The organism is Desulforhopalus sp. IMCC35007, assembly GCF_005116575.1.
Taxonomy (GTDB): domain Bacteria; phylum Desulfobacterota; class Desulfobulbia; order Desulfobulbales; family Desulfocapsaceae; genus Desulforhopalus_A.
The window spans coordinates 1-57,671 of record NZ_SWCN01000002.1 but is presented as its reverse complement, the minus strand read 5'-3'; the positions used below and the strand labels follow the sequence as shown (position 1 = coordinate 57,671).

49 protein-coding genes and 1 pseudogene (1 of these 50 running past the window's edge) are annotated in these 57,671 nt (G+C 47.2%); 18 read left to right on the top strand and 32 right to left on the bottom strand.

The annotated features are described in order from the left end of the window. The 4 genes from nikC to FCL48_RS02085 form a co-directional block, all read right to left on the bottom strand. On the bottom strand, window positions 1-763 hold the 5' portion of the coding sequence (gene nikC, locus FCL48_RS02100) for a nickel transporter permease (protein WP_136870590.1). The gene continues 161 nt to the left of window position 1, outside the view; only the first 763 of its 924 coding nucleotides appear in the window; the start codon lies at window positions 761-763; its stop codon lies off the left edge, out of view. 23 nt (window positions 764-786) lie between these two features. Then, complete coding sequence (locus FCL48_RS02095) at window positions 787-1,827, bottom strand: ABC transporter permease (protein WP_169309040.1); 1,041 nt, start codon at window positions 1,825-1,827, stop codon at window positions 787-789. Window positions 1,828-2,048: 221 nt separating this feature from the next. After that, window positions 2,049-3,629 carry an ABC transporter substrate-binding protein gene (locus FCL48_RS02090; RefSeq protein ID WP_136870589.1) on the bottom strand — a complete coding sequence of 527 codons (1,581 nt, stop codon included), beginning with the start codon at window positions 3,627-3,629 and terminating at the stop codon, window positions 2,049-2,051. Window positions 3,630-3,950: 321 nt separating this feature from the next. Further along, window positions 3,951-5,129, bottom strand: a complete 1,179-nt coding sequence (locus FCL48_RS02085) for an ABC transporter substrate-binding protein (protein WP_136870588.1) — start codon at window positions 5,127-5,129, stop codon at window positions 3,951-3,953. Between the two features lie 399 nt (window positions 5,130-5,528). Between FCL48_RS02085 and FCL48_RS02080 the strand changes: the two genes are divergently transcribed. Next, window positions 5,529-6,035 carry a hypothetical protein gene (locus FCL48_RS02080; protein ID WP_136870587.1) on the top strand — a complete coding sequence of 169 codons (507 nt, stop codon included), beginning with the start codon at window positions 5,529-5,531 and terminating at the stop codon, window positions 6,033-6,035. A gap of 72 nt (window positions 6,036-6,107) precedes the next feature. Here FCL48_RS02080 and FCL48_RS02075 read toward each other — a convergent pair whose 3' ends face one another. The 4 genes from FCL48_RS02075 to FCL48_RS02060 form a co-directional block, all read right to left on the bottom strand. After that, window positions 6,108-7,373, bottom strand: a complete 1,266-nt coding sequence (locus tag FCL48_RS02075; protein ID WP_136870586.1) for a hypothetical protein — start codon at window positions 7,371-7,373, stop codon at window positions 6,108-6,110. A 329-nt stretch (window positions 7,374-7,702) separates the two neighbouring features. Then, on the bottom strand, window positions 7,703-8,101 hold the full coding sequence (locus FCL48_RS02070) for a fibronectin type III domain-containing protein (protein WP_136870585.1): 399 nt from the start codon (window positions 8,099-8,101) through the stop codon (window positions 7,703-7,705). Window positions 8,102-8,621: 520 nt separating this feature from the next. Continuing rightward, complete coding sequence (locus tag FCL48_RS02065; RefSeq protein WP_136870584.1) at window positions 8,622-8,900, bottom strand: Lrp/AsnC family transcriptional regulator; 279 nt, start codon at window positions 8,898-8,900, stop codon at window positions 8,622-8,624. Between the two features lie 249 nt (window positions 8,901-9,149). Continuing rightward, window positions 9,150-9,716 (bottom strand): flavodoxin family protein, encoded by a 567-nt coding sequence (locus tag FCL48_RS02060; RefSeq protein ID WP_136870583.1) that lies wholly within the window; start codon window positions 9,714-9,716, stop codon window positions 9,150-9,152. A 230-nt stretch (window positions 9,717-9,946) separates the two neighbouring features. On the opposite strand from FCL48_RS02060, the gene FCL48_RS02055 reads away from it, so the two are divergent. Next, window positions 9,947-10,477, top strand: a complete 531-nt coding sequence (locus FCL48_RS02055; RefSeq protein WP_136870582.1) for a hypothetical protein — start codon at window positions 9,947-9,949, stop codon at window positions 10,475-10,477. A gap of 364 nt (window positions 10,478-10,841) precedes the next feature. On the opposite strand, the gene FCL48_RS02050 is transcribed toward FCL48_RS02055, so the two are convergent. After that, window positions 10,842-11,054: a hypothetical protein gene (locus tag FCL48_RS02050; protein ID WP_136870581.1), complete on the bottom strand. Its 213-nt coding sequence runs from the start codon at window positions 11,052-11,054 to the stop codon at window positions 10,842-10,844. Window positions 11,055-11,438: 384 nt separating this feature from the next. Between FCL48_RS02050 and aroD the strand changes: the two genes are divergently transcribed. The 3 genes from aroD to FCL48_RS02035 all read left to right on the top strand — a co-directional run bounded on the left by aroD (window position 11,439) and on the right by FCL48_RS02035 (window position 14,754). Beyond that, window positions 11,439-12,218, top strand: a complete 780-nt coding sequence (aroD, locus tag FCL48_RS02045) for a type I 3-dehydroquinate dehydratase (protein ID WP_136870580.1) — start codon at window positions 11,439-11,441, stop codon at window positions 12,216-12,218. Between the two features lie 194 nt (window positions 12,219-12,412). Next, complete coding sequence (gene hcp / locus FCL48_RS02040) at window positions 12,413-14,128, top strand: hydroxylamine reductase (protein WP_136870579.1); 1,716 nt, start codon at window positions 12,413-12,415, stop codon at window positions 14,126-14,128. A gap of 215 nt (window positions 14,129-14,343) precedes the next feature. Next, window positions 14,344-14,754 carry a diacylglycerol kinase gene (locus tag FCL48_RS02035; RefSeq protein WP_240744714.1) on the top strand — a complete coding sequence of 137 codons (411 nt, stop codon included), beginning with the start codon at window positions 14,344-14,346 and terminating at the stop codon, window positions 14,752-14,754. Here the strand turns inward: FCL48_RS02035 and FCL48_RS02030 are convergent. Further along, complete coding sequence (locus FCL48_RS02030; protein WP_136870578.1) at window positions 14,747-15,514, bottom strand: TatD family hydrolase; 768 nt, start codon at window positions 15,512-15,514, stop codon at window positions 14,747-14,749. The genes FCL48_RS02035 and FCL48_RS02030 overlap by 8 nt on opposite strands. A gap of 149 nt (window positions 15,515-15,663) precedes the next feature. On the opposite strand from FCL48_RS02030, the gene FCL48_RS02025 reads away from it, so the two are divergent. Continuing rightward, window positions 15,664-16,752: a pyruvate flavodoxin/ferredoxin oxidoreductase gene (locus FCL48_RS02025; RefSeq protein WP_136870577.1), complete on the top strand. Its 1,089-nt coding sequence runs from the start codon at window positions 15,664-15,666 to the stop codon at window positions 16,750-16,752. Then, window positions 16,749-18,101 (top strand): thiamine pyrophosphate-dependent enzyme, encoded by a 1,353-nt coding sequence (locus tag FCL48_RS02020; RefSeq protein WP_136870576.1) that lies wholly within the window; start codon window positions 16,749-16,751, stop codon window positions 18,099-18,101. Before FCL48_RS02025 ends, FCL48_RS02020 begins: the two co-directional genes overlap by 4 nt. Here FCL48_RS02020 and FCL48_RS02015 read toward each other — a convergent pair. The 9 genes from FCL48_RS02015 to FCL48_RS01975 form a co-directional block, all read right to left on the bottom strand. Continuing rightward, window positions 18,094-19,728 carry a sensor domain-containing diguanylate cyclase gene (locus tag FCL48_RS02015; RefSeq protein ID WP_136870575.1) on the bottom strand — a complete coding sequence of 545 codons (1,635 nt, stop codon included), beginning with the start codon at window positions 19,726-19,728 and terminating at the stop codon, window positions 18,094-18,096. The genes FCL48_RS02020 and FCL48_RS02015 overlap by 8 nt on opposite strands. A gap of 196 nt (window positions 19,729-19,924) precedes the next feature. Next, a complete protein-coding gene (locus tag FCL48_RS02010; protein WP_136870574.1) occupies window positions 19,925-20,875 on the bottom strand; it encodes an aldo/keto reductase in 951 nt (316 codons plus the stop codon). 33 nt (window positions 20,876-20,908) lie between these two features. Continuing rightward, window positions 20,909-21,880 (bottom strand): dipeptide ABC transporter ATP-binding protein, encoded by a 972-nt coding sequence (locus tag FCL48_RS02005; protein ID WP_136870573.1) that lies wholly within the window; start codon window positions 21,878-21,880, stop codon window positions 20,909-20,911. Beyond that, complete coding sequence (locus FCL48_RS02000; RefSeq protein WP_136870572.1) at window positions 21,877-22,872, bottom strand: ABC transporter ATP-binding protein; 996 nt, start codon at window positions 22,870-22,872, stop codon at window positions 21,877-21,879. Before FCL48_RS02000 ends, FCL48_RS02005 begins: the two co-directional genes overlap by 4 nt. 6 nt (window positions 22,873-22,878) lie before the next feature. Further along, window positions 22,879-23,790: an ABC transporter permease subunit gene (locus tag FCL48_RS01995; protein ID WP_136870571.1), complete on the bottom strand. Its 912-nt coding sequence runs from the start codon at window positions 23,788-23,790 to the stop codon at window positions 22,879-22,881. Continuing rightward, window positions 23,790-24,803, bottom strand: a complete 1,014-nt coding sequence (locus tag FCL48_RS01990; RefSeq protein ID WP_136870570.1) for an ABC transporter permease subunit — start codon at window positions 24,801-24,803, stop codon at window positions 23,790-23,792. The genes FCL48_RS01995 and FCL48_RS01990 overlap by 1 nt, the downstream gene beginning before the upstream one ends. A 78-nt stretch (window positions 24,804-24,881) precedes the next feature. Continuing rightward, on the bottom strand, window positions 24,882-26,438 hold the full coding sequence (locus tag FCL48_RS01985; protein ID WP_371418654.1) for an ABC transporter substrate-binding protein: 1,557 nt from the start codon (window positions 26,436-26,438) through the stop codon (window positions 24,882-24,884). A gap of 215 nt (window positions 26,439-26,653) precedes the next feature. Further along, window positions 26,654-27,139, bottom strand: a complete 486-nt coding sequence (locus FCL48_RS01980) for a CYTH domain-containing protein (RefSeq protein ID WP_136870568.1) — start codon at window positions 27,137-27,139, stop codon at window positions 26,654-26,656. After that, entirely contained in the window at window positions 27,129-27,947 is an 819-nt protein-coding gene (locus FCL48_RS01975) for an EI24 domain-containing protein (RefSeq protein ID WP_240744713.1), read from the bottom strand. The genes FCL48_RS01980 and FCL48_RS01975 overlap by 11 nt, the downstream gene beginning before the upstream one ends. A gap of 184 nt (window positions 27,948-28,131) precedes the next feature. On the opposite strand from FCL48_RS01975, the gene radA reads away from it, so the two are divergent. Beyond that, window positions 28,132-29,496, top strand: a complete 1,365-nt coding sequence (gene radA / locus FCL48_RS01970; protein WP_169309039.1) for a DNA repair protein RadA — start codon at window positions 28,132-28,134, stop codon at window positions 29,494-29,496. Window positions 29,497-29,788: 292 nt separating this feature from the next. After that, window positions 29,789-31,084 carry a cyclic nucleotide-binding domain-containing protein gene (locus FCL48_RS01965; protein WP_136870567.1) on the top strand — a complete coding sequence of 432 codons (1,296 nt, stop codon included), beginning with the start codon at window positions 29,789-29,791 and terminating at the stop codon, window positions 31,082-31,084. A gap of 43 nt (window positions 31,085-31,127) precedes the next feature. Here the strand turns inward: FCL48_RS01965 and FCL48_RS01960 are convergent, their stop codons facing one another. From FCL48_RS01960 to FCL48_RS01950, 3 genes are all read right to left on the bottom strand, one after another. Then, the gene (locus FCL48_RS01960; RefSeq protein ID WP_136870566.1) at window positions 31,128-32,594 is read right to left on the bottom strand and encodes a DegQ family serine endoprotease; all 1,467 of its coding nucleotides are present in this window, start codon (window positions 32,592-32,594) and stop codon (window positions 31,128-31,130) included. Window positions 32,595-32,821: 227 nt separating this feature from the next. Continuing rightward, entirely contained in the window at window positions 32,822-34,171 is a 1,350-nt protein-coding gene (locus tag FCL48_RS01955; RefSeq protein ID WP_136870565.1) for a class II 3-deoxy-7-phosphoheptulonate synthase, read from the bottom strand. A gap of 77 nt (window positions 34,172-34,248) precedes the next feature. Further along, entirely contained in the window at window positions 34,249-34,791 is a 543-nt protein-coding gene (locus FCL48_RS01950) for a type I restriction enzyme HsdR N-terminal domain-containing protein (protein ID WP_136870564.1), read from the bottom strand. Window positions 34,792-35,152: 361 nt separating this feature from the next. Between FCL48_RS01950 and FCL48_RS01945 the strand changes: the two genes are divergently transcribed. Together FCL48_RS01945 and FCL48_RS01940 are read left to right on the top strand one after the other, a co-directional pair. Further along, complete coding sequence (locus FCL48_RS01945; protein WP_136870563.1) at window positions 35,153-35,704, top strand: hypothetical protein; 552 nt, start codon at window positions 35,153-35,155, stop codon at window positions 35,702-35,704. 142 nt (window positions 35,705-35,846) lie between these two features. Further along, window positions 35,847-36,719, top strand: coding sequence for an HAD family hydrolase (locus tag FCL48_RS01940; protein WP_136870562.1), 873 nt, complete (start codon window positions 35,847-35,849; stop codon window positions 36,717-36,719). Between the two features lies 1 nt (window position 36,720). On the opposite strand, the gene FCL48_RS01935 is transcribed toward FCL48_RS01940, so the two are convergent. After that, entirely contained in the window at window positions 36,721-38,052 is a 1,332-nt protein-coding gene (locus tag FCL48_RS01935; protein ID WP_169309038.1) for a TolC family protein, read from the bottom strand. 251 nt (window positions 38,053-38,303) lie between these two features. Between FCL48_RS01935 and FCL48_RS01930 the strand changes: the two genes are divergently transcribed. From FCL48_RS01930 to FCL48_RS01915, 4 genes are all read left to right on the top strand, one after another. Continuing rightward, window positions 38,304-39,467, top strand: a complete 1,164-nt coding sequence (locus tag FCL48_RS01930) for an efflux RND transporter periplasmic adaptor subunit (protein ID WP_169309037.1) — start codon at window positions 38,304-38,306, stop codon at window positions 39,465-39,467. A 3-nt stretch (window positions 39,468-39,470) separates the two neighbouring features. After that, on the top strand, window positions 39,471-42,617 hold the full coding sequence (locus FCL48_RS01925; protein WP_136870559.1) for an efflux RND transporter permease subunit: 3,147 nt from the start codon (window positions 39,471-39,473) through the stop codon (window positions 42,615-42,617). A 21-nt stretch (window positions 42,618-42,638) separates the two neighbouring features. Beyond that, a complete protein-coding gene (locus FCL48_RS01920) occupies window positions 42,639-43,655 on the top strand; it encodes an omptin family outer membrane protease (protein ID WP_136870558.1) in 1,017 nt (338 codons plus the stop codon). A gap of 80 nt (window positions 43,656-43,735) precedes the next feature. Then, window positions 43,736-44,422: a hypothetical protein gene (locus FCL48_RS01915; protein WP_136870557.1), complete on the top strand. Its 687-nt coding sequence runs from the start codon at window positions 43,736-43,738 to the stop codon at window positions 44,420-44,422. A gap of 3 nt (window positions 44,423-44,425) precedes the next feature. On the opposite strand, the gene FCL48_RS01910 is transcribed toward FCL48_RS01915, so the two are convergent. Together FCL48_RS01910 and FCL48_RS01905 are read right to left on the bottom strand one after the other, a co-directional pair. Continuing rightward, the gene (locus FCL48_RS01910) at window positions 44,426-47,158 is read right to left on the bottom strand and encodes a PqiB family protein (protein WP_136870556.1); all 2,733 of its coding nucleotides are present in this window, start codon (window positions 47,156-47,158) and stop codon (window positions 44,426-44,428) included. Further along, on the bottom strand, window positions 47,155-48,453 hold the full coding sequence (locus FCL48_RS01905) for a PqiA/YebS family transporter subunit (RefSeq protein WP_136870555.1): 1,299 nt from the start codon (window positions 48,451-48,453) through the stop codon (window positions 47,155-47,157). The genes FCL48_RS01910 and FCL48_RS01905 overlap by 4 nt, the downstream gene beginning before the upstream one ends. Window positions 48,454-48,629: 176 nt before the next feature. Between FCL48_RS01905 and prmA the strand changes: the two genes are divergently transcribed. Beyond that, window positions 48,630-49,526: a 50S ribosomal protein L11 methyltransferase gene (gene prmA / locus FCL48_RS01900; protein WP_136870554.1), complete on the top strand. Its 897-nt coding sequence runs from the start codon at window positions 48,630-48,632 to the stop codon at window positions 49,524-49,526. A 42-nt stretch (window positions 49,527-49,568) separates the two neighbouring features. Here the strand turns inward: prmA and FCL48_RS01895 are convergent, their stop codons facing one another. After that, on the bottom strand, window positions 49,569-49,922 hold the full coding sequence (locus FCL48_RS01895) for a PilZ domain-containing protein (RefSeq protein WP_136870553.1): 354 nt from the start codon (window positions 49,920-49,922) through the stop codon (window positions 49,569-49,571). Window positions 49,923-50,062: 140 nt separating this feature from the next. On the opposite strand from FCL48_RS01895, the gene FCL48_RS01890 reads away from it, so the two are divergent. Together FCL48_RS01890 and mnmH are read left to right on the top strand one after the other, a co-directional pair. Further along, a complete protein-coding gene (locus FCL48_RS01890; RefSeq protein WP_136870552.1) occupies window positions 50,063-50,800 on the top strand; it encodes a 16S rRNA (uracil(1498)-N(3))-methyltransferase in 738 nt (245 codons plus the stop codon). Between the two features lie 215 nt (window positions 50,801-51,015). Next, window positions 51,016-52,059: a tRNA 2-selenouridine(34) synthase MnmH gene (gene mnmH / locus FCL48_RS01885; protein WP_136870551.1), complete on the top strand. Its 1,044-nt coding sequence runs from the start codon at window positions 51,016-51,018 to the stop codon at window positions 52,057-52,059. Window positions 52,060-52,140: 81 nt separating this feature from the next. Here the strand turns inward: mnmH and FCL48_RS01880 are convergent, their stop codons facing one another. From FCL48_RS01880 to FCL48_RS25150, 6 genes and pseudogenes are all read right to left on the bottom strand, one after another. After that, a complete protein-coding gene (locus tag FCL48_RS01880) occupies window positions 52,141-54,384 on the bottom strand; it encodes a peptidase U32 family protein (RefSeq protein WP_240744712.1) in 2,244 nt (747 codons plus the stop codon). 60 nt (window positions 54,385-54,444) lie between these two features. Beyond that, window positions 54,445-54,795 carry a DUF3147 family protein gene (locus FCL48_RS01875; RefSeq protein ID WP_136870549.1) on the bottom strand — a complete coding sequence of 117 codons (351 nt, stop codon included), beginning with the start codon at window positions 54,793-54,795 and terminating at the stop codon, window positions 54,445-54,447. 173 nt (window positions 54,796-54,968) lie between these two features. Beyond that, complete coding sequence (locus FCL48_RS01870) at window positions 54,969-55,391, bottom strand: hypothetical protein (protein ID WP_136870548.1); 423 nt, start codon at window positions 55,389-55,391, stop codon at window positions 54,969-54,971. A gap of 13 nt (window positions 55,392-55,404) precedes the next feature. Then, window positions 55,405-56,772 (bottom strand): rhodanese-like domain-containing protein, encoded by a 1,368-nt coding sequence (locus tag FCL48_RS01865; RefSeq protein ID WP_240744711.1) that lies wholly within the window; start codon window positions 56,770-56,772, stop codon window positions 55,405-55,407. 266 nt (window positions 56,773-57,038) lie between these two features. Next, window positions 57,039-57,482, bottom strand: a complete 444-nt coding sequence (locus tag FCL48_RS01860) for a hypothetical protein (RefSeq protein WP_136870547.1) — start codon at window positions 57,480-57,482, stop codon at window positions 57,039-57,041. Further along, window positions 57,466-57,671 (bottom strand): annotated as a pseudogene (locus FCL48_RS25150) (IS66 family transposase); the annotation flags it as partial. The pseudogene FCL48_RS25150 and the gene FCL48_RS01860, both read right to left, overlap by 17 nt.

Genomic DNA, 57,671 nt, shown 5'->3' with positions numbered 1-57,671 from the left:
AGGGTGGTTGTGCCCCGAGTCCCAGAAAGCCAAGCCCTGCTGCAGTTAAAATTATTCCGGCCATATCAAGGGTTACCCTGACAATCAGCGATGACAGACAGAGAGGCATTATATGTTTTGTGATGATGCGAAAGGAACTTGCGCCCTGAAGCCGTATGGCCTTTATGAAGTCTGAATTTCGGATGGTGATGGTTTCAGCACGGGAGATTCTTGCGTACGGAGGCCATGAGGTTATGGAGATTGCAATGATCGCATTTTCAATGCCAGGCCCGAGTGCGGCAACAAAGGCAAGCGCCAGGATGAGTTTAGGAAAGGCCAGAAAAATGTCGGTGATCCGCATGAGAACGGTATCAATAAAGCCGCCGAAATAGCCAGAAATGGTGCCAACGATAATACCCACCGGAGCGGCGATGATGGCAACTAGGCCAATCACATAGAGGGTGAGTCTTGAACCCCAGATGATCCTGCTGAAAATATCCCTGCCCATCTCATCTGTACCTAAAAAATATGTTGTTGATGGTGGGTGAAGGCGTGCTGCGAGGTTTGTGATGATGGGGTCAAACGGGGCAATGAGCGGGGCAAAGACAGAGGTGCAAATAAGAACTGCAATGATGAGCAGGCCGATAAGGGCGAGACGGTTTTGTTGAAACTGGAGAAGGCCGAGATAGAGCCTGCCGACGTTAGCCTGGAGGGCCGTGGCGGGACTGTCTGAAAGGAGCCACTGCCTTTTTCCTGAAACATTTTGTGAATAGTTATTTTCCATAATTCTGGTCGTCTTAACGCCCTTCAGCGAGCACGAGGGTCTGCTATTTTATATAGAAAATCAGAAAAGAGATTTACACTGAGAAAAATAACACCAACCACAATCGTGGACCCGAGGACCGAATTCATGTCCGCATTTAACAGTGAGTTGGTCAGATAAAGTCCCAGGCCAGGCCAGGCAAAGATAGTCTCCGTCAGAACAGATCCCTCAAGCAGGGAGCCAAAACTGAGGGCAATAACAGTAATAAGCGGAATACCGCAGTTCCCAAAGGCATGCCCCCAGATGACTTTCCACTCGGCAACTCCTTTTACCCTTGCCGTCAGGATGTACTCCTGACGTAACTGTTCTATCATAAAAGAACGGGTCATCCGGGAGAGATAGGCCATGCTGTAGTAGCCGAGAAGGCTTGCTGGCATGATCACGTGGGAGAGGGCATTTTTAAAAATATCCCACTCATGGGCGAGCAGGCTGTCAAGAAGCATGAGACCGGTTACAGGCTCGACAATATCCTCGTAAAAAACGTCCACCCGACCGGGACCGGGAAGCAGGTCAAGTTTTGCATAAAAGACCATCAGTGCCATTAAGGCCAGCCAGAAAATTGGCAGAGAGTAGCCGAGAAGGCCAACAACCCGAGCGATATGATCCCAGATACTCCCTCTGTAGACGGCGGAAAAAACCCCCAGCGGGATACCGACAAAAATACCAATCAAGGTGGCAAGAAAGGCGAGTTCAAAGGTGGCAGGGAATACTCTGAAAATATCCTCAAGAACTGGTTTTGCGGTAAGTGTCGAGGTCCCCAGGTCCCCTTGTAAAATCTTGCTCACATAGATAAAAAATTGTTTCCATAAGGGGAGATCAAGTCCCATTGCCAGACGAACCTTCTCATACACTTCAGGAGGCGCCTTATCACCCACCACTGCAAGAACGGGGTCGATGGGCACCACCCGGCCGATCAGAAAGGTGATGAGTAAAAGCCCAAAGAAGGTCACCCCAACCATGATCATGAGCTGGCCGACCTGGGTAGATGCTTTGCGAATTCTTTTTGAGCTGAGCTTTAACGGCATAGATAGGGGTGGCCTGTATGGGATCGTAAAAAGATTTTCATTATTTGTGGCTGGAGCGACTTGTGCTCAGTGAAGGTATAATGGTTACCCGAAATAATGATGAAATGCATAGTCTTTTTCTTTAAAGCCGGTAGCTCATGTGTGAAAATGTTGAAATTTATGAAACCTTGAAAAAATCCCGCAGAGAAAAACCTCTGCGGGATGAGACTGACACTTCGCTTTTATTTCGTTGTGTACTGGAAAAAGTTGCTGTCAAAGCTGGGTCCAAGAACAAAACCGTTGACGTTTGCTCTTTTTGCCAGAATTTCAATGTCCTGAAACATGATAACAAAGGGTGATGTTTCCTGGACTTCCCGCTGGAGCTCAAGGTACATTTCGGCCCTTTTGCTGGTGTCATTTTCAAGAACCGCAGCCTCTGTTTTCTTACTGAGTTCTGGAATATCCCAGGCGTTCCTCCAGGCAACTGTTTTGACTTTGGCATCATCGCTGTTATCAGGATTTCGAGCAAAGGTCTCAGCATTGGTATGAGGGTCCATGTAGTCCGGTCCCCACCGGCCAATGTAGATATCGTGCTTTCTGGCGCGGTACTTGGTCAGGGTCTGTTTCCCTTCACCTGGTATAATTTCAAGTTTGATATTTGCCAGGGCAAGTGTTGCCTGAATGGCGAGAGCCATAGAGGTAGTGGGTTCATTGTTCCGGGTGTCCATGGTGACGCTAAAGCCATTTTCAAGCCCAACTTCTTTTAAGAGTTCCTTGGCTTTTTCCACGTTGAGTGAAAACGGGTTTTCTTCCAGGGCACCGAGAAAGCCTTTTGGTAAAAATGCCTGGTGAATGGTAGCTTTGCCGTTGAGAATGGTTTGTTCCATTCCCTGGTAATCAATGAGATATTTAAAAGCCTGGCGAACCTGGGGAATCTTCAGGTACTCGTTTTTCTGGTTGAGGCCAAGGTAGAAGACGGCCCCTTTTGCTTTTTTACGGATCACAATGTCTTTGTTGTCAGCAAGCCCTTTCATATCATCTGACTGGAGATTACGGGCGATATCGATATCACCTTTTTCAAGAAGAAGTCGCTGTGTGGTGGATTCCGCGATGTGGCGGAGGACAACACGCTTTAGCTTGGCAGGTGTATTCCAGTAGGTATCATTTCTATCAAGAATCAATGATTCTGAGGGCTTCCATGATTTGAGGGTATAGGGGCCTGATCCGGCGTAGGCGGTTTTAAGCCAGTTGTAACCAAGATCACCATCTTTTTCATGGGCGAGGACCTCTTTTTTATCGACTATTGAACCTGGTGTTGAAGTAAGGCAATAGAGGAAAAATGTTGGGGCGTAGGGTTTATTGATGACCATTTTAACGTTGTAATCATCGACTTTGATAATAGTCTGATCGAGATTATCCGGGGTAAAACCAAATTGAGTCAGTATAAATGCAGGGGACTTGTCGAGTTTGACAACCCTTTGCAGGGAAAAGATAACATCATCTGCCGTCAGCTTATTTCCTGTGGGGAAGGTTATATTCTCACGAATCTTGAAAGTATAGGTGACACCGTCCTCGGCAATTTCCCAGCTTTCCGCAACACCGCCATAAATATTACTGACGTTATCCACATCGTAGTTAATCAGCCGGTCGTATGTGTTGGCGGCATATTCAGCTCCGGAAAACTCAAAAATTTCTGCGGGATCAAGAGTGATAATATCATCAATCTTGGTGCCCATAACCAGAAAGTCCTTCGGTGTTCCAGCCTGGGACAGGCTGGTTGTTAATAGGGCTAAACAACAGATAAACAGTAGCAGTTTTTTCATTCGTTTCCTCCTGAGTGTATTGAACGGTTTAAAATCAGGATGCTTTGCCGGCAGACTCTGCGGGACCCTGATTTTTGTTTCAGCCAGAAATCGGGTTTGGTAGCTGGATGAATCTAAAATACAACAGCAAAATCTATTCCATGTTGTAGCGATTGATCATGCCTGTCCCTGCAGGGATCGAAGAGACAGAGCCATATTTAATACTATACAATACAAGAAGATATCTGTATTTTTTCCACGTAATCGTGAGATTAATACCTTTATGGGCTGCGGTCAAAATTGGTTTACTGGCGTACCCACCTTTTGTGGAATACTTGACGATTATGGGTTTTCTGAACCGTAGGCTTCAAACCTTCCATCCTCATTTATGCGTATTATTACGGCACTTTTAGCCGGATCACCACTGATATTCATATTGATGGTACCTGAAACACCATCAAAGTCGCGTATTGTGGCAATGTGCTCCTTAATCTCGGTTCGAAGTTCAAAAAGATCGATATCGAGTGTATTCAGTTTGGAAATTGCTGCAAGGAGGAGGTTCGTTGCATCATAACCAAGAGCTGCAAAACCTGTAGGAAGTTTGCCGTTTTTTTTCTCGTAGTCTTTGACAAAGGTAAGGCTCTTGCCTGTGGTACCATATGGACTGAAGTGGGAGCTGAAAAAAAGTCCCTTGCAGAGATCTCCACAGTTTTTCATCAATTCTGAAGATTCCCAGGCGTCGCCGCCCAATACCGGCTTATCCCAGCCTGCGGCGCGAATCTGTTTGAGGATGCCGGGGAGCTCATGGGCAAATTGAGGGACAAAGACAACCTCCGCACCGGAGTTAACGATTGTCGTGAGCTGTGATCTCAGGTCGCCGGGGTTTGATTGGTAGTCTGCAAAGACTACAACTGCACCTGCGCCGCGCTGTTCTTCAAAGGATTTTTTAAAAAATTTAGCCAGTCCTTTTGAATAGGCATTATCTTTGTCATAGAGAACGGCAGCCTTTTGGGCATTGAACTGTTTGATGGCAAATTTAGCCATTGCCTCTCCCTGGAAATCATCAAGAAAACAGGAGCGAAAGACAAACGGCCGGTTAAGAGTAGTGGCGGGGTTTGTAGAGGTTGGGGTGATCATGGGGGCCTTGAAGGAGGAACAAATCCCTCCGACAGGGATGGCATTTGAACTGGCATTGGGACCGATTATCCCCAAAACCTTATCGCGGCTGATCAGCTTCAAGGCTCCACTGACAGATTTTTCAACATTCGATTCGTTATCAACGGTAATAAACTGGACAGGATACCTTGTTTGTCCGACGAGCAGACCACCTTGATCGTTGATTTGACTACCAAGTAATTCAGCTCCTGCAAGAGTATCTTCTCCGAGATCACGCAAAGAACCGGAAAGGGGAAGATTCAAGCCAATTAAGACTGCCTCTGCTGCATGGGTAGCGGGAGAAAATGAGCCAACCAGCAATAGTGTGAGCAGAATAATTGAAAAAAATTTACGACAATACAGCATTTTAATTCTCCAGTAATATGGTGTAAGAAAAGTGAAAAATAACCGAGATCATGGTATCTTGTGCGGCAGGCAAACAAGTTTTATGTAGGTAGAATGTTGAGTGTCTTGCCGATTTTTTATACAACTGTTCGTATAGCTTGTTTTTGCATGAAAATAATCTGTCATACGATACGTATCGTGGCTTATATTCTGTTGATCGGGATTAGTGTACATAAACGATAATCGTGTTTTTTGGCAAGGCTAAATCTTGGGGAGTGCACATGAAAAATCCTCTTAAGAGCTACATTTAACAGCGATTTTTCTTAGCGGATGATGTAATCCCAAAACGAAAGGATGAAGGAGCAGGAATTGGTACAGTTTTTCGGAAAAAATGGATTGCTCAGTAAATTAAAGAGGCGTATGGGCAAAAGCTCCGATGATACGGTAATTGCGGCTGGTTCTACCTTATCTTTGATGACTCAGGAGATGATCACTCCCCTTGATAAACCTATTTCAATAAACCGGGCAGTGCAGGTGTATAAAAAGTACATGCTTCAGGTTGGTTATTTAGAAAAAACTGATCTTCCCGATTTTGTCCGGAGCCTCAAAGAAGAGATGGCAGCGCGGGAGGAGGAACTCAAATACGAAATAACAAACGCAAAAGAGCTGATAAAAGAGGCAAAAGCAGAGGTGAAAAGCCTCACAAAACAACTCTCCAGATGTAAGGATGATGATGATCGGGAGTACGTTCAGGAAGAGCTTGATGCCGCTATGGATGAGCTGAGCCAGGAGGTCAGCGGCTGTGAAAAGTTGATTGAAGAGCTGGCTTTTTTCAAAAAAGATAAAAGAACGTTTCTTCTCAACTTTATCAACAGTGAAATTCATGGGGATGAATGGCAGGAGTTGAAGGCTGGGGAAGAGAGATAAGACGATTTTTCCAGGTAAAGATAGATGAAAAGTGTACCGGGCAGTACTACTTATGCTGCCCGGTATATCTTGTTAAGACGAAGAAAGCAAAGAAAAATCTGGTCCAGAGGAGATATGCTGCAGGCGTCTCATCATCTCTCTGGGGGCCTGGTTCAGTTCCTGTTTTGTCAGCATTATCTGGAGTTTTAAACGCTGCCAGAAGATGATTTCCCGAAGATTGTTAATGGATCTCTGGGAACTGCTATCCAGAGCATGGTCGTTGAGCGTGACGTTATGTTCTTTAGTATCCCGAGGCACGATATCAATTTCCAGCAGCGATTTTGGTTCTCCATTTTCCATAAGAAACATTCCAGATGCGCGGACAACACCTTGTACCTGTCCGTCCATACCTTCAAGGGTGAACTGTGTGCCTGCATGGGTGACAGAAATGGCACCTACCCCCGCCTGTCGAAGGCTCACAAGTTGTTCTCCCTCACCGCCTGCCCCAAGCCAGACCAGAAGCTTGTCAAAAATCGGATCATTTTCATCGATCCAGCTATTGCCGTCCATATCCAGTTCTGCCAGTTCAGTAAAACCACTTCCTGTGGTGGGTCCAAAGAGTTCAAGGCCATCAGTTATCAACCCGTCTCCATTGCGATCAAGGGCCAGGAACCCACAACCATCGGCCAAGCCGGAGATCTCCTCACAACTGCCATCGCCATCGAGATCAAAAGAAAAATAGGTGTTATCAAACATGGAAATATTCGCATCAAAGTTGAGCACGATGGGATCGATACCATGAATAATCCGGGAAAGACCAGTCGACTGAACCAATACCTCCTGGCGTTGCATCTGTACTCCCATGTTAAATGAGATGGTTTGACCGGATTCTGTTTGTACAGTTCCCTCTGTCTGAATAAAAATAGACTCCTGCTCTACATGTATGGCACTGCTGGTAAGGTTTGCCCGGCCGATGGAGAGTTGTGGCGCAGTGGTTTGTTGATTGCGGTTTTCAGTCTCGACATGTTTAATGTTGATTGAAGTACCAGATATACTTTTGACCATTGAAGACAGGGCGTTATGTCTTGTCTGGTCCTGATTTACAGAATCTGTTTCCTCCTGGTTTTTCTCAACCTTTTCAGGGGAAGTTCTGCACCATGATCCAGCCTGCTGGCTTGTAGTTGATGATTGAATGAGGGTAAAGAAATTTTCTTGAAAGGTATTTCCAGAAGGACTCTGGGAGGTCTGGAAAGAGGAAAAGGGGGTGGAATTGATCTGTTGCCAGATTGTGTTGTTGTAATCTACTTCCGTGTAGGTTCTCGCTGCATCCATGCTGACCGTAGTCGCAGCTATTTTCATTTTTGTTAACATCCTCCTTTGGGGTTTGCTGGTTATTGAGTAATAAAAACCTCTATCCATCGTTTCGGCTGATTATTGCCAAGACTTTACCATCTCGTCTAACATGACAGTGATTTCCATGGAGGTATTGCCCATGCAGGTAGTTGATGCCGATAGTACGGCTATCATAATGGATGAGGAAAGAACAGACTGACAAAGGATGGAGCGGGGGGATTATTTTGGTATGGCAGTAAAATAAGATGAAATATATTGGGCTGAAAAGAGTGATAACGATGACTGCAAGAGAGCAATTTGTAGGGATACCCGTTTTGGGGACTGCTGGCTAATTGTTAAGATTCGTCACCGAGCAACAAATAGGTGTTGATAATATTCAGCACTGTCTTGATCCGCTCTTGCTGGTCATTTGGGAACACTGTAATTACCTCGGTATAATCACTTTCGTCTGCACCAGCATAGGCCGTCAGAGAAAAATGATAGGTGGTGTTATCTTCCAGACCAGAAATGGTAAAGGAAGTGGCATCGCCGATGCATATGGGGGACTCTCCTTCATTTGCCTCATTCCCATCAAATGGTGGGGATGCCGCACCACCTTTTTTGTAGTACAGCTTATACCCCTCTACCAGACCTTCATTGGCTGACCAGGAAAAAGTATAGTCCTTTGCAAAGGACGGTACCGCAAAAAAGACCGCTAACGAGACGACGATGAAAGCTTTATGGATAAATCGCATAAAATCTCAAATATTTTGAATGAAACTGCCGAATGAAATGAGGAGCTGCATTTTAATAATGCAACGCTTAGCCTCTAGACTTCATAACATGATTTGGGGAAATTAATGCATAACATCAAACTATTTGCCTCAAGTTTATGTCTTAATTGAAGAATGCCTCATCATCCCTTCTGTGGCGGCGGAAACGTTTCAAAAATGAAAGTACCGGTGGCAAGATATTCTAGAAATTTTGCTGGGTCACACAGGGTGAGGCCGAGAGTAGAGACAAAATTTGTTTTTCAGCCATCCGGAAAATAGCAAATGATATGCCAACAATGACATAACTGAGGAATGTGCGACATTACAGGTCATTACATATCTCTTCTATCGGGAGGTGAAGCACAAAAAATGCACCCATGTCTGTACAAGAGACCGATTTTTGCACTTTTAAGCTGAAAACGCAAGACTCATTTTCCTCATACTTAAAAAAGTAAGAGAACAAAGAACGAATCACTGTCTCCGCGTTGAAGGTGGAGAGAATTTATTTCATCCCAATGTTAAACATAGCCTCAAGATCGTGGCGTGAAAAGGCTTTAAAAGCAAGCATTGTTTCTGATTTCAGTATGTTCTCTATGGTGAGAAGTTTTTTTGTAACAAGAGTTGCAAGGTCGTCATTGGTTTTGACACGGACGATTACGATCAGGTCATATTTTCCACTCACAGAATACACTTCAGAAATTCCTTCCATCTCTGCAAGCTGTTCAGCGACTTCGTTAATTTTTGTTCTTTCGATATTGAGGAGGATAATTGAGGTAACCATAGTGTGCTCCTTGTTTGGTCTTGAAACGAGCGAAATGGACAGGGCTATTGGGCTCTGATTTATATTTCAAATAATCGACGGTAGCCGCCTGTTATTTGTGCTATCTTACAGTATTTCACCCCGCTGTAAAATATGATATTTTATGGAGATAATGTGATGCCATGGCTTGTGGGACCAGGTAGGACCATGCATATTCGACTGTCTTTAATCGTGCAGCTATGCTGCACGAATCTTGATTGAGGTGGAACCTTAGCCTACGATCTTGCCTGCAAAAAGGAGGAGCTGTTCTGTCTGCTCGGCTTCGAGTTTTTCTGGGGTAGTGCACTTTTCGATAAAGAGTTCACCCGCGTTAATTGCCTTATGCGGTGATTGAAGTCGATTAAAGGCAGTAAAGACGGGCTCTGCATTATTCTCGTACGGCCCGCCACCTGTGACCAACAGCGCCTGTCGTTGTCCTTCTACGAGTGAGGCGTGGGTTGGTTTGTGATAGTCGGTGTAGAGTGAAAAAGTCCGGTCAATCATGGTTTTCAGTGGTCCTGCGAGTCCCCAGAAATAGAGAGGAGAGGTGAAGAGTACAAGGTCAGTGGTGACCATTTTTTCAAGAATGTCACTGGCATCGTCTTTTTGTACGCAGGCAACACTTTCAGGTTTTTCCTTGCATTTTCCACAGGCAAGACAGGCTTTGATGTTTTTGTCGAAGAGAAAAATAGATTCAATCTCATGGCCCATGGAGCGGAGTTTGTCTTCTACAATTCGCGCTGCCGTTGCAGTGTTTCCAGTTTTTCTTGCACCACCATGCAGTGTTAAGATTTTCACAGTGTCTCCTTTATAACCTAGAGTTTGATCGTGTTGTAATTGTCAGTGGCAAAACTATTAAGTAATTGTTCACTCATTTGTCAATGAGTTCTTCTTTTACAAATAGGCCCTGTCAATCGCTGGAGTTTTATGTATCGGGTAAATGTATTTGACTAATAGGAATTATGTATTTAAAAATTGAGATAAGTGTATCATTTACTTTTAGCCACAATTTTATAAGGAAAAGTACGATGAATCTTACTCTACACATAGCACAATCACTCGACCGTCAGATGGATAAGCTCATCCATTCCAGCAGAATATCGGAACAGGCTGTGTACAGGTTTCTCCAACTTCTGGAAGATATCAGGAAATATGGTGTGCACGGTGAGAAGGTGCTCATCAAACGAACCAGAAATGGCGAACAACGAATAAAGAACTGTGTCAAGTATGATTTGGGTGGGGGATTTAGACTGGTGACAGTTATGATCGGTGATAACCTCTTCGTTCCTTTTTTGGGCAGTCATGACGAAACAGACCAATGGCTTGACCGCCATAAAGCCGATGATTTTGTCGTAGATAATGCCGTTTACAGGAGTGAGCAGGTTGTTTTAGCGGACAATGAGGAGAATGACGTGTTATCCGAGGCAGAAGAGTTGGATGACACCGATACCTATGAACGTCAGCTTGAGGCAAAACTTGATGAAACGATTTTGCTTTCCATTTTTCAGGGTCTCAATCGAAATCGTAAAGATACGGTTCACGAGGGTGTTCAATCATAAATCTCCTTTGACAAATGAAGTAGTCCTTCACTTAAATCTGGGGCTTCAGCCTTTTACCATCTGCCCTCGCAAGCTGAAAATATAGCCTGTGAGCCTATTTACAGGAGGAAATTCCCTCCCTGAGTCCTGCAAGTTTCCCTGTACCCGAGTTTCAATACCAATCTCACCCCTCGAAGCATCGAGGCTAATGCACAGCCAGTTTTTTTGCTGGTTGCACAAGCTCGGCTGAGAGATCCTCCCTTGCAAGCTGGGTTCGCTCCCCGAAACGGGATTCATAGACGATAGCCTGGCTATCCAGATTCTATTTGGGACACATGGTATCCCCTGGAACCTCAAGAGCTGTGGTCTTATTTTTCCGACATAATTACTGCCAAAAGGAAGCATCTGGTGCGATATCGAGCTCATATCCAGAGCCACATTTTTTGGGGCAGTCTGATATGGTTTGACCCATCGGTATCATTTTTCCTGACGCTTCCATGTTCTTGGCAATCGCACTCATGGCGACATAGAGCGTGCTGGTATTGGAATCAGAGGAGATTCCCTCTTCCTTCCTAAATTCGGTGGTGGCACCTTTCATCGCTGCAAATCTTCTAGTTTCTAGGTGATGCAATACTCTTCATACCTTCGTTCAGCCGGAGGTACTCATGTCCGTCTCTGGTGTTAATGGACGCAAAACCGTCATCACAACTGCCATTTTCCTTGACCGTTGAGCTGGTAAAATATCTGAAACCAAACTCTCATTTTCGATGGCTTACTGAATTGTTGCGAAAAAGTTTTATCTTCTTAAGATACACCTCCACCGACAATACTCAGGTCAGGGAAATTGAATGAAACTATGGTGGCGATAGGGTATTTTGGCTCACTTGCCCTGAACTCAGGTGAAGAAAAATGATGAAAGAGTTACCGTTGATAGCCTTGGTGGGATGTAAAAGTTACAGGGCACAAATAAAAGGGAAATACAATGAGGCAACAGAGCAGAATTCAACTCAAGATCAGAGGAACAGTCATCGGCGGGGAGCAGCCATGCATATGCCTTCCCCTGGTAGCCAAGAGCTTGGAAGGACTTTTCAGTGAAGCAAAAGAGTTGGTGGCGTATAAGCCAGACATTCTGGAGTGGCGTGTCGATGGCTATAAAAAAATAGCAGATACCGATGAGTGTCTTGGGATTCTTAGGAAATTAAGGACAATTATCGGGGATATTCCCCTCATTTTTACCTGCAGGATTGAGAGTGAAGGTGGTATGCAGAGTATGTCTCAAACCAAGCGACTGGAGCTTATTTGTGGGGCCATCGACAGTGGTGAAGTCGACCTCGTCGATGTTGAACTCGCCAATGAAGACCATTTTCTTGATACTATCATAGGCCGTGCTCAAACATCAGGGGTCAAACTGATTTTCTCCCATCATAATTTTAAGGAAACCCCGCCTGAAAATGTTATCTGTGAGGTGCTGGAAAGGGCCCAGGCTCAAGGGGCGGATATTGCAAAAATTGCAGTGATGCCCAAATGCTATACAGATGTTCTGACCCTGCTGTCGGCCACCAATGTGAGTCGAAACGGGAAGATTGACATACCTATGATTACCATTTCCATGGGAATAGAAGGGGGCATAAGTCGACTGGCCGGGGGGCTTTTTGGTTCTGACATCACCTTTGCAGCAGGAAGAGAAAGCTCGGCACCAGGACAGCACGCGATAGCTGATCTCCGGTCTGCAATGTCTCTTTTGTACAGTCAAAAAGATTGAAAAAATAATAACAATTGATCCATGTCAAGGAATGAGGGCCCGTTGCAGGGTACAACTGTCACTGAATAACACAAATAAAGGCGCGGAAAAATTCCCGCTATCTTCGCTTCAGTTTCATTTCTGTATCAGCTTGAGAGGAAATGACGACGCACTACAGTAGAACGAAGCGCTTACACGAACAATAAGGAGTTGTTATGTTCTGTTTTCAATGTCAGGAAGCTGCAAAAGGAACCGGTTGTACAATAAAAGGTGTGTGTGGAAAACAGGAGTCCACCGCGAATCTTCAGGATCTCCTTATCTATGACCTCAAAGGCATTGCTGTTCTCGCCAAAGGACTGAAAGGAGCCGGAGCAATAGTTGGCAAGGAAGTGGGCCTGTTTCTCTCAGAGGGTCTTTTTACCACTATCACTAATGCAAATTTTGATAATGCCAGCCTTGAGAAATGGATTAAACGCTCCCAGGCAATAAAGCTGCAGTTGAAAAGTCAGTTTGATGCGCTTGCTTCCGAGGCGGACAAGGTATCGGTTTTTGGAAAACTCATGCGGTTTTTAGGAATGGGTGAGAAAAGTTCTCCATCTGATCAACTCGATGCATCGGCCCTGTGGTTCTCATCAGACTCTTCAACCTACCAGACCAAGGCCAAGACCGTGGGTGTTCTGGCCACTGAAAACGAAGATGTCCGTAGCTTACGTGAACTCCTTATTCTTGGTTTGAAAGGTATTGGTGCCTATGCTGAGCATGCAGCAGTACTTGGTGTTGAAAAAGAAGAGATCTATGATTTTGTTATCGAAGGCCTTGCATCAACCACCGAAGAACACAGTGTTGATGAAATGGTTGCCCTCGTACTAAAAGCTGGAGAAGTTGCCGTAACCACCATGGCAGCACTTGATGCAGCGAACACCACCGCTTACGGAAATCCTGAAATCACTGAGGTTAATATCGGTGTTGGCGACAAGCCTGGAATTCTTATCAGTGGCCATGACCTGAGAGATCTTGAAGAACTTCTCATCCAGGTACAGGGAACCGGTGTGGATGTTTACACCCACGGAGAAATGCTGCCCGCCAACTCATATCCCGGTTTTAAAAAATATGAGAATTTAAAAGGTAATTATGGTGGTTCCTGGTGGCATCAGAACGAAGATTTTGAAGCTTTCCATGGACCAATCCTGATGACCACGAACTGTATTATCCCGATTAAGGACTCAAACAGTTATAAAGACCGTATTTACACCACAGGAATGGCTGGTTACCCAGGTGTTACCCATATTGCCGACAGAGTAAATGGGAAACCAAAAGATTTTTCTGCTATTATTGCCCAGGCGAAAAGCTGTATAGCCCCTTCAGAGCTTGAGACAGGAACGATTATTGCTGGTTTTGCCCATAATCAGGTATTAGCCCTGGCGGACAAGGTGGTCGAGGCGGTCAAGTCCGGTGCTATCAAACGTTTTGTGGTAATGGCCGGATGTGATGGTCGACAAAAGGGCCGTGGATATTTTACGGAAGTTGCAGAGCAGTTACCAGAAGATGCAGTCATTCTGACAGCAGGCTGTGCAAAATACCGATATAATAAGCTTAATCTTGGCGATATTGGTGGAATTCCTCGGGTTCTTGATGCCGGTCAATGTAATGACAGCTATTCCCTTGCAGTTATTGCACTTAAACTCAAAGAAGTCTTTGAGCTCGATGATATAAATGAATTGCCCATTTCCTTTGACATTGCCTGGTATGAGCAGAAAGCGGTGGCTGTTCTTCTGGCTCTCCTGCATCTTGGTGTTAAGGGGATTCGTTTAGGACCAACTCTTCCTGCATTTGTATCACCTGCAGTGCTCAATGTGCTGGTTGAAAACTTTGATATCAAGCCAATTGGTAGCGTAGAAGAAGATGTTGCCTTGATGATGCAAGGCAAATAATCGAGCGAGCTTTTTGTTTCCAGCTGTAATGGGCAATCGAATACTTCGATTGCCCATTTTTTTTGATCTGTTCGACGATACAGTTGTCTCTGGCTTCAGGGTACTCTATATTGCGACAGACTTACTGTATTGCAGCGTCTTCTTTTGGTAATAAAAAATATAGTGGCGATTATACATTTATAAACATCTGATTATGCACGAAAAAGGAAAAACTTATGGTGGTACAACCGGATGGGCAGGAACCTGAAATGAACAAACCGAGGAGGCGAGGTTTGCATAGAGTTGGCTGGGCGGCGTATTATTCCTATCGAGGAATACGTGCAGCACTTGAAAATGAGGCCGCCTTTCGTCAGGAGCTTGCCTTGATGCTCGCCCTGCTGCCTCTTGCGTTCTGGCTCGGAGAAACGGTGGAGCAGCGGATACTGCTGATTGCACCCTGCGTTCTGGTCGTTGTGGTGGAACTATTGAACTCTGCAATCGAGGCGGTTGTTGATCGTATCGGTGCAGAAAAACATATTCTTTCCGGCCAGGCAAAGGACATGGGCTCTGCGGCAGTCTTTTTTAGTCTTTTTCTGGTGGTCCTGACCTGGGGATTGATTGCTTGGGACAGGTTTTTTGTTAGTTGAGATGAAAAATGTCGATTGTGGTCTGTCTGGTTGTTTTTCCGAGTTGCTCAGGGTCTTGCATTCGTAATGATGCGAGTTCAGCAAGGATTTCGGGTAAGTATTTTGGTTGATTCACTTCACCTTTTCTCCCGGCAAGAACCATATCGGGAGCGTCGGTTTCAAGAATGAGAGATGTCTCGGGTAATTTTGTGACCGTTGATCGTAGTTTTTTCGCACGTTCATGGGTGATAGCCCCGCCAATACCGAGAACAAAACCAAGGCCTATATATTGCTCAGCCTGTTGCAGGCTGCCGGTGAATGCATGTACTGTTCCCCCGGGTTTAAAATGTGTTCTCCTCAAGGTTGCCAGGATCTGATCGTGGGCTTTTCGTACATGGAGGATGACGGGAAGGTTATTTTTACTGGCAACTGCAAGCTGCTCTTCAAAAAGTTCCTGCTGTTTTTTCTGGTGTTCAGTGCTGTGATAGAAATCAAGACCAATTTCTCCGATGGCGACAAGAAGGTCCTTATTGCATAACTCCTCGAGCCGTTTGAGATCTCCGGGGCGATGCTGGCTGAGATAGAGGGGATGCATTCCGGCTGCACAATGTACCTTATGGTTTTGCCTGCAAATCTCAATTTGTTCGTTCCACCCGGAAGCAACAACACCAGGTATGATAAAGCCTTCTACTCCCACTTCTCCAGCTTCATCAATTACTTTGTCGATCTGTGCTTTTTCTTGCCAGAAATCGAGATGGCAGTGGCTGTCAATCAGTTGCATGGGGTAACCATCGGTTGAAGGGGAAATGTCTTGGCAAAAGAAGCTTTTACATTGTAACAATTTGGTGGAGTGTGCTAACGTTTTTTTCGACTATTTTAGATTATATCCAAATGGGTGGGGCTTGAGAACGAATTTTACAGGTGTGAGATATGGGTTCTGTTTTTCTTGATGGCAATGAGGCTGTGGCCAGGGCCGCAATACTCGCAGGTTGTGATTTCTTTGCCGGTTATCCTATTACGCCGGCAACCTCAATTTTTCACCATATGCTTGATTTTCTCCCACCACTGGGGAGAGTCTGTATGCAGGGAGAAGATGAAATTGCCTCCATTGGTTTTTGTCTTGGTGCTGCAGCCGGCGGGGCAAAAGTTATGACTGCAACGTCTGGTCCCGGGATAAGTCTTTTTAGTGAGCAGATTTCCTTTGCCATTGGCGCAGAAATTCCAATTGTGATCGTCGATGTTCAGCGTCTGGGACCCTCCACTGGTTCTGCCACCAAAGGGGCTGACGGCGATATTCAATTTCTGCGCTGGGGAAATAGTGGTGGTCTGCCCGTCATCGTGTTGGTTCCTGTTGATGTTAAAGATGCATTTGTGTTGACCTTGAGGGCCTTTCACTTTGCTCAAAAATATCGTTGTCCGGTGTTTATTGCCTCGAATAAGGAGGTGGGAATGGTCCGGGAAAGCGTTGATCTGGAGGTGTTTTCGGGTTTGGATGAGGACAAGGGTTGCAGCTGTGAATCTGAGAGTTTGAAGGTCGTTAATCCGGCTTCTTTGAGAACGAAGGAACTGGTAAGGCTTACGTCTTCAACCCATGGTGTGGATAATTATATCACCACAGACCCACAGGTAATTGGAGACGCTATTCTTAGAATGGAACAAAAACTTTTGAGTGCTTCCGGGGAGCTCTGCTGTATGGAGGTTGATGCAAACCCGGGTGATTCCACTCTGCTTGTCACCTATGGAGTGACAGCGCGCGCTGCAGCCGAGGCCCTTATTAGCCTGAGGAAACAGGGATACGGGGTTTCTTTACTGGTCATCAAAACCCTTTTCCCGGTAGCTGAAGGTGAACTTAAAAGTGAAATGAAAGGAAAAGAGAAAATTGTTGTGGTTGAGATGAACCGTGGCCAGTATGTACGTGAAATAGAGCGGCTTGCAGGCGACATTCCAGTACATTTCTATGGTCAGATGAACGGAGAGCTGATCACACCGGCCTCGATTGTAAGAGAGGTGTTACAATGAATACGGTACTCAATAGCAACAGACCTCTGTTTTTCTGTCCTGGTTGCAGCCATGAACGTGTTGTACATGGTGTCGACAGGGCAATTCAGAGTCTCGGCCTGCAAGGACATCAGGTCGCCATCGTAAGTGATATCGGCTGCTCTGGGTTATTTGACACTTTTTTTAACACCCACGCCCTGCACGGCCTCCATGGAAGGGCCTTAACCTATGCAACAGGTTTGAAAATGGTGCACCCGGAAATTACCGTTCTGGTGATTATGGGGGATGGTGGCCTGGGTATAGGAGGCGCCCATGTACTGGCAAGTTGCAGGAGAAACCTCGACATCACGCTGCTGGTTCTCAATAATTTTAACTATGGAATGACCGGTGGTCAGTGTTCAACCACCACTCCAGCATCAGATCAGACCGCCTCAAACTTTCTCAATAAACTCGAGGTGCCCATTGATATCTGTAGGGTTGCTGCGGCCGCTGGAGCCCTGTTTACCGAAAAAGTCATGGCAACGGATGGCGCTTTGGCGGAGACGATAAGCAGAAGTATTGAATTTCCAGGCTTTGCCCTGCTTGATATATGGGGCATTTGCCCCGGCAGGCACCTTAAAAAAAATCCGATCACCGCAGGTCAGCTTGAAAAGAAAATGCGAACTTCTGGTGGCGGACATAGCGTGTCTATCGGGCAAGATAGAGATTTACCAGCTGAAGAAATGGAAGTTTCTGTCCGGGAGGAATACGGTGAACATTACCGACGTCTGGCAGCTGTGACAAAAGAACCCCAGCCTCTTATAGAGATAGAAAGTAAGTTCAGTCCCCTGACCCATGAGAGGACCGAAGTGGTTATTTTAGGGTCGGCCGGTCAGTTTATCAATACGATCGGAGAGATCCTCTCAATTGGTGCAATGAGCAGTGGCCGTTGGGTGAGTCAGAAAAATGACTATCCGATAACGGTGTTAAGAGGCCATTCTATCTCCGAGGTGGTTGTTGATATAAAGCCTATTACTTATACCGGTATCAATAAGCCTGCTGTTATCATATGTGTGGGGCAGGAAGGTGTTGATCGGCGAAGAAAAATGTTTGCCGAGGCGGATGCGGATACTGTTATTATTGCATTTCCGGATCTCACGCTTCCAGTAACCGGGGCCAGAGTCATAATGTGTGATGGGGGAAATCTGAAGCTCAAGAAAGGCCAGAGGGGAATAGCAGCGCTTGCAGTGCTCGTTCAGACGGGGCTCATACTTGATTGTGATATGTTAAATAATGCGATAAAGACACGTTATTCCGGTATGATGGCTGATGTGTCTTTAGAGGTGGTCGCAACAATTCTAACCCCGTCATTGCCGCCAGAGATCAGTTAGCGGTTTTCATCGGTTCTTTCGAAAAGATTTCGCATCTGTTTTTGCCCATCCTTTTCGCGTGGTACATGGCAACATCCGCATTACGTATGAGTAAGTCAGGGTCCTCTCCATGGTCAGGACATATAGAAATGCCAATGGTTACGCTTACATTAAAGGCGCTGTTTTTTTTCTTGATTCGTTGGAGAACCGTCTGGCAGATTTTCTGGGCGACTTTGAGGATTTCTTCATCCTCATGATTTTCAAGAATCCCGATTACAAACTCATCCCCCCCCCAGCGACAGAGGATGTCAGATTCTCTCAGGCATGATTCCAGGGTTTTCCCCACTTCAGTTAACAGCTTATCTCCAGCGAGATGGCCATGGGTATCGTTGACGGACTTGAAATTATCCATGTCAAGGAAAAGGACTCCGACTTTCTGGTTATTTCTTGCCGCCTGCTTGAGATTTTGTAAAAGGAGATCATGGAAGAGTCTGCGATTGGGCAGACCGGTCAGCGCGTCGTGGTAGGCCATGAACTTCAGTTGCTCTTTTGCCTTGGTCAGGTCGGTGATATCATGAAGTGAGATTACAGCACCGAGTTTATCAACTTTGTCATGGACCATGGTTTGACCGTTTACCCTGAGCGTGTGGGCTATGCCCTGGTCGTTTCTTACGACGATCTGCAGGTTTTCAATGGTCTGGCCGTTGAGTGCCTTTCTCAAAGGACTCTGCTGTATAGTCGTCGGCGTTACTCCATCACCCTTAAACTGTTTGAGTTCGTCAATATCCATGCCCAGAGGATTCACTGTAGTGAAGCCGTAAAACAGGCGGCTCGCTCGGTTCATCAGGTTGATTTTTCCTGCAGAGTTACAGGCTATAATTCCATCCTGAACATTTTCTATAATAGCTTTCTGGAAGATCTGCTGTTTTTCAATTTGCAACTGTGCTTTTTTAAGCGGCGTAATATCAAGAAAATACCAGACCCTTCCGAGGTACAGATCGTCATTATGGATTGGATAGGTATGACGGTACAGGATTCGGCCATCTTTGAGATACACCTCATCGGTGCTGACTTCACGACGGTTGGCATAAAGCGAGGTTATCTTATCAATAAAGCCCTGTGGGTCACTTACCTTATCTAAAACACACTGAAGACTCGCTTCTTCGTTCCTGGAATTCTGAATGTCCTTTGGTATTCCCCAGATTTTAACAAACTCCTCGTTAAATGAGAGCATCTTCATATCGCTGCCTACCATAAGGATACCGCCAGGATTATGCTGATACTGGGCTTCAAGGATCGCCGCGTGCTCGCAGGAACTGTTACAGCCGTTGTTCCAACCATTCTGAGGGTTGAGAACCAAAAATCTATCCCCCCCATCCGTCAGGGTGGCTTGTATGGTTACCCTTTTTTTTACCTTGGCTGAAAGGACTAAAGTGGTAGTGAACAGTGAGCACGCGGTGGTCATGGTTTCGTAAAAGTCCAGAAACCGTTCGGCGTCATCAGTATTGAGAAACCGTGTGAAACGTGGGAGTTTTTTGGGGACTTTTTTCCATTCCAAAAGTGATTGGGCCATTTTATTGCTGAGCACGATCCTGGTTTCCGGACCGAGTTGCACAACTGCTATAGGGAGGTTGTTGAAAATGTGCATTGTTAATGTGTCTTCTCATTAATATGAAAGGGAACATATTTTAGTAAATATGTATAATCTTAGTAAGATAAGTAATATTTACTGCGACAAGGTTTCCCCTATTTCAATTGTGAAATTCAGGATACACGTATTTGGCAGGTAAATGCAATGAAATCATGCAGGAATGTGTTATAAAAGCTTACTGTCGAAAAAAGCCTTAGTCGTCCCAAAGATCAGAAAGCTTGTACGGAGAACCGGCCGGGGTGAAAAATGCACCGTCAAGGAAACGATAGCCAAGGTCCAGCTGGTTAATCGTCAGCATATCAGCCTCATCGAGGTCAAGTTGCAGAGATTTGAAGTTGCCTTCCAGGTGTTTGGTATGGACTGATTTCGCTATGACGATTGTTTTTCGTTGTAGTCCCCAGGCAATGAGAACCTGTGCTGCAGTTGCTTGGTATTTTAGGGCAAGCTTACAGATTACAGGGTGATGCACGAGAGAGGGTGTCTCGAAACCGTCGATCTCCGGTTGTTTTCCTGAGCCCAGCGGAGAGTAAGCGCTCAATTGAAGCCCGTGCTGGCGGCAGTATTCAATCATCTGAGGTTGCTGGAGATATGGATGCAGCTCAATCTGGTTGAGATAAGGTCTAATGGTGGCAAGGTCCAGGAGTTCCGTTAGGCGGGAAATGTTAAAATTGCTCACTCCGATATTTCTGCAAAGACCCTTTTTCACCATTTTCTCCATGGCACTCCAGGTCTCGATGATGGGCAGATCCTCCAGAGCAATAAATTGATCAGCTCGTTTTGGGAAGGTGATATCAGCTTTGAAACTGACGGGCCAGTGGATAAGAAAGAGGTCGAGGTGGCTGAGTTTGAGGTTTTTTAGAATACGTTCAAGGGCAGGACGCACATATTTGGGACCGTGGGCATTGTTCCATAGTTTGGAAGTAACCCAAAGGTCCTCCCGTCGTACTTTTCGGCTGCCAAGGGCGGCGGATAAGGCAACACCTATCTCTGTATCGTTGTTGTAGATTGAGGCGCAGTCAAAATGTCGATAACCGATATCAATGGCTGCAGAAATTGCCGGGCCGACTTCATTTCGAGCCATTTTCCAGGTTCCGAGTCCGAGGACCGGAATCTTCTGGGGGCTATCTCTTGGCCTCTCTTTCATTGCGGCTGCGCCCAAGTGGAAGTTGGCATACCCTCAATATGTTTTCGGGTGATAGCAGGCAACCATGCAGCCTTCGATCTCTCTCAGTTCCGGAGAGGCTTGAGTGCATTTTTCCGTCATTGAGGGGCAGCGCGGATGAAAGGTACACCCTGAAGGTGGGGCTATCGGTGAGGGCAGTTCACCGCGGAGGACAATCCTTTCCTTGTTTCTAAACGGATCGGCAACTGGTGTGGCTGACAGAAGCGCCCTTGTATATGGATGATGGGGACGTGCGAAAATATTCTCTCTTGAACCTGTTTCCACAGGTTTGCCAAGATACATGACCATCACCTCATCCGCGATATGTTTAACCACAGAAAGGTCATGGCTGATAAACATATAGGCCAGATCAAAGCGTTGCTGCAGGTCGGCAATAAGGTTAAGAATCTGGGCCTGAATAGAGACATCAAGGGCGGAGACCGGCTCATCCAGCACGATGATTTCGGGGTTGAGCATGAGCGCTCTTGCAACGGCAATCCTTTGACGCTGACCACCTGAAAACATATGGGGGTATCTGTCATAATGTTCAGGTCTTAGCCCAACAAGACGAATCATTTTCAGTGCCGCCTCCCGTCGCTCAGCCTTCTTCATTGAAGTGTTGACGAGGAGAGGTTCTTCAAGAGAATGGCCGATTTTCTGCCGTGGGTTCAGCGAGCCGTACGGGTCCTGAAAGACAATTTGTACCTTTTTATGCAGACGGCTTCTGGTTGACCTGCTGGCGTGGGAAACATCTTCATCGCCAATGATGAGCTGTCCTGAGGTGGGAGTCTCAATCATGGTGACCAGGCGGGCCATGGTTGATTTTCCGCAGCCGGACTCCCCAACAATAGCGAGGGTTTTACCCTTTTTCAAAGTAAAACTTGCACCATCAAGGGCTTTTAGGGTTGCCGGTTTCTTGAAAGTTCCACGGTCAACCTCATAATACCTTTTCAGATCTACTGCCTGCAATACAACCTCACCGCTCATGAATTCACCTCTTCAGGGTAGTTTGTCGGTTTTCCATTTTCTATGGGGTAATGACATAGAGCCCTGCCCTGTTCATCGCCTGCAGGGACGGGGGGAACAGTCCGACATTTATCTGTGGCATATTCGCAGCGGGGCGAGAAAAGGCAGCCTTTGGGTTTGTCAAACTGTCCGGGTACGACACCCGCGATAGAGGGGAGAATCTTTGACTTTGAACGTTCAGGCAGGGAATTGAGCAGTGCCTGGGTGTATGGGTGATGGGGATTTGAAAACAGGCCTTTGACCTTCTGTTTTTCAACCTGCTGTCCTGCATACTGGACAGCAACACGCTCCGCCGTTTCAGCTACAACTCCCATATCATGGGTGATGAGGATCAGGGACATCCCCTTTTCCTTCTGAAGTTTGAGTAGCAGATCGAGAATTTGGGCCTGAATAGTCACATCGAGTGCGGTTGTTGGTTCATCTGCAATCAGCAGCTGCGGGTTGCAGGAAATGGCCAGAGCTATCATGACTCTCTGGTTCATTCCACCTGAAAGCTGGTGGGGAAAAGCGGAGAGTCTTTTTTCCGGTTCCGGAATACCAACCAGTTCCAGCAATTCTATTGCCCTTTTTTTCCGCTGGGCACGGTTGAGGCCAAGATGAATTTTTAACGACTCCATGATCTGGAAACCGACGGTGAAACAAGGGTTGAGGCTGGTCATCGGTTCCTGGAAGATCATGGCCATTTTAGAACCGATTATTTTTCTCAGGTCGGGCTTGGCAATGGTTTTCAGGTCCTGGTTGTTAAATGAGAGCTTATCCGCGGTGACAGTTGCCGTCCAGGGGAGAAGACCCATAAGCGCCAGCATGGCAACGGATTTTCCAGAGCCGGACTCGCCAACAATGGAGACGATTTCACCAGGCTTAATATGGAGGGAGACGCTGTCTACCGCTGTAAACTGACCGCCAGCTGTCTGAAAGGAGACGGTGAGATTTTCAATTTCAAGTAATGGCATGTGCAGTTATGATCGTTTAAGTTTCGGATCTAAGGCATCCCGGAGGCCGTCACCCATGAGGTTGATGGCGAGAACAGTTGTGAGGATCGCAATACCGGGAAAGGTGACAACCCACCAGGCTCTGAGGATGAATTCTCGTGCCTCAGCAAGCATTGTCCCCCATTCAGGGGTTGGAGGTTGTGCTCCCATGCCCAAAAAACCGAGGGCGGCTGCATCCAGAATTGCTGTAGAAAAACTGAGAGCGGCCTGGACGATGAGTGGGGCCATACAGTTGGGTAGAATGGTAATAAACATCAGACGCAGGGTTTTGACCCCGATAACCCGCGCTGCTGTCACGTAGTCTTTGGTCATCTCTGAGAGGACCGCTGCACGGGTGAGACGTACATAATGAGGCTGCTGCACGATGGCAATGGCAATCATGGCATTGATGAGGCTTGGCCCGAGAATAGCGACAAGGACAAGGGCCAGGAGCAGACTTGGAAAAGCCAGGACAACATCCATTATCCGCATGATAAAGGTGTCGGTTTTTCCTCGAAAAAATCCGGCAATAAGACCGAGTATGACTCCAACTATCAGTGATACCGAGACGACAATACAGCCGATAAACAGTGAATATCTTGAGCCGTAGATCAGCCTTGACAGCATGTCACGGCCGATGGCATCGGTACCCAGTGGGAATCTGAATTCTCCACCGGTCTGCCAGAAGGGCGGCTGCAGCAGGGCCTCTCTGTATTGCTGATTGGGGGCATGTGGGGCAATGAAGTCAGCAAAGATAGCAATGAGCACTATGGCGATGAAAAAGAACAGGCCAATTACAGCACCACGGTTTTCACTGAAATAGGACCAGAATTCACTCAGAACCGCCTTAAATCCAGTGGGGCGATCATCAATTATTTCTTCTATGGTTGTCTCTGCCATTATGAGTCCGTATGACGAATTTGTGGATTAATTAAACCGTAAAGCAGGTCTACAGCAAGGTTGACCAGCATGACAATCGCAGCGATGAGAAGCAGGCCACCCTGAACTGCAGAGTAATCTCTTCTGAATATCGAATCGACCATCCATTTGCCAATACCGGGCCAGGAAAAGATGGTTTCGGTGAGAATTGCTCCGGCAAAGAGAACTCCGACTTGAAGCCCGATAACGGTGATGACAGGAATTAAGGCGTTTCGCAGGGCGTGTAGTCCTATGACGCGTTGAGGGCCCAGCCCTTTGGCCCTTGCTGTACGAACGTAATCTTCGCTGAGGACTTCGAGCATTGCAGAACGGGTCTGCCTGGCAATAACTGCAAGAGGGATTGTGCCCAGCACAATTGCAGGCAGTATCAGGTGGGAGAGTGCGGAGGCAAAGGCGCCGTCCTGTCCGGAGAGCAGGCTGTCTATGAGCATAAAACCCGTGACCGGTTCAAAATAATAGAGCAGGGAAATCCGGCCGGAGACAGGGGTCCAGCCGAGAATACCTGAAAAGAAAATAATTAGCAGCAGGCCCCACCAGAAGATTGGCATGGAGTACCCCGTAAGGGCACTGGTCATGACGGTATGGTCAAATGTTGACCCGCGTTTTGTGGCGGCAATCATTCCAGCCGGGAGCCCAAAAAGTATAGCAAGAATCATGGCACAGACAGACAATTCAACCGTAGCAGGAAACAGTGCGCCAAACTCTTCAAGTACCGGCCTCTTTGTGATAATGGAGGTTCCAAAATCACCACGGGCAAGATCCATCAGATAATAGCCGTACTGGACAATGACTGGTTTGTCGAATCCCATCTCTGTCATAAGTGCGGCATGCCTCTCTTCGCTCATACCGCGTTCTCCGGCCATCAGCATGACAGGATCGCCGGGCAGCAGGCGGATAAAAACAAAAGCTACGAGGGTAACACCGAAAAACGTGGGAAGAATTACGCCCAGTTTTTTTAGGAAATAAAGAAACATGTATGAGTTCTCTTGGGATGATTTTAGCGAGAAAAAGGCCGGGTAAAGGTTACCCGGCCTCTATTGTGGCTAAGAATCCTACTTCAGGTCAACACCGTAAAAGATATGGCCGCCGAAAGGATCGATGCGGAAATCTACAACTTCTTTACGTACTGGTTCAAAGACAACAGAGTGAGCGATGGTCGCCCATGGAGCCTGCTCTTTGAAGATAACCTGAGCCTCTTCGTAAAGTCTGGTTCGCTCTGCAGGATCAGCGACAACTTTAGCTTTTTGAATTGCGTCTTCAAATGGTTGATAACACCATTGGGCACGGTTAGCAGCGCCAACCCCATCACAGCCGAGAAGTACGGCGAGGAAGTTGTCAGGATCACCATTATCACCGGTCCAACCGAGGAGGACAGCCCCATCACGGTCCATATCTTTGGAACGCTTGAGGTACTCACCCCATTCGTAGGAGACGATTTCGACCTTTACACCAACTTCAGCAAAGTCCGCCTGGAGCAACTCAGCCATACGCCGTGCATTAGGATTGTATGGACGCTGTACGGGCATAGCCCAGATTTTCATGGACAGATCTTTTACGCCAGCCTCTTCAAGGGCTTTTTTGGCTGCAGCTGGATCATACATGTCATCGACAACGGCATCATTATAGGACCAGATAGTCGGTGGAATAGGGTTTTTAGCTTCTTTACCGGCGCCCTGAAATACCGCTTCGATAATTGCTTTCTTGTTGATAGCCTGGTTCAGCGCTTTGCGGACCTTAACATTATCAAAAGGGGCCATCTTGGTGTTATATGCCATGTAGCCGACATTCAGACCTTCTTTCTCGAGCAGGTTGATGTCTGCATCTGTTCTCATTGCTTCGAGATCTGCAGGGTTGGGGTATGGCATGACGTGACACTCGCCGGCTTTCAGCTTTTGATAGCGAACAGACGCATCAGGAGTGATGGCGAAAACGAGATTGTCAATTGGTGCTTTGCCTTCCCAGTAATCAGGGTTTGCCTTGTAACGGATTACCGCATCTTTCTGATATGCAACCAGTTGGAAAGGACCGGTTCCTACGGGCTCAAAGTCGATGATTTCTGGAGTACCGGCTTTCATCATTGCATCAGCATACTCGGCTGAGAATATGGAGGCGAAGTCCATTCCCAGATTAGCGATCATAGGAGCCTCAGGACGGTTGAGTATAAACTTTACGGTGTAGTCATCAACCTTGACGATCTCCTTGATAAGGGTCTGCATAGACATGCTGTTGAAGTACTCATAGGTTGCACCGCCGACTTTATGGAACGGATGGTTGGGGTCTAACTGGCGCATAAAGGTGAAGAGTACATCGTCTGCATTGAAATCGCGGGTAGGGGTGAATTTTGCAGTGGTGTGGAATTTTACGCCTTTACGAAGGTGAAAGGTATACTCCATACCGTCATCTGAAATATCCCAGCTTTCAGCAAGACCGGGTATTGCTTTGGTGGTACCTCTTTCAAATTTAACAAGACCATTGAATATCTGGCGTGATGAGGCATCAAAGGTCGTTCCTGCCGTATAAAAAGCAGGGTTAAAACCCTCAGGACTTCCCTCTGAACAATAAACCAGAGTTTTTCCGGCCGCACTCGCATTCATTGATGCCAACAGCATGGTGGCGCCGCAGAATGCTGCAATCAGATTCTTCGTGTTACGCATAATTCTAATCTCCTTTGTTGGAAGTAACAGACCCCCCTGTGAAACAATGGTCTGAGTTTGCGCTAGTATTTACAGGTAGCACCTATATTCACGATGAAAAGTACTCCCCATACTAGACGGTTACGGCTAAATAGTAAAACAGATTTAACAATATTTGGTAATAATGAACTTTATTTTCCCCGCTGAGAGTTCTTCCATTGTGAAAAAGGGTAACTGACGAGATTTGCGTTGTAATACCGTACATCTCCTGTGACCTCTTCTCCAATCCAATCAGGAATTTCAAAGGACTGGTCGACGGCTTCGAGTTCGATCTCCGCAAAAATGAGCCCGGCATTTTCTCCTTTAAATTCATCGATCTCCCAGGTAAATCCTGCAAAAGGTACTTTGTATCTGGTTTTTTCTATAAGGGGTTTGCGGCACAGACTGTCAAGCATTTCCCGTGCGTCCTGATAGGGAATGTCATACTCAAATTCCAGTCTTTTGCCGTCTTCATTGGGCCCTTTGACGGTGATAATTCCTCTCTCACCAATGGTACGTATTCGAAGGGTTGCCCCCTCTCCTGAATTAAGGTAGCCCTGGCAGTAGTCTTTTCCTGTACCGAGAGCCCTCCAGCTATTGTTTGTTATCAGGAATTTCTTCTCTATTTCATGGGCCATAGGTTTCTCCTGTGGTGCTGTTTGAATGTCGTTTCTGCGCCAGTTCAATAGCAGAGAAATTAAGAGTTGCGTGCACCGTCAGCACGGGGAAAAAAATTGCAATTGCGAAGATGTTTATCAGAGGAATCATGCTGATAAGAGCCGGCAGTACACCGATTCGAAAGGAAGGACTGGAATGTCTGGAGAGCCAGCGTATTTTTCTTCTAAGAGTCCATCTTCGCCTGGAGGCCGGGTAATCGATGAACATCAGAGCCGAATAATAGGTGTAGAGGAGAAACACTGCAACCTGACCGATTGCCGGGATAAAATTGACAAAAAGAGCGGTGATAGTGACAAGGATACCGAAAAAAGCGATTTTGAGTCCCTCAAAAATATCAATCAGTACACCAGCAAAAGAAAACTTTGCGTCGGGATCAAAGTCTTCCCCTGCAAAGATTTTTTCAGCCGAGATACTGAGAAAGGCATAACCCGGGGTTGTGAGGCTGTAGGCGAGAAGAAAAGCGAGGTAGAAGGCCAGGATTCGGGAAACGATGTGATAGAGCCAGTTACCGGCCACCAATGCCTTATTTTCAACCCAGCCGAGCATTGTGTCCGGGGAGGGGGCTGCTGAAAGAACTTGAGCGGAGAGTCCGTCCATAAAATCGATGGTTAACTGATAACCAATCCAGGTGAGCAGGATGGTAAACAGAACCAGGACTGAGCTCCATACAAAAAGAGATTTACGACTGATGATCAGCCAGAGGCTGCGCCTGAGAGGTTGCCACTCTGCGGTTGGACGTGAAGCTACATGGTGTTGCTTTTCCATCATATTTATTGGTATAAAGATAAGATTGTTTTGAGTATTTTCTAACCCCCAGGTACTGGCCAACGCTTCGGTGCTTGGGTGGTATATTTCAGTATCATCTTTTCAAAGCATTCAAATTATAGGTCTTTTTCCTTATCTGTAAAGGTTTGCTTTAAGACATTCCATGTAGTCCCAACGGGCAGCGAGTATGAGTATATCAGGCAAAAAGCAGAACAAAACAATCTATATATGCCAGCAGTGCGCCTACAAAAGTCTCAAGTGGCTGGGCCGTTGTCCTGAATGTGGGGAGTGGGAAACCCTGATCGAGGAGGTCGTAGCACCAAAGGGTGGCGGTCAAATTGTTCCAGGAAAACCGGTAGCCCTCCATCTTGCTCCCGATGGCGACGAAGAGCGAATGACCACAGATATTGAGGAACTTGACCGGGTTCTCGGCGGTGGAATTGTGCCCGGCTCTGTGGTTCTCATTGGCGGGGAGCCCGGTATTGGGAAATCAACGCTTATTTTGCACCTGCTCGAATCAATTGCCAGAAAAGATAGAAAAGTCCTTTACGTATCAGGGGAAGAATCCGCAAGACAGATCAAGATGCGGGCCAATCGTTTAGGTGTCATTCATCCCGGTGAATTTCTCGCAACTGAAAACGGAGTCGAGCAGATCATTGCCATGGCAACAGAGATGCGGCCTGCGCTTCTGGCCGTTGACTCCATTCAGACCTTGAGCAGTGCCGACGTCGCCTCCTCTCCCGGTTCTGTGACCCAGGTCAGAGAATCGGCCTATAGGCTGGTTGGGTTTGCCAAAAAGGAAAATATTCCCGTTATATTAGTAGGTCATGTAACGAAGGATGGTGCTATTGCAGGGCCGAAGGTGCTGGAACACATGGTCGATACGGTTCTCTATTTTGAAGGGGACCGAAGCCATGTTTTCCGAATTCTAAGGACCGTCAAAAACCGTTTTGGTTCCACCAATGAAATCGGGGTTTTTGAGATGAAGGAAGAAGGGCTGGTTCAGGTTTCCAATCCATCTGAGATCTTTCTGGCAGAGCGCCCTTTAAATGAACCCGGTTCCGTGGTTCTGCCAAGTGTTGAGGGAACCCGGCCGATTCTCGTTGAGGTCCAGGCTCTTGTCAGTCCGACCAATCTTGGAACCGCACGGCGCACCGCAATTGGGGCCGATCAGCAGCGCTTATCTCTTTTGTGCGCTGTTCTGGAAAAAAAAGCGGGCCTTGATATGTATGGCAACGATGTCTTTTTAAATATCGCAGGTGGGATACGTATTGATGAGCCCGCTTTGGATCTTGGGGTAATTTGCGCCCTTGCCTCGAGTCTTCTTGAAAAAAACATTCCTTCAAATACGGTTGTTTGCGGGGAGGTTGGCCTTGCAGGCGAAGTAAGGGCTGTGGGTCAGATAGATGTTAGGGTTCGGGAGGCTCAACGTCTTGGCTTTTCAAGAATCATTTTACCTAACAGCAATAAAGAGCGGTTAAACTGGAAGCCGACCATTGAACTCGTGGGTATCTCCAATATGCACCAATTGATGGATATTGTATTCAAGTAAAATGGCTGGTAATATTGATGATGTTATACAAATGTCCTGGTAGAAATGAGCACTTTGGCATACATGAATCAGCCAAAGATATGTATTTCAACGGTACGAAGGAGAGATTATGTCAGATTCCCACCATGAGCATCATGAAGATCACAGTGTCAATGTAAAGGTCGCTGTTTTTTTTGTTGTCGTTTTAGCGGTCATCACCTTTATCGGGTTGATGAATTAGATCCGGCTGTCGCTTTATTCTGTCGAAAATGATAGGTGCTGTCCGTGAAGTTATTAAGGTAGGGTTTTGAAAATGCAGAAAAATGGACCGGAAAGGGAAGTAGTTATTTTGATGGCGGATATGGTCCAGTATTCGCAAATATCTTCCGGGATGACCCCTGTTGAAATCAGAGATTTTCTCGTTAAATATCATGATCGCATCCATGAGATAACGGATTGCGAAGAAAATTTTCCCCTTGATAGTGAGCCGTCTGCAGGCGATGGCAGTCTGATGATCTTTGATAAACGTGAGGGGGAAGATCGTTCAGGTGTCTGCACCCGGGCACTGCAGGCCGCACTTCAGATGGCCAGAGCGATAGAGGGGGGAGCCCTTGCTCCCACCAGGATGGGTATTCTGCTCGGTGAGATTACCGAGGCACAGATTGGCGCTAAAATGGCAAAATTTGGTGCAAGTTTTGCCGTGGCGAATCGGCTGGAAGAGTTGTGCGGTTACTTTGGAACCACCCTTCTCATGGACCGGGAAGTGGCCAGATACCAGCAGGGTTTTGATCAGGATATTGTCAATATCGCCAAGGTCAGTCTGACCAGTGTGCTTCATCCGATGAACATTTTCACCATCTATCAGCCAGGGATTCATTGCAGCCCTGACATCGATCAGCAAAAGCTCCGCACCTTTATCTCTATGAAGAATGAAGCAATGGAGTTTTTCACCGGGAATCTCCAGCTGGGGATACGGCCAAATTTCCCCAAAGTACGTGATGAATTGCTGGAAACTCAGAATTATTTTATAGAAATGACTGGCCGCAAAGATATCGGCATTGATAGAATTCTGGAATATATACGCGAAACTCCCTTTCCGGCAAGTGACTTTGACAGGAGCGGCATGAAGCTCATGGAAAAGAAAAGGGACTCAATGGGGGAGCGTCTTTTTCATCTGTCCAAAGAGCTGATGAGGGCCATGAACCCTGACTTTTATCATAGCCTGGTGGTTGATACCAGATGGGAGCGATTCTTCAGACTGGAGTGGAAAAATGCCGGTGACGTAATCATTGAAATAGACAGCGTTCCGGATGGAATTTACTACCTTGTCTCCGGGACCGCCGAAACGTTTAATGGGTACAATGAGCTGCTTTCCACCATGGAATCCGGCATGGTTTTTGGCGAAATGGCCTATTTTGGCACAGAGAAAAAACGCACAGCCACCGTACGGGCGAAGACGGATGTGGTGCTGAGAAGAATATCCACCAGTGATTTTGAAAATCTGCCGGTAATCATAAAAATATTTGAGCAGATTGCCAACGCCAGACGCCAGGAAATTGGTGCAGATTCCAAAAGACCTCAAGACCAAATAGCAACTCCTTCCGCCTGATACAAAGACGGAAGGAGTTTTTTGAAATCACCTGATTTCTGTATTATTTTGCTCCGAGTACGATATAGGTTGCATAGTTACCGGATCGGACCCTGAGAAGAATCTTATCATTTTTCCCGGTTTCGCTTAAGATCTTGTTGAGATCTTTAAGGTTACTCACAGGTATCCTGTTAATTTCCTCCACCAGTTGTCCAGGCTTCATGCCTGCCTTTGCGGCGGGGCTTCCCGGCTCTACACTACTGACAATAAGACCACTGTTCATTTCGAACTCAAAACGTTCGGCAAGCTCTTTTGTCAACTCCTGCAGGGCGAGACCATATTCTTCAAGTGATTTAACACCCGTCACGCTGCCATGTTGATCAAAATCCGATGGCTGTTCACCAATTGTAACCTGTATTTTCTTTTCTCTGCCGTCACGAATGACCACTAGCATTGCCGTACTGTTCGGTGTAATAAGGGCTATCCTGTTGCGCAGATCCGACACATCTTCAAGGGTAGCATCATCGAGTTTAATGATGATATCACCACGCTTGAGACCTGCCGCACTGGCTGGAGAATCTGCTTGGACTTCACTGACGAGAATGCCTCCTGCCTGTTTCAGGCCAAAGGATTCAGCCAGATCCTTGTCAACATTCTGAATCACCACGCCAAGCCATCCCCTGGTCACTTTTCCATTTTCCATGAGTTGTTTCTCAATGGATTTCGCCATATTTATGGGGATAGCAAAGCCAATGCCCATATAGCCGCCGGTTTTTGAAAAGAGTGCTGTGTTGATGCCAACAGCCTCTCCCTGTGCATTGATGAGCGGACCACCACTGTTACCCGGATTGATTGCCGCATCTGTCTGGATAAAGTTTTCATACTCGTTGATGCCGACACTGGACCTTCCGGTGGCACTGACCACTCCAACCGTTACAGTCTGGCTGAGGCCAAAGGGGTTACCAATGGCAATAACCCACTCAGCAACCTCTAACGTAGAAGAGTCGCCAAGAGGGAGTACCGGCAGGTCAACCGCATTTTCGATTTTTATGAGAGCAACATCACTTTGAGGGTCGGTTCCCACAACTTTTCCAGTAAACTCTCTTTTGTCAGAAAGGATGACCTGGATGGTATCTGCTCCATCGACCACATGATTATTGGTGAGGATGAAACCTTTTTTATTGATAATAAAGCCGGAACCCTGGCCGCGTTGGACATAATCCTGCTGCTGTGGAAGCCGCTGGCGAAATTGGGGTCCAAAAAACTGTTCGAAGAAGGGATGATTAAACATCTCCTCAGCTCCGGAACTGCCATTCGAATTACCTTTGGTGGTTTTTTCCACTTTGATATGAACCACAGCCGGCATGGCCTTTTTAACCACACTGACAAAGGCTTTGGATGATTGATCCAAAATAGTAATGTCGTCTTTAAGGTCCCCTTTGGCAAAAACCTGACCTCCTGCAAGGGTAATGCAGAAGAAGAAAAATGTGACAAGGCCCAATCCTGTTGGCGCCACCTTCTTTCTGTTCATTGTATTTTCTCCTTTAATTGATTTCACTCGCGTGTGTGAACAATTTCACTTTCTGCGCTCTATGAAATCGGTGTTTTTTTTACTTAGGAGAAAAGGTAAACGTGAAGGATGAGGCGTCAAGAAACATTACTGAAATGTAATATTGCTTAAGGCTGTTGACCTTTCGAAAAGAAAAAAGCGCCCGACGGATATCCGTCAGGCGCTTCAAAAGACAAAGAAATCTATGATTAACTGCGGATCATATCAGCTATCTGAAAGGCGACCTCAAGGCTTTGTTCTGCATTGAGCCGTGGATCGCAGGAGGTGAGATAATTACTGGAGAGCTGTTCATCATTTATATTGTGGGCTCCACCGGTACACTCAGTTACATTATTACCGGTCATTTCGAGATGGATACCGCCGGGAATGGTTCCCTCTGACCAGTGGGTCTCAAAGAAACAGGTGATCTCCGAGAGAATATCATTAAAGTTTCTGGTTTTGTGCCCTGTCTTGGCGGTATAGGTGTTGGCGTGCATTGGGTCACAGTTCCAGACGATATTCTGTCCTTCCCGTTTCATTTCTCTGAGCAGTGGCGGGAGCACCTTTTCCACATTTTTCATGCCGAGACGGGTGATAATGGTGAGGCGGCCCGCTTCATTATGGGGATTGAGTTTCTCAACAAGCCTTTTCACATCATCCAGGTCGTAATTTGGTCCGATTTTAAGGCCAAGGGGGTTGTGAACACCCCGGAGGAATTCTACGTGGGCACCATCAAGTTGACGGGTCCGTTCACCAATCCAGAGCATGTGGGCGGAACAGTCATACCAGTCTCCGGTGATATGATCCTGACGGGTCATAGCCTCCTCGTACTGGAGAAGAAGGGCCTCATGGGAGGTGAACAGCTGGGTCTGGTTTATTTGCGGGGTATCAGCGGATATCCCGATGGTTTCCATGAACCGGATTGCCTGGCTGATCTGCTTACCCAGGCGGTCATAACTTCTGCCCAGAGGTGAGCCGGCAACAAATTCCTGATTCCATGCCTGAACCCGTTGCAGGGACCCAAACCCGCCTCTGGTAAATGCCCGGAGAAGATTCAGGGTTGAGGCCGCCATGTTATAGCCTTTGAGCATGTATTTAGGGTTGGGGACTCGTGACTCCGGCGTAAACTCGGCACAGTTGACCATATCCCCCCGGTAGGAGGGAAGCTCAATGCCGTCAATGGTCTCCATGTCAGCAGATCGAGGTTTGGCAAACTGGCCTGCAATCCGGCCAACTTTTACAACGGGCTTACCACCCGCGTAGGTAAGAACAACCGCCATCTGCAAAAGTACCTTTAAGGTCTCTCTGATGTTTGGCGCTGTGACATGGGAAAAATTTTCAGAACAATCACCACCCTGAAGCAGGAATGCATCACCGGTCACAGCTTTTGCGAGAAGTTCTTTGAGTGAGCGGATTTCCCCTGCAAAAACAAGTGGAGGCAGGGTACTAAGGTCAGTGAGAACCTTATCTACAGCATCCTGGTCCGGCCAGTTTGGCTGTTGCAGTGCTGTAAACTTTTTCCAACTTGATTTTGTCCAATTATCAGGTCCAGTAGACATAATTATCCCTTAATATATTTGATCATAATTCTTCTAATCCACGGCAGAACGGCTGGGATGGCTCTTCCAGGATTGACTCAGTAGCAGCAGCGCTCAACATCAAAGGCATTGAGAATTCGTAGCTCTCTTTCTCGCCTCTTTCCTTCTAATGGTTTGAGATAACACACGTTTTCAAGGAGGTGCGGGAGAGTTTCACTGTCTGGAATTGAATGTAACCCATATCCTAGAATCTTGCCAGTTTTAGTATCCAAAAGTTCGGCATCTCTGCCATTTGTAACGATTGCAAGAGGAATCTGGTGGTCAGGGACGAGAACCCTGGCTGCGGCAATGGCTGATCTTTCCCGGCTCACCAGTGAACCGGGGCCATAGCGCAGTATCATGGATGCCAGCCCCTGGTGGAAGACGGTGAGCTCAATAGTTGAGGTGACAAAACACCTTGAGAAAAGGGTTTCTATGGTGAGTCTGGTTTGCAGCTGATCTGGCGAATAGCCTTTTTCTTCAACCATCATCCTGCAGAGTTCCTGGCGAATACGTTCATCATCCGTGTCTGTGAGCTCATCTCCGGTCAGATAGTCTTTAAGAGTGCCGTAAATGAGGTGGTGTGGTTTAGGAATAGGCATTGTCTTTGGCCGGTGTTGGTTTGTCGGATTAAAATGGTTTCTCTTGATAGCAGAATAATAATCCCCAATGTTTTTTCAACCTCAGCCGGGCTGGTGTTTGCTTTTTGCTTGATGACGCTGGCGGACTGTATATGTGCTTGAGGAGCTGAGAACACCTCGGTCTGTCGGTTGGGATGATAATCCGTAATTTCAACAAAGCTCTGGAAAGCCTCGGCGGCGTCGTTATTCTCGACATCGGGTCGACATGCCCCTAAATACGGGCAATGTCACCCGTTGTCCACTGACAGGGAGGCTCGCCTCGCATAGAGTGAAGCCATGAAGCACGATACATTTTCATTCACATTCAACTGCGAGGTGCACTATGAAAAACCTGAAAAACTCCAGAGCAAAAGATGCCGGTTCCTCTAAAAGTAATTGGAGAGAGAAATATTTAGCAAAGATCCTTTCTGCGACCGTAGTAATCTTGCTGAGTAGTCCATTGGGCGCGATGGCTATGGTTGAACAATTTGTCCTTGATTTTAATGATAGTCATATCCGTGGGTACCAGGGTGAGGGTGCTACTATTTTCCTCAAAAAAAGTCTGAAGGAACAATACCCATGGCTGAATCTCTCTCGTCTTGAACTGCACAATGTTGTTTTGGTTGCAAAGTCGAAGAAGGGAAGGGGAGGGGCAGAGCTTCGGGTGGGAAACTGGGTAACACCAATGGCCGAAGTTGATGGGAACCCGCGAAGGTTTCATAATAGTGACCGTTCTTCCTTTGATCGGATTCGCCTTTGGAACCCTTCAAAAAACAGTCAGGGAGAATGGCAGATTGGATTGCATGGCAACCTTATTGTGCGAAAGGTTGTCTTGATGGTTGAGAATCACTCCCCGAGAGATTACCAGAAAAGAGGCAGGGGTAAGAGCTGGTAAAGGATTATCGTCGCAACTGCAATACCACGTTGTTGGCTACTGACAAACCAAAGATAATCTGGTAACCATTTTACTTTTAGAAGAGGAGGGTAATTCTCCTCTGGTGAGGTGGTTACTTTTTTGTGGGTTGGTTTATTGTTCAATGCAAAATAAAATAACGTATAAGGGATTATTTGTAACAGATCTTGATGGTACCCTTCTCACAGATGAGAAGAGGTTCAACCCCAAAGATCTCGCTGCATTGCAGGTACTGCGAAAAAAAGGCTATGCCACCGCCATAGCCACCGGGCGATCCGAATACTCGCTGTATAAGATGCTGGACTCCCTCCAAATGAGGGGGGAAGAGAATCTGCTCGCCGTAGATTTTATGATTGTTTGCACAGGCGCAGGAATCTTCGACTATCCCGGTCAGGCGCTACTCAAAAGCATCTCTCTTGATGAACAGGATGTTATGAAGATTGCAGAATATCTTGAGCAGTCTGCACTTGACTATATGGTACACAGACCCATACCTGAAACACACCACTTTCTCTACCGTTTTCATGGCACTGAAAATCCTGATTTTTCAAGACGGCTCAGCATCTATCAAGATTTCGCCTCGGCGCTTCCCACAGGCCCACTGGAACCGACGGGCAGTGCCACTGAGGTGCTCTGCATAGTACCCGGCCAGCAGGGAGAGGAGGTTGCCGCCAGATTGGCACAGAAGTTTCCAGAGTACAGCGTAATTCGGGCGACCTCCCCACTTGACGGCAGCTCGAGCTGGATTGAGATTTTTGATCCAGCTGTGTCAAAAAGTCAGTCGGTTGCCTGGCTGGCTGAAAAACTCTTTGTTTCCAGAGAAAAAACCTGCGCTGTGGGTAACGATTACAACGACGAGGATCTGCTCGCCTGGGCCGGTGGAAGCTATATTGTTGCCAATGGACCGGAACAGCTCAAGGATCTCTACTCCACCGTGGTCTCCAACAACGAAGGAGGGGTGAGTGAGGCTGTGCTGCGCTGGCTGCAGAGGGAGTGAATTATTTTTTGAGCAATATCTCCAGGGTCCCAGGTGGAATGCCTGGGTCGATTCCTGCAGCCTGATCGAGACGGGCAATGGAGGTAAGGTAGGCAAAATAAATTGAAATCAGGTCAGCACGGCTGGAAGTGTAGTTTAGCTGGGCATCGTTGTATTCTACCATATCGCCAAGGCCTGCCTGATATCTGCCTTCAGCGAGCTCAAGATTGCGCTGGGCAAGGCTCGTGGCGAGGCCTGCAATCTCGATGGATTCATAGTTTTCGACAGCACGGAGATGGTGGTCGGTGATATCTTTAATGATCGATAACTCCAGTTCCCGTCTGGATGCCCCGAGTTCGAGCATTTTTGCCCTTGCCTCGGCAATTTTCCCTTCAGTTTCGAAACCTGAAAAAATATCCCAGGTAAGAGTTGCTGTAACCTGCCACTGATCGGGGATGTTTTCCAGGTCGGTTTCATAGCCATCGTAGGATCCCGTTGCTCCAAGAAGTGGCCAGTTTTCTCCCCGCACCGCTTTGAGTGAGGCTTCAGCAGCAGAGAAGAGTTTCTCGATCTGCCGCAGTCCTGGCCTGTGATCTGGTGCAATTGCGAGGAGTTGGGAGAGAGAGTAGGGGAGAACCGGTGCAGATTTACTGAGGTTGTTAAGGTCAACCTCCTGGTCGCTGGCAACGAGGTACTGGCCATTATTTGGTTTTGTGCCTATTACCTGTTCAAGTTCCACCCTGGCAGACTGTAAATCAGCTTTGGCGCGTAACAGTTCCAGTCTGGCGTTGGCAAGTTCGAGTTCAGCGTTGGTTATGTCAATCTGGGTACGAATTCCGGCTTCATAGAACTTTCTGGCTCTGTGGAGGTGCTGTTCGTAGCTCTCTTTTTGTTCTCTTGCAACCTCTATCAGGTACCTTTTTTCCAGCACGTTATAGTAGGACTCTTTCACCTGCAGTACCACATTATGCAGATATTGTTCTATATTTGAGCGGGCAGCCTCTTCTGTCAGTCTGCTCGATTCAATTATGCCTGTGGTCTGGCCAAAATCGTAAATAAGCTGGGATGCACTGATACCTGCGCCTGCGACATTGTCTTCATCCACAGGGGAAAGTTTGTCGTAGTGGTTTCGGCCTAAAGATACGCCAAGCTGGAGGTGGGGAAGATAGGCTGCGGTCGCCTGTGTCATCCTTCCCTTGGTTTGCCGGTACTGCTGTACTGCAATTTCCAGCTGGGGGTTTTTGTCCAGGGCAAGGTCAAGAAAATCTCGAAGATACAATTTTTGAGCAGCAGCAACAGATGCCACATCAACACAAAACAGGCAACAGATGATGCAAAGTGACCTCAGCAGCATGGTGAACTCCTTGGGATCGGGGCCGGTACGGATCCGTCTATATTGCTTATAACTCATAGTAAGAGTCGTATTCTGGTTGACTTTTATTCCTTGATAACATTAGTGTTTACTGGAGATATCATTGTTTTCCTACCATATAGGATGGGTGAGGTAAAGCTCTCTTTGATTTCTCCTGATGAAGATTTTTCAGCGACAAAGAATAGCGCTTAAATTTGCTAAGGGGTTTTCCAATGTTCCTAAGATGTATTTCGATGGTCATATTAGCCGGATGCATGATTTTCAGCGGCTGCACTGAAGAGCAACAAAAGCAGCAGAGCTCCCGGCCAGCAGCACCGCCACTGTCGGTGAATGTGGTAACAGTGAAGAGTGAAAATGTTCCTATCTGGCTTGAATATACAGGAAAAACGGAAGCGAGCCAGCGGGTGGAGGTTCGGGCTCGGGCCGCAGGAAAGCTTGAAGAAGTTCTTTTTCAGGAAGGAGCTCACGTTGAGAAAGGACAGAAACTCTTTGTCATTGAGAAAAACAGCTATGAGGCTGCAGTGGCAAAAGCAAGGGCTAAAATTGAAAGCGATGAAGCTTCGCTGAAACTGGCAAAAGCAGATGTTGAGCGGTATCGACCTCTTGTCGCAGAGGGGCTTGCCCCCCGTGTGACCCTGGAGCAAAATGAAGCGCGGGTAGGTGAGCTGCAGGCAGCAATCAAAGCAGGCAGGGCTGCTCTTGATGAGGCACTTCTTAATCTGAGTTACACCGATGTTGTCTCACCCATTGCAGGAAAGATCAGCCGAAAGAATGTTGATGTCGGCAATATTGTGGGTTTCAGTGACAAAACACTTTTGACGACAATCATAGGTGATGATCCCATGCACGCCTATTTCAACCCCAATGAAGAGCAGTATCAGCTCGTTGAGCAGTATAAATCGAAAGAAATCCTGGATGCCAGAGTCACTGTTCCCAACAATTACGCAAAACTCATGGATCGCGGTTACTTCAAGGGCGTGGTTGATTTTAATGATAACCAGGTTGATCCCATGACGGGTACCATCACCATGAGGGCCACGGTCGCCAACCCAGAAAGCAAGCTTTTAGAGGGCACCTTTGTCTATGTGAATCTTTTTGTAACAGATAAGGCTGCATTCATGATGCTTGATCCGGGTGTTATTCAGGAGGATCAGAGGGGTAGTTTTGTCTATGTGGTAGACGAGACGGACAGTGCAAAGCGTGTTGATGTGAGCAGGGGTTTTGAAACCCGGCAGTACGCAGTTATTGTCAGGGGACTTGCTGGAGGTGAGCGGGTTATAGTAAACAGCCTGGCAAAAATCCGGCCGGGAACCAGGGTACAGGCAAATGATGTCACGGCAACTGAAGGCGTTATGGCCGTGATGAAGAAAAATGAGCTGATCCCTGTGAAGGAGTAGGTTATGCTTTCCGTTTTTTTTATTAAACGGCCTATCTTTGCAATGGTGATTTCCCTGCTCATTGTCATTGGTGGCATTGTTTCTCTTTTTATCCTGCCTGTTCAGGAGTATCCGGAAGTCACCCCGCCAACGGTGGTTGTCTCTGCCACATATACCGGCGCTAACGCCTATACCGTTGAAGAAACGGTGACCCGTCCTCTGGAGGACAAAATTAATGGCGTCCAGGGGATGATCTATATGCAGTCCTCCAGTACCAGTTCCGGTTCGAGTAAAATTAATATCTTTTTTGAGCCGGGGTACGATCTTGATATTGCCGCAGTGGATGTGCAGAACAAAGTTTCTGTTGCAACACCTCAGCTGCCGGCGGAAGTGACCCAGACTGGTGTCGTAGTGGATAAACAGTCTCCCAGTATTGTCTGTTTTGTAACCCTGACCGGAGATGGCTATACCGACAGTTTTTTGAGTAACTACGTAAATATTAATATTATCGATGAGTTGAGACGTATTCCAGGGGTTGGGAAAGCCGAAAATATGGGCGAAAAACGATACTCAATGCGGATCTGGCTCAACCCAGACAGGATACAGGCACTGGGGCTCAGTCCCGCCGAGATCATTAGTGCGGTGAAATCCCAGAACAGTCAGGCGGCTCTTGGTAAAATTGGTGCGCCGCCGACCTATTTCGATCAGCCGACGGAGTTTGTTCTCACCACCGACAGCCGCCTTGAAAATGTGGATCAATTTGAACAGATTGTGGTGAAGTTCAAAGATGATGGAACACTGGTGTACTTAAAAGATGTCGCCACCGTTGAACTTGGTGCCGAAAATTACAGTTGGAACGCCTTGTTTAACAAAGAGCCCGCAGCACTGGTGGGGATCTATCAGCTTCCTGGCTCTAATGCCCTTGATATAAAGAAAAAAATTGTAGAAACGATGGAAATTCTAAAAAACAGATTTCCAGAAGGTGTACAATATCAAATCCCCTATGACACCACTCTATTTGTTGAAGTGGCCATTAAAAATGTGGTGCAGAATCTCATCATTGCTGTGGCCCTTGTCATTCTTATCGTCTTTGTTTTTCTCGGCTCATGGCGACCGACTGTTATTGCAGCAGTGGCCATCCCGGTTTCTTTGGTGGGAACATTTGGTATACTGCTTGCCGCAGATTTTTCGATTAACTTTCTTACCCTTTTTGGTCTTATTCTCGCCATCGGTATTGTTGTGGATGATGTAATACTGGTCGTTGAAAACGTTGAAAGGATAATGGTTGAGCGGCCGGAACTGACCATCCCCCAGGTGGTAAAAGAGGCCATGCTCCAGTTGATCGGGCCGATCATCGCCACGACGCTTGTGCTGGTTGCGGTCTTTGTTCCGGTCTCACTCATGCCAGGTCTTACAGGGGCAATTTACAGGCAGTTCGCCCTGACAATTTGTTTTGCGGTGCTCATATCATCTCTCAATGCAATGACCCTCTCGCCTGCCTTAAGTGCTATTATTATCAGGCGCTTGCCCGATGGTCAGGGCAAATTATTGCTGTTTCGATTATTTGATCTTTTCTTTGATAAAATAACCGTAATCTATATTGCCATCGTTTCTTTTCTCATCAGAATACGCTGGCCACTTGTCTTGGTTTTTGCGGGGCTTCTTTATGGAACCTATTATATTTTCACGGTCACACCGACAGGTTTTGTACCAGAAGAGGATAAGGGCTCGTTTCTGGTAATGTTCAACCTCAAGCCGGGAACGGCACTTGGTAAAACAACCCAGGTGAGAAAAGAGGTGGAAAACATGCTTCTGGAGACTCCGGGGGTTGCAGATCTGGTAATCATAGATGGCTTTAATATGCTGACCTCAACCCTTGATTCCAGTGCCGGGACTGGCTTTGTCACTCTCACCCCATGGCAGCAAAGAAAGACGCCGGAGCTTTCTATTAACGGTGTTCTCGCAGCTATCAATGCAAAAGGTATGGCCATTGCCGACGCCACTGTTGCGGCTTTTAATATGCCAGGAATTCCGGGACTTGGTACCGTGGGTGGATTTGATTTCAGACTTCAGGACTATCTGGCAGGTGATCTCAACACCTTTGTCGATTACGCCAATAAACTGATTGCCGCTGCAAATGGAGATCCACGCATCACCCATGCCTACACCACCTATTCGCCCAATTATCCAATGATCAAGCTGGATATCGACAGGAAAAAGGTGGCTGCCCTCGGGGTCGACGTGTCAGATATTTTCATGACCTTGCAGGGCTATATGGGATCGATTTATGTCAATGATTTTACCAAATACGGTAAGGTTTTCAGGGTGTTTATTCAGGCGGATAAAGCCTTCAGGAGTGAGGCGGGCGATATAAACGGACTCTTCGTGAAAAATTATAAGGGCAATATGGTTCCTTTTGCTTCAGTTGCCAGCATCACAAAAATAATCGGCCCGGCCGATCTGCCCCACTACAATATGTACCGCTCAATAAATATCAACGGTTCAGCGGCTCCGGGATACAGCTCAGGCCAGGCAATGGAGGCCATGGCTGAGCTTGCGGAGGAGGTCCTACCGGCAGATAAAAGCTATGGCTTTGAATGGTCGGGGATGTCCTATCAGGAAAAACTTGCCGGAAATACCAAGATCTTTGTCTTTACCTTTGCAGTCCTTGTGGTCTATCTGGTGCTGGCAGCGCAGTACGAGAGCTGGATTTTACCTCTCATGATACTCATTCCGGTACCTCTCGTTATGCTCGGTGCCCTACTGGCCCAGAATTTGGCGGGACTCGACAATAATCTCTTTGCTCAGATCGGCCTTGTCCTGCTCATCGGGCTTTCTTCGAAAAATGCAATCCTCATTGTTGAAGTGGCAAAGGAGAAGAGAGAACAGGGGCTTTCAATAGTAGATTCCGCCATGGCAGCGGCAGGCCTTCGTTTTCGAGCAATCATGATGACGATTCTGTCTTTTGTCTTTGGCGTTGTGCCCCTTGCATTTGCGACGGGAGCCGGGGCTATGACAATGCGATCCATTGGGGTGATCGTTTTAGGCGGCATGGTCGCAGCGACCTTTATAAGTACAATGCTTGTCCCGGTTGTCTATGTTTTACTGGAGACTATGCGTGAGTATTTTGTTAGTGTGGAAGAGGAAGTTCGCAATCGAAGTATGATATAAGGACAAAAGAAAGGAGGGAGAATGAAAACAACATCTGCTGGGAGAAAATGTATAGGCTTTACCGCGGCCATGGGGACTGCGATGGTGTTTGCTGGTCTGTCATCAGCTTCAGCGGCTGGACCTGTTGCAGTGGCGCCAGCTGAGACCAGTGAGGTTGTGGTGGTTGCACCAGAATCCGCCCCTGTCCGTTTTACCTTAGGGGTGGGCGCCGGGTATCTGAGTGGAGAATCCAAGGAGTTTGTGTACTGGCCGGAGTATAACAATCACAAGGCAAGCGAGTTGACCTGGGAGATTGATAATCTGTACATGGTAGGTGTCACCGGAGATCTGCAGGTGGGGAGCTGGTTGAGCTTTAGCTTTGACGGCTGGTTTAAAGCCACAGATGGTGAGGGAACCATGGATGACTACGACTGGCAGGTCCCAGGCTATGAGTGGACAGACTGGTCGCACCATGAGGATACTGATGTGACTGATGGTTCGATTATTGATGTGAGTGCCAATTTCTCATTTTTCCAGAACTATAATGTCGTTCTTACCGGTATTGTCGGCTACAAAAGAGATAATTTTGGCTGGGAGTCACGGGGGGGATATTATACCTATTCCAGTGGAGGCTTTCGCAATTACTCCGGTTCTTTTGCCGATGGGGAGCTTGGAATCAGCTATGAACAGACCATGGATACCTTTTATGGAGGTTTGGGTTTTTCGGCGGAATTTACCCATAGATTTCGTCTTGCCGGTCGTGTGATCTATTCTCCTTTTGTCCAGGGTGAGGCGACCGATTACCACCATCTGCGAAATCTTGTCACCTATGACGATTTTGAAGATGGAGATCTCATCGCATTTGATATTACCGGAACCTTTGGCTTGACTGAAAAATTAGGGCTGGAGATCGGCTTTAGCTACCAGTCCTATGACACCATGCAGGGCGACAGTGAATGGCATTTCAACGATCAGGGAGTGGTTACCTATCTTGACAATGGTGCGGGGATGGATCAGACTTCAACGATGCTGACCGCCTCACTGCAGTATAGCTTTTAATTCAACGGGTATGCATAGAGGGGGCAGGTATCTGCTCCCTCATATATTCCCGATTTTTTGTTGTTATGCGACAATTTCTTATGGTCACTTTTTTCGTTCTGTTTGTCGGACTGGGTGCGGCAACACATCTACCGGCAGGGACGATCAACCCTTTCACTGCAGCCAATACTGAGCAGCTGATGAAGACCTCCTATCACCTGGCGCCGGGATATACGGTAATCGATGACGAAAACAGAACACTTTTTATCGATTACGATCACAGCCTCATCCATAATCTGTCGAAACACCTGTCTTCCTGCAGTTCTTTTGACCTCTCTGTCCCTGAGGCTCAGGATAGCTTTGCTGCAGCGCAGGAAGAAATCTTTGCCGAGGTGAAGATAGTTGAGGCAGGCAGCAAGCCGGCGGAGATGCAAAACAGTCTGCAAGCCTATACTGTTTTGTATGCTCCCCGTGCTCTGTTGCAGCGAAGAGTCACCGAGGCCTGTCTTGACCGGTTTGGTCTGCGTTTTGTATCTGAACCTGTAAAATTTGCGGTGGACAAAAGACGAAGCGATTTTGCTGATTTTGCCGAGATGGCAAGGCAAAATACGCTTGGGAAAACATTGAATCCACTGATTTACCGGCTTGATCTGAGCCACCTGCTCTCCCGCTTTGGTGGTTTACCCGTGCACAGCACCGGGCCGGGAGAGGCAATTGAATATTCTTTTTCCCTGGAAGATGAAACGAGTCTTCGCCTCCTGCAGCAAAAGCATTGTTCCAGCCGCTAGCCGTTATTTGTCATTGTTTTTTTGTAGAAGTATTTTGTTTGATTCTTCAAGTTCCAGCAAAACGACATCGGGATTCCAGTCCAGCCACTTTTTCTCTGGCTTATCATACAGACGGAAATGGGCACCCGCTGAGGCAGCGGCACCGACTTTTTCGTCATCTGGGGTGGCAAGGGCAATTCCACCTTTCATTATTGCTTCCAAAGATTCGGTTGAGACCTTGACGCCTGAGAAGAGCCCACCTTCGATTGTTGCTCCGCTGACATTCCAGAACCGGGTGTTGCTGCGGATGATAGCCCTGTAGCGATCTTTGATCGAAACGAAAATATACACTTTTTGAAAGGTTGGGGAGAGCTCGTAGTCGGTAACCTGGCCGATAAGTACCTGCCGGTAATAGACCGGTGAGCCGGGAGAAAGGGAGCCCAGATGCTTGGATTCGAGAACGATCCCCAGGCCATTTATGTTGGCAATCTTGTTTCGTGGCGGTTCGGGCAGGGCCACAAAGCTCCTCCTGGGAGCACCATCTCCGGGGAGAAAACTGAGAAATGAGCCAAAGACAATGGTGTCAACGTTCTTGACACCATTGAGATTTATCTCGGCCTCTGCCACCCAGAACATGGTGTTTTTTCTGAACAGTTCGCTAAGTGATTCATGGACAGAAACTTTGGCGACAATGGTCTTCAGGTCTCCAGAAAAGGAAAGGTGTTGTACTTTACCCACCTCAATGCCCTTGTAGCGGACAGAGGAACCTTCTTTCAGGCCTTTTGTATCCTGAAAGGTAACGGTTAGATCAATTTCGTCGGCATGCAGTGCCTCCTGCAGGTCGCTGTAGAGCGGATAAGGCTCGCCCGGTTGTTTTCTGTTGGATTTTTTAGGCGTATTGAAGCAGCCGATGCCGCCTGCAATAATGGACTGCAGGGAACCGGTCTGGAAACGTACTCCGCTCAGACCGCCGGAAAGCTGTAGTCCACTGGTGTTGTAAAATCTGGTCTGGTTGTTGACGAGATTCTTGTATTCATCATAGATAAGACATTTGACCAGGACACTTTGCTGATCTCCGGTCAGGCTGAAGTCCTCAATGATACCGATTTTAATATTCTTGTGAAGTATCGGGGCACCGATGGACAGGGAACTTGCGTCTTCTGCGAGGATACTGACTGTTTTACCGGAATGCTGCAGTTCCGGAACATCGGCTATGGCAGATTCGTAACTGTCATGGAGCTGGAAGATATGGTTTTCTTCGGGGCTGAAGTTTTTCTTTTTGGCGAGTTTATCAGGGGTGGTGAAACTGATACCACCGATTAACATCCTGGTCAGCGGCCCGGTCGAAAGTGATATGCCATCTTCAATGGAGGTTGACAGTTCAATTCCGGAATGGATCCAGAAAATAGATTTTTTACTCAGGAGATGCAGGTATTCTTCATACACATAAATATGGGTACGGATCTCTTTGCCAGAGGTGGCAAGATTGACATCGACGACAATACCAACGGGTATGTTCTTAAAATATACCGGAGAGTTTTTGTTGATCTCGGAGGGGCCCTCAGAGGTCAGCAAAAACGATTTTCCAGGGCGTAACGGTGGCGCTGAGGGAGGTTCTGTAAGAATATTAAAATGGTTTTTGAACTTCCCGGGACCCGGTTGGAAAGTGATGTAGGCGCCAGCGAGCAGGAGTTGCAGGTTCTGTATCCCGGTAGGAGTAATCTCTGGTTTCTCCATCCAGAATTTTGTTCCCTCCTTAAGAATCATTTCCGTCCTTGGATCAAGTAATATATGAGCCGTAACTGTTTTCTGTTCGTCGTTATCGATGCTTATTTCCTGAACAAATCCGGCTTCCAGCCCACGGTACATAATCTTGGTAGCTCCTTCGACAATATCCTTTCCTGAGGCAAGGGTGAGTGTCATGGGGATGCCATAATTCGCCGATTCGTAGTCTTTATAAAGTGAGAAAATGTGGCCGTTGATAACCTGAGGACTATCCTGAAGCTGGTCTGGAGTATGGAGGAGGATACCGCCTTTGAGCAGTGATGCCAGGGACTCAACACGAAGCTTTATGTTGGGGAGTTTACCGCTCAACTGGATGCCGGAGGCATTGCAGAATCTGCTGCCTTCTCTCACCAGATGGGCGAATTTTGGTTCTATAAAAAAATCAATAAGGATATTCTGATCCCTTTCCAAGGTATAGTTCTGGACTGTACCTATCTCAATATTTCTGTAATAAATTCCAGTTCCTGCCTGAATGGAACCAAGGGTTTCAGCCCTCAACTGCAGATGCAGACCAGGTGCCTCTGAAGAGACAGGAGGCGGTGACGAGAGACCTTTAAATGTATTCTGGCTCTTTTTTGAACTGCCGACCTGCACCCCGATATAGCTCCCTGAAAGTATGGTGTCCAGACCTGTGATCGAACTGGCTGAGAGTTCGGGGCGGACAATCCAGAACAGGGTATCATCGACCAGGTAATCCACTGCCTCCTTGTCGATTTTAACGGTTGCCTTGATCTGGTGGTTAGCAAGATCCGGGGTGATTTTTTTAACCAGTCCAATGGGGATACCCTTGGTGACGACCTGGGTTTTACCGGGGGTGAGTCCTGTTGCGTCGGCGAAAAAAATAGTTATGTCTTCTCCTGCATTCTTATAGCTGGAGTAGAGGATCGAGATGCAGATACAAAGGGCGACGATTGGTAAAATCCAAATTGCTGAAATACCTCTATTTTTGTTTACTACCGGTTCTGGTTTCATGGCGTATCTGTTTTCAGGGTTGAAATTGATTGGTATTTACTGCAGTCATCCCACATAATTCTTGGATCAAAGGTTATTGCGGCGGACATGGTTGTGGCGACAACAAGACAGAAATATGTCGCTGCCGGGGCGGTATGGATTGAGGTGAAAAATCCAAAATCGACCAGGACTGTCAGGAGGGCAATGACGAAAATATCAAGCATTGACCACCTGCCGATAAAGGCAATTGACCTGTACATAATGGTTTTATTGCGCAGGTAGCGGGTGGCCGCTGGATGGGTAGAGAGTAAAAGTATCCAGAGGCCGATGATCTTGAAAACCGGAACGAGAATGGAGGCTGAAAAAATTACAAGGCCAATGAAATACGATCCATGTTGGAAAAAATAGATGATACCATCCAGGATAGTCGACCTGTCAGGGACCCCAAGAAAATCCACTTCCATTATCGGCATGATGTTTGCCGGAACGATAAAAATCATTGAGGTGAGGACCAGGGCCCAGGTTTTACTGACACTTGCTGGAATGCGGTTGTGGATATTTGCACCACAGCAGGGGCAGTGTTGTCCTTCGAGGTGGCTGCTCAGCACCTTTCCGCAGGTGTGGCAAAGTGTCAGGTTCTGCTCTCGTCCCGTTGTAACCCCTGAAATGTTTTCTGCAGCTACGGGCGCCCTTTCATTTTGTGGCTTACCCTTATATTCAATGAGCCGCCAGAAGTAGTTTCTGTCCATGGCGGTGGAGATGGCCAGTGAAATAAGGACAAGGCTTGTAAAACAGAAAATTCCGGCGTTGTAAACGATCTCGGAGCTGTCCGCCATCTTGATAATTGTTATCATTATTCCAAGAAGATAGACCTCAGTCATGGCCCACTCCTCAAGGTGGAGATAGGTTTTGAACAGGGGGGCGAGGTAGGAGGGATAGCGCTTTTTCTGTAGATTAAAACTAATGACAAACATCATGGTAAGCAGTATGAGCGGCAGGGCTACTGCTGAGAGGAATACCGTCAAAGAGACAAAATAGTAGTCATTTTGGTAAAAGTTTACTATCGATTCGATTACATTGGCCGAATCACTGAACCCCAGGCTTTTAAAGGTCATGAGTGGCAACAATATGGCCGGCAGATATATGAGCAATCCGGTCAGAGACAGCACAAAGGCCTTTGACACAGAATCTTTTTTTGGTTTTCTGAGCCTTTTACCGCAACGGGGGCAGGAAATCGAATAGCCCAGAGGCGGATTCTTCTCGGGTAAAAGCAGGTCACAGTCGGGGCAGATTATGATGTTGATGTGTTCTTTCATACAGGGATAGTCAGGGTGAGTGCGAGGATACGTTAACCAGGGGATTTGTTTCCCGTAAACAATATACTATCTGGAAAGATGTCGTTTGTCATAAAAAATCGGTGGTCTCTATGTCCTGTTTTTTTTGGAAAACGACTGGAAATTCAGAAAATATTTGAAGAGAGTGAGTAATTAAAATGGCGAAAAAAACTTGGCTGCAGGTGACGGTAAAGACAGACCCTGCTCTCATTGAATCGATAGGCGACTTTCTCATGGGAGTGATGGATGCAGGTGTAGAGGCGGCCGCCATTGACGAACCGGATTACGGGACCATAAACGGCTACATCCAGGACCCGGATCCAGACCCTGCGGAAATAGAAAGAATTCTCGCCCAGATTTCAGGGTATCTGACAGAATTAAAGAATATTTTCAATGTTCCTCAGCCCGAACTCAGCTCAAAAATAATTGAGGACGAGGACTGGGGAAAAAACTGGAAAGAATTTTTCACCCCTTTTGCCATTGTGCCGGGGCTTATTATCGCCCCCACCTGGGAGCAGTATGAACCAAAGGCGGGTGAGATGGTGATTACCATGGATCCAGGGATGGCCTTTGGTACCGGCCATCATGCTACAACCAGCCTTACCCTCGAATTTATCCGTGAGAGCCTTGCGGGCACCAGCGGCAAACGGCTTCTGGATGTTGGCACAGGAACCGGCATATTAGGAATGGCAGGTCTGTTATTCAACGCCAGCGAGGTGACTGCAACCGACAACGATCCCGAGGCGGTGAAGGCTGCAACAGAAAATGTGGCCTTCAATGAGATGCAGGATAAAATGCAGGTCAGCCTGACCCCACTCTCGGAGATCGAGGGTGTTTATGACGTCGTCGTTGCCAATATCGTGCACGACGTTCTTCTCATTTTGGCCGATGATCTTATCAGGCTAACGGAAAAAGGCGGCTACCTCATCCTCTCAGGTCTTTTAGCAGAGGGCCAGGTTGGCAATATAAGAGAGGTGTTTTGCAGTAAAGGCCTGACCCTTGCCGGCGAAAAATACAGGGATGAATGGTCCGCGATCCGCTTTTTGAAGAAGTAGTTTACTGTGGCTGAGAGAAACATACTACTCTGACATTGCTTTTTACATGGGTGTCAGCTGATAGTCGGTATCGAAAATGATCCCTACACCGTCGTCATCCTGTCTGATGACAATACCGTTGGCTGTAACCCAGGTATGTTCACCTTTGATCTGTTTAAGGCTCTCCATGGAGAGGATAAACTTCAGCTTTTTGAGGTCGTGTACACTAAGGTAGAATTTAATACTTACCTTGGTGGCCAGGGGAAATCTGTGATCGGTTGTTACAAAGGCCCCGCCGGAACTGATGTTTGCAGCGACAGTATCAATGACTGGTGAGGCATCTGTTGTGTGTCTGTAGGATATCTTTGCCTGCAAATTGAGAGAAAATCTTTCCTGTTCCCTGCGGTTTGTTGACATGGTGGTATTTTCCTTTGGCGTATGGTAGAGGCCTGATCAGATAATGATGAATTTTCTTCATTCTTAATTACGGTAAGTAACAGGGCTTGTCAAATTAACTTTTTACGAGTTGAGCAGAGTTTAATGGTCGGTAAAATCAGATGAGACGCTTTTTCTTTGATCCAAAAACACGGCGTGGCGATAGAGTTATTCTTTCAAAAGAGGAATCGCGGCACATCAAAAAAGTGCTCCGCCTTGAGGTAGGGGCAGTGGTGGAGCTGCTGGATGGGGACGGTGGTTTGTTTCGTGGTGAAATTGGAACCCTCGACCGCTCGGTTGAGGTGGTGATTACTGCAACCCTTCACGCCGAAGATGAAGCTACCACAAGCCTTGAGGTTTATCAGGCAATCCTGAAAGGGGAAAAGATGGATACGGTGGTGCAAAAGTGTACGGAGCTCGGAGTCACCTCCATGGTTGCCCTGCAGAGTTCAAGATGCCAGGGAAAACTCGATCCCGTGCTGGCCGCCAAAAAACAGGGGCGCTGGCAGCGGATCGGCCTTGCCGCCTGTAAACAGTGCATGCGCCCAGTACCCATGGACATTGTGGAGCCGCTCTCTTTTACAGAGGCCATCTGCAGCGAACGGCTGGGGGAAAAAAGTTTGCGGATCCTTTTCTGGGAAGAAGAAAAAACTCTACACCTTCGAGATATCAAGGAGATAGAAACGGCAGATTCTATCGCCTTGCTGCTTGGGCCAGAAGGTGGTCTGAGCCCGGAAGAGGTGGAGCTGGCACGGCGGCACGGCTGGATAAGCGTGAGCCTTGGCGAGCGTATCCTTCGGGCTGAAACGGCAACCCTTACTGCTGTCTCGATTGTACAGTATCTCTCGGGCAGGTTATAATTTGATAACCTCGAAAAAAGCTTGATCCACTTCGTTGTAGGTCTTCTGCGACATTGCCTATACCGCAGGTATTGTCAAAAGGTCGCTGAAGACATTACGTCTCATATATCGAGCTTTTATCAGAGCCCGTCTGTACGGAAAAGATGTCTGTTTACGAGACCAGCATAATTTGAGTATTTACAAAATCTCTCATCACATAAAAGAGTGTTGTACCCATGAAAGAAGAGTTTTCCCGGTCAAATATCCTACAAAACAGTTGTTCTCCAATCTCCTTTGAAGAAGCACTGGAGGCAGAACATCTCATTGTGGATGTGCGCTCAGCTCCGGAGTACAGGGATGGGACAGTACCGGGCGCGGTCAACATTCCCCTTTTTGATGAAGACGAGCGCAGTGTAATCGGCACCATCTACAAACATGGTGGTCAGGATAAAGCCATAGACCAGGGATTTTCCTATGCGGAGGAAAAACTGGCAGGGCTTCTGAGCGCCTTTGAGCCGTTTCGCAATAAAAACATAGCAGTGTTTTGTGCACGGGGCGGGATGCGCTCAAGATCCATTGTCAATCTCCTGTCACAGTCCGGCTATACAGCGTGCCAGCTCATCGGGGGCTATAAAAAATATCGCCAGGGAATCCTTTCATTCCTCGAGAATTATTCCCCAAAACTTATTGTGCTCCATGGCCTGACCGGGACCGGGAAAACCCGCATCATTGAGGCGCTTGACTCCAGCATTGATCTCGAAGAGCTGGCACGGCACAGGAGTTCTCTTTTTGGGGGGCTCGACCGGGAGCCCAATGGTCAGCGGACCTTTGAAACCCTGCTGGTTCAAACCATAAAAAAACTCGGTCCGCCCCCCTATTTTGTTGAAGGGGAGAGCAGGAAGATCGGCCGGGTTTTCATTCCCAAACCTTTTGCCATGGCCATGAAAAGTGCCATCCTGGTGAACATCACCTGCAGTCTTGAGAAAAGAATCGAGCGCATCGTTGAAGATTATCCGGTGGAAGGGGCGCAGAAAAGGGCGGAGATCCTAAAAATTCTCCTGTCCCTCAAGCAGAATATGGGGACTGCCCAGGTTGCACATATGTGTGATCTTTTTAACCGCAATGAAATTCCTGAACTTGTACGGATTCTCCTCGTTGACTACTATGACAAGAGATACGCAAGAAGTATGAGCAGGTATGTCTTTGATCTGGAGGTCTCATCGGAAAGCATCGCAGATGCGGCAGAAGAACTGACCGCCTTTCGTCAGACTCTTTTGTAAGTCGTTAACCCCGATAAACGGGACAAGTACCTTCACGAAATCCAAGAGATAAGCCCAGACTTCGAATGAGTTTCTAAGGTACTAAATTCCTTTGATATACTGCCGGTGAGTGGTCGGCTGAAGGTGCTGCTGCAGCTCTTCTGCTGCCGCGCGGTCTCCCCGGATGCAATGTGCAAAATATTCTACAAGTTCTCTCTTCTCAACTGCCACTGTTGTCTCTGTTTGTATATCGCGTAAATCAATGAAAAAGCTGGAAAACATCTCCGAAATGTCGTGGATGATGTCGGTGTTGAGAAAGTTATGGCAGTGATAGAGGGCGTGGTAGTTACCCGCAGCCTTTTCTATCATAATGGCTGTGTTATTTACGGTATGCAGCTTGGCACTTTTCCTGCACGTTTCAAGACACTTCTCTTCAATTCTGCTTTTTTCACAACCGGTTACCTGCTGAAACAGACATTGCCGTGTGGTCATCAACAGTATGGGGTGATAGATGCTGTAGTACAGCTTGAAATTTTTGGGCTTTTTGATGGTTTTTATCTGAAAGTTTTTCAGTTCATTGGAGATAAAAGCGCCTTCACAGCCAAACATTTCTTTCAGGCAGATCAGCGTATGCGAATTGGCAATGTTGAGGTATGGCCCCGCAACCCATGCAATCCCTCTTTTGTGGGCCTCTTGTGCTATGCCGTAGTTATTGGTGACGATTTCCCGTGGCTGAAGATCTTCCAGCAGTTTAACCGCTCTTTCGTAAGATTCTCCGATGATAACTGGAGGAAACCAGGGGATCAGCTGATTGTTGTTGTGAAAGATCCGGGTGAGTGTGGAACTGTCTTCTGTAAGACAGCTGGGAATTTCAAAGTACACCCTTACGGATTCGTGGCAAAGAGCTAGATCTTTCTCGGAGGAAATCAACAGCGACAGAAAGGGTTGCGCCTCTTCTCTTTTTTCCTGTCTCAGGCGCGGCAGGGTGATCGGGGCGACGGGCTCTTTTGTACCGCCAACCGCAGATAAGATCTTCTTCTTTATTGTTGTCAATTCATGAAACGGTAGAAGAAGACCATCTTCGAGGTCGTCTAACAGCATGTTTTCAATATAAAATTCTGTATCGTTTACCTTTTTGAGTATTCGGCCAAGGTTGACTGCACTAAGGCTGTTTTCAGCCTCGGGGCCTGGGATTAAAAGGCTCGTGGAAGAAAAAGAGGTCACAAAATCAGGGCTTGTCAGGGTAAGCGTCAGAGGGGAGTTTTGTTTTCCTGCAAAAGTAAGGGTCAGGGGGGCCTTATCACCACTCAGCCGGTCGATTTTTGCTTTAACGGCTACAATGATGTCGGTTTTTTCGTCGTAAAGCTGACCTTTGGCCGTTTCAAGGTTTGTTTCAGGGGAAGAGGTAAAGTCTTTGGCCAGGTGAAGGGCTGAATTATCCCGGGGGTTGTCAATGAACATATCCCGGTTGATCTCACCTTTAAGATAACCGTTGGTAAAATCCCGGTTAAAGACCTTGTAGAGGATGCTACTGTCCACAACATCCGTGCTGTTGTTGCAGAGATTGTCCAGTTGTTTGCGGTAGGTCTCAACCACTGTATAGACGTAATGAAACTTCTTGATTCTCCCTTCGATCTTGAAGGAGTCCACCCCTGCCGCGGCAAGGCCTGCCAGGTCTTCAAACGCGCAATTGTCTTTAAGATTAAGAGGGAATTCCTTTCCCGCAGGGGTGGTGAGATACTGGTTTCTGCACGGCTGGCTGCATCTGCCACGGTTCCCTGATTTTCCGTCAAGCACCGAGCTGATATAACAGAGCCCGGAAAAGGACAGACAGTTTGAGCCATGGACAAAGACCTCCGTCCTGACCTTCCTGCCATGGGCGCTGCGGCTTAAGGCCTCTATCTCCTCAAGCTTCATCTCCCGCGAAAGGTTGACCCTGGAGACGCCAAGTTCAGCCAGAAAGTCAATCTGTCCCCTGTTGTGGGTTGTCAACTGGGTGGAGGCATGTACCTCAAGGCCCTTGAAATATTTGCTCGCCAGGTAGAGCATGCCGATATCCTGAAGGATAATGCCGTCAATACTGGTGTTGCTCAGCTCATTGAGCAGGGCCACAAAGGCTGGAATTTCGGGCTCGATAATGATGATATTTAAGGTGAGAAAGACCTTGCAGTTGTGGCTGTGTGCCAGGCGAAGGATGCCGTGCAGTTGTGCAAAGGTAATATTTTCGGCTCGGTTCCGCGCATTAAAACGATCGATACCACAATATACGGCATCGGCACCGGCTGCGATGGCCGCTTTGATGCAGTCAATATCTCCTCCCGGGGCCAGGAGTTCAATATGGTTCATGTTCTTCATAGTTGTGCAAAAGTATGGGAGCTGTGTACAGGGTGGCAGCAATTTTTAGACTTAGAGCTGTATCCCGAAAGAATGGAGGATGAAGACCATGAAAAAGTAGCTGATGACCGTGGCTCCAAGAGAAATGACAATGCTGGGGTAAAAGCTCAGTCCCAGCTTAAGTAGAATCGGCAGGGTGACAAAGAGGGCCAGAGAAGGCAGAATAAGCCAGAAGACGCTGGTTGCAAGGTTGCTCACCCGGGCAGTGTCCTTGGTTTCGTAGTAGAGCCAGAACATGGCAAGTACCGAAATCAATGGAACAGAGGCAAGTACTGCACCGATCAGAGTGCTGCGTTTGGCAATCTCTGAAATAAGCACAATAAGTGAGCTGGTAATGGCAATTTTTATGAGATAATAGGTCACGCTGAATACTTATCCTTGAACAATTCTTTTTCTACCACGCTCTCTAACCCGTTTTCAGCAGAAACCGCAGTATTATTCGAGATTATACCCCTAAATATTGCAAATGGTTTGCGTTTAGATATGCGAGATACAAGTAAACTACAGAGTCGTCAGTAAGGCAAGGAGAGGGATGGCTATTTTGAGCGCTGTCCCAAAGGGGCAGTCCCCTTTGAAACTACAATAATACGCAGCACTTCAAGAGCAATACAACATTCCAGAAAAATAAGGAGATGGGCGTAGGTAGAGAGGGATTTGGCCAGCGGTGTCAAAGAGCAGAGGAGAAAGAGCAGGCAGAAAATTGCAAACAACAGACAGGCGCGCAGCCTGACCGGTTTTACCCGGGCAGACCTGTACACCACGACAACAGTACAGAGGAGAATGGCCCCAAAATGCAGGACAAGCGCCTCGCTCGAGTACAGGGTTGCCAGATAGTGTATCTTGGTAAAGTAGAGATGCTGCATTACCCCGGCTTTATAGCCGGCCAGGAGCTCCAGTACAACCAGAGCCCCCAGCATGAGCATCTCGACCACAGTGATGGCATGAGAAAACAACTTCACAGTCTTTTCCTTCTTATTTATGAGGGTCTCCGGTCACTATGGGGTTTGTGCTGTCGTTTGACCAGCCTATCCAACCGTCTGAATAGATGGCGATATCTTCAAGGCCATAGGTGTCGGCAAAAAAGTATACTTCAGCTGCCCGCCAGCCACTGCCGCACATAAAGGAGAGGTGCTTGGTGGTATCAATCCCTTCTTTTTCCCAGAGGGCCAGAAACTCGGAGGCGTTGCGCATGGTTTTATCGGGGTTGCGGAAGTAGTCCATGCTGTAGGCATCTTTGATTCCCGCATAACCATAGATTGATCCGGGGATACGACCCTTGACCTTATGATAGCTGTATCCTGTGGATTCACCGATATGTTCCTGCCAGGTGCGGTTGTCCACAAGGGTGAAGGTATCGGGGTGGTTCAGGCCATCTTTCGTTTCTGCCATGGTGTCAATGACGTCCGCTGCTCCGGGAATGGTGGTGCCAAAGTCCGTTACAGCGGCGGGGGGATCGTGGCGCTCTGTCTCCAGCTTGTAGCCCGCAAGGGTCCAGGCCAGGGTGCCGCCGTTGAGAACCCTTACGTCTTTTACCCCAATATATCTCAGTACCGCTGCAATTCTATAGGATGCCAGTGGTTCTTCTGCGGTGACGATAACGGTATCATCCCTGGTAAAGCCAAATTCCAGGGCAAAATCAGACAGAGTCTTGTCATCTGCCAGCATCCACATCACAGGGTCTGTGGTGGTCGGTGGCTCAATGCGATCGGTGTTAATGTGAAAGGTGCCGGGGATATGGCCTTTAAGATACGATGTTTTCTCTTCTCCCCAGCTGGCCTCAACAATTTTTATCTGCCCAGCCTGTTCAAAGCTCTCTGGCTTTTTGCCGTCTAAGATCTCTTTTACGATGATCGCAGGAACAATACGCTGATAATTTTTGTATTTTTCCATGGGCAGCGTTGCATCGTCCGCCCACTGTTTCAGATCGTAGAGATAGAGGCTGGTAAAGCCATTGGCCTGCAGATAGTCAGCAACGGCCAGAGCATCCTTACCATTTGCGTCGTAGACAATAACATGCTTGTCTGCTGTGATGCCTTTTGTGGACAGGGTCTCTTTCAGGGTTTTGGTAAGATCCTTGTCATCAACCCTCAGCCAGTTGGCCGAAAAATCTACAGCTCCCCTGATATGACCACCCCGGCTGATACCATCCAGCTGCCAGCCGTTAAATGCATCGTTGAGTCTGGCGTCCACCACAACCCATGTTGGATCTGCTAATGCGCTGACAACCTCGGATGTTTTGGCCTGCGGGGGCCCACCTGCCGCAAGTATGTATGAGCCTGTCATAACTATTATGAGAAGCTGAACCTGTAGTATCTGTACTATTCTGGCTAATTTCTTCATTGAAGAAGCCTCCTGTATGTTTTGAAATACCAACGTTTATTCCCTGGTCCCGTAAGGGCCTGAATTACTGTGTAACCTCTGTAAAAGAGTCAGACGAGGGTAGTATAGAAAAGAGCGGAGCGTCAAGAAGGTAATCCTGATGGATGTGGCGCGCCCAATTGAGAAAACCTATGGGATGTTAAAAAACTTGTGTGGGTGTCTGCTGTTCAACGAAAATAGGGGTGATGTTTGTTTTCATGTTACTGTTATAACGTAAAAAAGTTTTCTTACATTTTTCTCGGCCCATCTGTCAATATAGTCTGAAGCTTTGAAAACGCTTTTTCTCTGTTTTGTATCGTCATATGGGCGATATTATATATTTTCCATTGAATGGAAGGCAGCATTGATACTTCTGGGTGAGCAAATAAACTCCAATTTGGCTCACCGCTTTTTACAGAAAGTAAAAATTCTTTATCACCCTCTTTGAGTAGGTCATGTACCTGACCTAATAAATTGTGGCGAGATTGGTAGAGTTCTTCAAGGCTAACTTCATCCGATGTCATTCCGATGAATTCACGCTTATATACCTCAGCGATGTCTTTAGGGCTTGGGTCGAGTAATTCCGCCATTGGACGATTATGGCTCATGAGATACACGAGGAAGCTGTTTTTGAGTTCCTCAGTAATGCCCTCGTTATCCAGTAAATATTTGTAACTACTCACCCCTATCATTATTCGGTGCTAAATCTTGTTTTGTAAGAGCGATCTGAATAGCAACGAGGGGATTAACTCCCATGGCCGCCATAGTTTGCAGATAACTTGAGATCCGACAATATGCATGAGCGTATTGTTGCTTCCGAAAGCATCCTGATACTTTCTGCTTCACTTTAGCCATTCGAAGATCCCTTTCTGCCCTGTTAT

Coding starts and splice junctions, on each gene's coding strand:
- FCL48_RS02095 (WP_169309040.1), bottom strand. CDS start 1,827: ATGCCGTTAAAGCTCAGCTCAAAAAGAATTCGCAAAGCATCTACCCAG.
- FCL48_RS02090 (WP_136870589.1), bottom strand. CDS start 3,629: ATGAAAAAACTGCTACTGTTTATCTGTTGTTTAGCCCTATTAACAACC.
- FCL48_RS02085 (WP_136870588.1), bottom strand. CDS start 5,129: ATGCTGTATTGTCGTAAATTTTTTTCAATTATTCTGCTCACACTATTG.
- FCL48_RS02080 (WP_136870587.1), top strand. CDS start 5,529: ATGGGCAAAAGCTCCGATGATACGGTAATTGCGGCTGGTTCTACCTTA.
- FCL48_RS02075 (WP_136870586.1), bottom strand. CDS start 7,373: ATGAAAATAGCTGCGACTACGGTCAGCATGGATGCAGCGAGAACCTAC.
- FCL48_RS02070 (WP_136870585.1), bottom strand. CDS start 8,101: ATGCGATTTATCCATAAAGCTTTCATCGTCGTCTCGTTAGCGGTCTTT.
- FCL48_RS02065 (WP_136870584.1), bottom strand. CDS start 8,900: ATGGTTACCTCAATTATCCTCCTCAATATCGAAAGAACAAAAATTAAC.
- FCL48_RS02055 (WP_136870582.1), top strand. CDS start 9,947: ATGAATCTTACTCTACACATAGCACAATCACTCGACCGTCAGATGGAT.
- FCL48_RS02050 (WP_136870581.1), bottom strand. CDS start 11,054: ATGAAAGGTGCCACCACCGAATTTAGGAAGGAAGAGGGAATCTCCTCT.
- aroD (WP_136870580.1), top strand. CDS start 11,439: ATGAGGCAACAGAGCAGAATTCAACTCAAGATCAGAGGAACAGTCATC.
- hcp (WP_136870579.1), top strand. CDS start 12,413: ATGTTCTGTTTTCAATGTCAGGAAGCTGCAAAAGGAACCGGTTGTACA.
- FCL48_RS02035 (WP_240744714.1), top strand. CDS start 14,344: ATGGTGGTACAACCGGATGGGCAGGAACCTGAAATGAACAAACCGAGG.
- FCL48_RS02030 (WP_136870578.1), bottom strand. CDS start 15,514: ATGCAACTGATTGACAGCCACTGCCATCTCGATTTCTGGCAAGAAAAA.
- FCL48_RS02025 (WP_136870577.1), top strand. CDS start 15,664: ATGGGTTCTGTTTTTCTTGATGGCAATGAGGCTGTGGCCAGGGCCGCA.
- FCL48_RS02020 (WP_136870576.1), top strand. CDS start 16,749: ATGAATACGGTACTCAATAGCAACAGACCTCTGTTTTTCTGTCCTGGT.
- FCL48_RS02015 (WP_136870575.1), bottom strand. CDS start 19,728: ATGCACATTTTCAACAACCTCCCTATAGCAGTTGTGCAACTCGGTCCG.
- FCL48_RS02010 (WP_136870574.1), bottom strand. CDS start 20,875: ATGAAAGAGAGGCCAAGAGATAGCCCCCAGAAGATTCCGGTCCTCGGA.
- FCL48_RS02005 (WP_136870573.1), bottom strand. CDS start 21,880: ATGAGCGGTGAGGTTGTATTGCAGGCAGTAGATCTGAAAAGGTATTAT.
- FCL48_RS02000 (WP_136870572.1), bottom strand. CDS start 22,872: ATGCCATTACTTGAAATTGAAAATCTCACCGTCTCCTTTCAGACAGCT.
- FCL48_RS01995 (WP_136870571.1), bottom strand. CDS start 23,790: ATGGCAGAGACAACCATAGAAGAAATAATTGATGATCGCCCCACTGGA.
- FCL48_RS01990 (WP_136870570.1), bottom strand. CDS start 24,803: ATGTTTCTTTATTTCCTAAAAAAACTGGGCGTAATTCTTCCCACGTTT.
- FCL48_RS01985 (WP_371418654.1), bottom strand. CDS start 26,438: ATGCTGTTGGCATCAATGAATGCGAGTGCGGCCGGAAAAACTCTGGTT.
- FCL48_RS01980 (WP_136870568.1), bottom strand. CDS start 27,139: ATGGCCCATGAAATAGAGAAGAAATTCCTGATAACAAACAATAGCTGG.
- FCL48_RS01975 (WP_240744713.1), bottom strand. CDS start 27,947: ATGATGGAAAAGCAACACCATGTAGCTTCACGTCCAACCGCAGAGTGG.
- radA (WP_169309039.1), top strand. CDS start 28,132: ATGAGTATATCAGGCAAAAAGCAGAACAAAACAATCTATATATGCCAG.
- FCL48_RS01965 (WP_136870567.1), top strand. CDS start 29,789: ATGCAGAAAAATGGACCGGAAAGGGAAGTAGTTATTTTGATGGCGGAT.
- FCL48_RS01960 (WP_136870566.1), bottom strand. CDS start 32,594: ATGAACAGAAAGAAGGTGGCGCCAACAGGATTGGGCCTTGTCACATTT.
- FCL48_RS01955 (WP_136870565.1), bottom strand. CDS start 34,171: ATGTCTACTGGACCTGATAATTGGACAAAATCAAGTTGGAAAAAGTTT.
- FCL48_RS01950 (WP_136870564.1), bottom strand. CDS start 34,791: ATGCCTATTCCTAAACCACACCACCTCATTTACGGCACTCTTAAAGAC.
- FCL48_RS01945 (WP_136870563.1), top strand. CDS start 35,153: ATGAAAAACCTGAAAAACTCCAGAGCAAAAGATGCCGGTTCCTCTAAA.
- FCL48_RS01940 (WP_136870562.1), top strand. CDS start 35,847: ATGCAAAATAAAATAACGTATAAGGGATTATTTGTAACAGATCTTGAT.
- FCL48_RS01935 (WP_169309038.1), bottom strand. CDS start 38,052: ATGCTGCTGAGGTCACTTTGCATCATCTGTTGCCTGTTTTGTGTTGAT.
- FCL48_RS01930 (WP_169309037.1), top strand. CDS start 38,304: ATGGTCATATTAGCCGGATGCATGATTTTCAGCGGCTGCACTGAAGAG.
- FCL48_RS01925 (WP_136870559.1), top strand. CDS start 39,471: ATGCTTTCCGTTTTTTTTATTAAACGGCCTATCTTTGCAATGGTGATT.
- FCL48_RS01920 (WP_136870558.1), top strand. CDS start 42,639: ATGAAAACAACATCTGCTGGGAGAAAATGTATAGGCTTTACCGCGGCC.
- FCL48_RS01915 (WP_136870557.1), top strand. CDS start 43,736: ATGGTCACTTTTTTCGTTCTGTTTGTCGGACTGGGTGCGGCAACACAT.
- FCL48_RS01910 (WP_136870556.1), bottom strand. CDS start 47,158: ATGAAACCAGAACCGGTAGTAAACAAAAATAGAGGTATTTCAGCAATT.
- FCL48_RS01905 (WP_136870555.1), bottom strand. CDS start 48,453: ATGAAAGAACACATCAACATCATAATCTGCCCCGACTGTGACCTGCTT.
- prmA (WP_136870554.1), top strand. CDS start 48,630: ATGGCGAAAAAAACTTGGCTGCAGGTGACGGTAAAGACAGACCCTGCT.
- FCL48_RS01895 (WP_136870553.1), bottom strand. CDS start 49,922: ATGTCAACAAACCGCAGGGAACAGGAAAGATTTTCTCTCAATTTGCAG.
- FCL48_RS01890 (WP_136870552.1), top strand. CDS start 50,063: ATGAGACGCTTTTTCTTTGATCCAAAAACACGGCGTGGCGATAGAGTT.
- mnmH (WP_136870551.1), top strand. CDS start 51,016: ATGAAAGAAGAGTTTTCCCGGTCAAATATCCTACAAAACAGTTGTTCT.
- FCL48_RS01880 (WP_240744712.1), bottom strand. CDS start 54,384: ATGAACCATATTGAACTCCTGGCCCCGGGAGGAGATATTGACTGCATC.
- FCL48_RS01865 (WP_240744711.1), bottom strand. CDS start 56,772: ATGAAGAAATTAGCCAGAATAGTACAGATACTACAGGTTCAGCTTCTC.
- FCL48_RS01860 (WP_136870547.1), bottom strand. CDS start 57,482: ATGATAGGGGTGAGTAGTTACAAATATTTACTGGATAACGAGGGCATT.